Source organism: Micromonospora sp. NPDC047756 (assembly GCF_055587245.1).
On sequence record NZ_JBVJGQ010000008.1, the window covers coordinates 381659 to 431766 of the forward strand.

Here is a 50108-nt window from a genome sequence, read left to right on the forward strand (position 1 = left end):
AGGTGGTCGTCGTACGGCTCGGTGAGGGGCATGTGGCAAGTCTCCCACCGCGACCGGGCCCACCGCCCGGTGAGTGAGCCGATCTCTCATCCTAGCCCCATGGTGACGGATGGGACGGCTGCGACGGGAGTGTCGGACCGGGGCGCTAGCGTGCCGCCGATGGCACAGGCGGAGTACGTCCAGGAGTCACTGGCCGGTCTCGACCCGGCGGTGGGCGGGGTGGACCCGGCGCTGCCGCTCTACGCGACGACCTTCGTGGTGGTCGACCTGGAGACCACCGGCGGCGCGCCGGACGGCGGCGGCATCACCGAGATCGGCGCGGTCAAGGTGCGCGGTGGCGAACAGCTGGGGGTGCTGGCGACCCTGGTCAACCCGGGCCAGCCGATTCCGCCGTTCATCACGGTGCTGACCGGCATCACCCAGGCCATGCTGGTGCCGGCGCCACCGATCGAGCAGGTGCTGCCGAGCTTCCTGGAGTTCATCGACGACGCGGTGCTGGTGGCCCACAACGCGCCGTACGACGTGGGCTTTCTGAAAGCCGCCTGCGCCAGACACGGCTACCGGTGGCCCAACCCCCAAGTCCTGGACACGGCGGCGCTCGCCCGCCGGGTGCTGACCCGCGACGAGGTGCCCAACCGCAAGCTGGGCACCCTGGCCGCCTACTTCCGCACCGCCACCCAGCCCACCCACCGGGCGTTGGACGACGCGAAGGCCACCGTCGACGTGCTGCACGGGCTGATCGGCCGGCTCGGCGGGCACCGGGTGGACACGGTCGGCGACGCCATCGAGTTCGCCCGCGCGGTCACCCCGACCCAGCGCCGCAAGCGACACCTGGCCGAGGGGTTGCCCAAGGTCCCGGGGGTCTACATCTTCCGGGCCGCCGACGACCGGCCGCTCTACGTGGGCACCTCGGTCGACATCGCCACCCGGGTGCGCAGCTACTTCACCGCCGGCGAGAAACGCGCCCGGATCTCCGAGATGCTGGGCGCGGCCGAACGCGTCGAGGCGGTGGAGTGCGCCCACTCGTTGGAGGCGGAGGTCCGTGAGCTGCGCCTGATCGCCGCGCACGCCCCGCCGTACAACCGCCGGTCCAAATACCCGGAACGGATGGTCTGGCTCAAGCTGACCGACGGTCCGTACCCTCGGTTGTCGATCGTCCGTGACCTCTCCCCCACCGACACCGCGTACCTCGGGCCGTTCACCTCCCGGCGGGCCGCCGAGCTGGCCGCCGCCGGTTTCCACGACGCGGTGCCACTGCGCCAGTGCACGCACCGGCTCTCGCTGCGCACCGTCACGCCGGCCTGCGCGCTGGCCGAGCTGGGTCGCTGCCCGGCACCCTGCGAACACAAAATCACCCCCGAGGAGTACGACGACAGCGCCGCCGCGCCCTTCCGCACCGCGACGGCCAGCGACCCTCAGCCGGTGGTGGACGCGCTGCTCGCGCGGATCGACGTGCTCTCGGCCGACCAGCGCTACGAGGAGGCCGCCGTGGTGCGGTCCCGGCTGGCCGCCGTGCTGCGGGCCACGGTGCGGATGCAGCGGCTGGCCGCGCTGACCGGGATCGTCGAGCTGGCCGCGGCCCGGCCCGCCGCCCGGGGCGGCTGGGAGTTGGCGTTGGTCCGGCACGGCCGACTGGCCGGTGCGGGGGTGTCCCCGCCGGGCGTGCACCCTCGTCCCACGTTGACCACGATCCGGGCCACCGCCGAGACGGTGTCCGGCGGGCACGGTCCGGTGCCGGCGGCGACCGCCGAGGAGTCCGAGCGCATCCTGTCCTGGTTGGAGCGACCGGAGACCCGACTCGTCGAGATGTCCTCCGGTTGGTCCTCTCCGGCGAGTGGCGCGGCCCGGTTCCGTGACCTGCTGGCGAAGGCCGAGGGCGGCGGGTCCCACCAACTCTCGACCGAACGCTCATGACCAACTGACCGATCGGACTACGTCGACTCGCTTAGGCTGTTAGAGAAGTGCAGTCCTGCCCGATTCGTGGGCCTGCTCCCCCGCCGGGATCCGGCGGTGTGGGGCCGGGGTGAGGAGGTGTCCCTCGTGGACGTCGACGCCGGACACGGCGCCGCCCTGGGGGGCGCCCTGCCGACACAGCCGGGTGAGCTGCCGCTCGCCCGCCGGCTGCGGTCGCTGCTCAGTTGGCCGACCACCGACTCGGACCCGGTCACCCAACTGGTCCGCACCCACCGGGGCATCCATGCCGGCACCGACCCCGCGGTGCTGCGCCGTGCCTACACGATCGCGGAAAACATGCACCGCGGGCAGTTCCGCAAGAGCGGGGAACCGTACATCACCCACCCCCTCGCGGTGGCGCAGATCTGCGCCGAGCTGGGAATGGACACCACCACCCTGGTCGCGGCGCTGCTGCACGACACCGTGGAGGACACCCGCTACACCCTCCAGGCGCTCTCCGAGGACTTCGGCGGTGAGGTGGCCCACCTGGTCGACGGGGTGACCAAGTTCGACAAGGCGTTCTACGGCAAGGCCGCCGAGGCGGAGACGGTCCGCAAGATGATCGTCGCGGCCGCCAAGGACGTCCGGGTGCTGATCATCAAGCTGGCCGACCGGCTGCACAACATGCGCACGCTCGGGGTGCGCTCCGCGTCGTCGCGGGAACGGATCGCCCGCAAGACCCAGGAGGTGCTGGTCCCGCTCTGTGACCGGCTGGGCATCCAGACCCTCAAACGCGAGCTGGACGACGTGGTGCTGCTGCACCTCGAGCCCGACGAGCACGCCCGGCTGGCCCGGCACGTGCACGATCGGCCGGGTTGGGAGACGTATCTCGACTCGGTGGTCACCCGGGCCCGGGTGGCGCTGCGCCGCAGCCGGGTCGACGCCGAGGTGACCCCCCGTCCCCGGCACCTCTACTCGATCTGGAAGGACACCATCGCCGGCGGCCACACCGCCCCGTACGACCTGCCCCGCATCGTGGTGGTGGTCGACGGCCCGGCCACCGACTGTTACGCCGCGCTGGGCGCGATCCACGGCACCTGGCGACCGGTGCCCGGCCGTTTCAAGGACTTCATCGCCTCGCCGAAGAACAACCTCTACCGTTCGCTGCACACCAGCGTCTGCGGCCCACAGGACCGCACCGTGGAGGTGCTGATCCGCACCGAGGAGATGCACCGCTCGGCCGAGTACGGCATCGCCGCCGACTTCCGTTTCCCCAGTTCCGGCAGCGGCACCGCCGCGGCCCGTGCCGAACAGCTGGACTGGCTGCGCCGGGTGCTCGACTGGGAGCCGGACGCCGCCGACCCGGCACAGTTCTACGAGTCGCTGCGCTGCGACCTGGCCGAGGGGCAGATCCAGGTCTTCGCCGACGGGCGGCAGGTCGTGCTGCCGGCCGGTGCCACGCCTGTCGATCTCGCGTACGAGCTGGGCAACGACCGGGGCGACCACTGCCTCGCCGCCCGCATCAACGGTCGGCTGGCCCCGCTCAGTTCGGAGCTGGACGAGGGCGACGTGGTGGAGATCTTCACCGAGAACGACGGCGACAACGGCTTCGAGGCCGGTGTGGCGCCGCGCGGCCCCCGGCGGGAGTGGCTGACCTTCGTCAAGTCACCGCACGCGCAGATGCAGATCAACAGGTGGTTCGCCGAGCACACCGAGCCGGGCATCACGATCAGCGACAAGGTGCGCCTCGGTCGGGCCACCATCGGGCTCGCCCTGCGCCAGCACAACCGGGGCCTCGCCAGTGACCTGCCGTTACTGCGCCTCTCCGAGGAGTTGGGCTACCCCGACCTGGAAACCCTGTTGGTCGCGGTCTTCGACCGGGTCATCGAACCGGACACCGTGGTCCGCCAGCTCATCGACCTGGTCGACCATCGACAGTGACCTGGCCGGCCCCAGCGCGTACGAAGGACATTCGTGACCACTAGCCTGGAGTCATGATCCCCCGCTCCCGCGCCTCCGCTCGGGCCCTCTTCTACCAGGCCTTCTACCGGATGCCGCTGCCGGTGCGTCGGCGCCTGGTCCGGTTGGCGGTGCCCAAGTACATCGTCGGCGCGGTGACCCTGGTCCGGGATTCCGAGGCGACGGGCGCGGGTCGGTTGCTCATGCTGCGCCAGCCTCCCGGCAAGGGCTGGTCACTCCCCGCCGGCCTGCTCAACCGGGGTGAGGCCCCGGTGGTGGGCGCGGCCCGTGAGCTGTTCGAGGAGTCCGGCGTCCGGCTTCCGCCGTCCCGGCTGCGCCCGGCGGTGCCGAACGCGATCGTGCACGCCAAGGGCTGGGTGGACGTGGTCTTCGAGACCGAGGTGCCGGCATCCAGCACCGGGCTGGCCGTCGACGGCGGGGAGGTCATCGAGGCCGCCTGGCAGCCCCTGGACGACCTGCCCAAGCTGACCTGGCCGACGGCCCGGCTGCTCGCCTACTACGACATCGGGCCGCTGGCCGGGCAGTTCCCGCCGCCGGTGCCCGACGAGACCCCGTGACCGGCGCGGTCGGTGTTCCGGCCGAGCTGTGCGCGGTGGTGCTGGCCGCCGGCGAGGGCACGCGACTGCGCCCGCTCACCGAACGGCTACCCAAGGCGCTCTGCCCGGTGGGCAACGTGCCCCTGCTGGATCGGGCGTTGGCGCGGCTGGCCGGCCTGGGCCTGACCGGTCCCGACCGGGTCGCGGTGAACGCCTGCTACCTCGGCGAGCAGGTGGTGGCGCACGTCGGCGACCGCGCCCACCTGTCGGTGGAGCCGGGCGAACCGCTGGGCACCGCCGGCGGCGTGGCCAACCTGCGGGACTGGATCGACGGGCGGCCGGTGCTGGTCGGCAACGCCGACGCGTACCTCGCCGACCCGTCTGCTCCCCCGGGCCCGGACGTGGCCGCCCTGCTCGACGGCTGGGACGGGCACACCGTACGCCTGCTCGGCCAGCCCGCCGCGGACCCGGCCGCGCCGGGCACCTTCGCCGGGCACTGCTTCACCGGCTTCTCGCTGCTGCCCTGGCGGCTGGTCCGGGACCTGCCGGTCGTCTTCTCGGACCTGGTTCGCGCCGTGTGGCGTCCGGCCGAGGCCGCGGGCGCCCTGACCGTGGTGCCCTACCCGGGCACCTTCTTCGACACCGGCACCCCGGCCGACTACCTGGCGGCCAACCTGCACGCCGCAGCCGGTGGTGTTCTCGTCGAGGAGTCCGCGACGGTGACCGGCCACTGCGTGGAGTCGGTCGTCGGCGCGGGAGCGCGGGTGGACGGTGACGTGTCCCGCACCGTGGTGTGGCCGGGCGCGACCGTGCGGGCCGGCGAGCGGCTGCGGAACGCGATCCGGGCCGGCAGCGACCTGACCGTGCCCTGCCCCGCTCAGGGCTGAGCAGAGAAGGCGCCCGCCTCCGGTCCCGGCCCGGAACGTGCTCCCGCCTCCGGTCCCGGCCCGGAACGTGCTCCCGCCTCCGGTTCCGAACCGGAACATCTAGCATGGGCGACGACGCCGACGAACGGAGAAATGCCCCGTGATCACCGCGATCGTGCTGATCGACTGCGCCACCGATGCGATCCCCGAGGTGGCGGAGAATCTGGCCAACCTTCCCGGTGTCAGCGAGGTCTACTCGGTGGCCGGGCACGTCGACCTCATCGCCATCGTCCGGGTCCGCGAGTTCGACCAGATCGCCCAGGTCATCGCGGGCAGCATCTCCAAGGTTCCGGGGGTGCTCAACACCGAGTCCCACATCGCCTTCCGGGCGTACTCCCAGCACGACCTGGAGGAGGCGTTCGCGATCGGTCTGGCCAGCGCCGACTGACCCGCTCGCCGTTTCGCCGCCGGTGCCGGCCGCACGGCGGCGCGTGGCGCGCACAGGGCGGCCGGCCCACCGTGAGGGTGGGCCGGCCGTCTGCTCGCGGCTACGTCAGCTCTCGCTGGGAGCCGGTACCTCGGTGCTGCCACCGCCCGGAGCCGGCGACTCGGTGCCGGTGCCACCCGGGGCCGGCGACTCGGTGACAGTGCCACCCGGAGCCGGCGACTCGGTGCCGGTGCCGCCCGGGCTGGGCGTGCCGCTGGCGCTGGTCTGCGGAACCGGGATGCCGAGCTTGTTGGCGAGCGCCACCAACTCGTCGTAGTGCGTCTGCAGCGTCGGAAGCGCCGTCTGCGCCAACTGGACCACCGACTGCTCGGAGCCCTGCGAGATCTCCGTCTGGGTGGCCTGGATGGCCTGGACGTGGCCGGCCAGCTCACTGGTCACCCAGAGCCGGTCGAACTCCGCGCCGCTGGCGTTGTTCAGCTTGTCGATGACCGCCTGCTGATCGGCGCTGGGCTCGTTCGGCAGTTCCACCCCGAGCTGCGACGCGGTCTGCTGCACCGTCTGGTCCAGCTGGGTGTGGTCGGTCTTCAGCATCGCGCCCAGGTCCTTGACCCCCTGGTCCTGACCCTTCTGCTGAGCCAGGTCACCAGCGGTGATCTCGAACAGGTTGACCTGGTGTACCGCCTGCAGGTACTGGGTGTCCTGCGTCGACGGCTGTGCCGCGGCCTGCGCGGCCGCGGCCGGCGCGACGCCGACAAGTACCAGCGCGGCCAACAGGCCGAGGCGTTTGATACCCAACATGCTTCCCCCCCTTGAGACGTTGGACCGCACGCATACCCGGCTCACCGGGGTTATTCCTGCGATCGCCCGTCGCGCGGCGTCGACCGGTCCCGTCAGGGCCGTCCGACTCCTGGCCGGATGGGTCCGGAGGGTGGATACGTCGGGGCGCCCGCCGGAATCCGGCGGGCGCCCCAAAAACGGTGTGACCGGGCGGTCAGCGGCGGCTCTCGCCGCTGCCGATCTCCTCGCGCTCCGGTCGGGCCTCGACCGGGGGGTGCCCCGGCGAGACCGGTGCCTCGACCGGCTTCTCGATCGGGTAGAAGAAGCCCCGGATGGCCGGGCCGAGGGCCCCCAGCCGGTTCATCTTCTTGGGCACGACCCAGCCGACGTAGTCCAGTTCGCCGTGACCGTCCGCGTGCCCGTTGGACGCGCTGAGCGGCTGGTGCACCTCGACGAACCGGCCGTCCGGCAGGCGCCGGATGATGCCGGTCTCGACGCCGTGCGCGAGCACCTCCCGGTCGTGCTGCTGCAGACCCAGGCAGAGCCGGTAGGTGACGTAGTACGCCAGCGGCGGGACCACCAGCAGGCCGATACGGCCCGCCCAGGTCATCGCGTTGAGGCTGATCTGGAACTTGTCGGCGATCACGTCGTTGGCGCCGGAGAGCGTCAGCACGATGTAGAACGAGACGGCCATCGCGCCGACGGCGGTCCGGGCCGGAGCGTCCCGGGGCCGCTGGAGCAGGTTGTGGCTCTTGCGGTCCTTGAGGTGCCGGGCTTCCAGGAACGGGTACATCGTCGAGAGGCCCACCAGGATGCCGGGCAGCACGACGGTCGGCCAGAACAGCGGCGGGATGACGTACCCGTCGCCGAGCGGGATGTTGATCTCCCAGGCCGGCATGAGTCGGGTCGACCCGTCGAGGAACATGACGTACCAGTCGGGCTGGCTGGCGGCCGAGACCACCCACGCCTCGTACGGGCCGAACAACCAGATCGGGTTGATCTGGAACAGACCGCCCATCAGCGCGATGACGCCGAAGACGACCATGAAGAAGCCGCCCTGCTTCAGCGCGTACCGCGGGAACATCCGCTCGCCGACCACGTTGTTGTTGGTCCGGCCGGGGCCGGGCCACTGCGTGTGCTTCTGCTTGAAGACCAGACCCAGGTGGACGCTGATCAGCGCGACCAGCAGACCCGGGATGAGCAGCACGTGGGCGATGAAGAACCGGCTGATGATGATCGTGCCCGGGAACTCGCCTCCGAAGATCGACGAGGTGACCCAGGAGCCGACAACCGGGATGGACAGCATGATCGCCGAGGCGATCCGCAGACCCGTGCCGGACAGGCCGTCGTCCGGCAGCGAGTAGCCGCTGAAGCCGGCCAGGAAGCCCACCCAGAACAGCAGCGAACCGATGATCCAGTTGGTCTCGCGCGGCTTGCGGAAGGCACCGGTGAAGAAGACCCGCAGCATGTGCACGACGATCGCGGCCATGAACAGCAGCGCCGACCAGTGGTGCATCTGCCGCATCACCAGACCGCCCCGGACATCGAACGAGATGTCCAGGCTGGAGGCGTACGCGGCGGACATCGGGGTGCCCTGCAACGGCGCGTAGCTGCCGTCGTAGACCACCTCGGTCATCGCCGGCTCGAAGAAGAAGGTGAGGAACACACCGGTCAACAGCAGCACGACGAACGAGAACAGCGCGATCTCGCCGAGCAGGAAGGACCAGTGGTCCGGGAAGACCTTGTTCAGCAGCTTGCGCAGCGGGGTGGCCACCTGGAAGCGGTCGTCCACTCCCACCGCGGCCTTGCCCGGCGTCGCCGCAAGGTCAAACTTTCGACGCTTCATGGCCGCTCCCAGAAATCAGGCCCGACGGTCTCGGTGAAGTCGGACTTCGCCACGAAGAAGCCCTCGGAGTCCACCTCGATCGGCAGCTGCGGCAGCCGCCGGCTGGCGGGGCCGAAGACTGGCCGGGCGTTGTCGGTGATCAGGAACTGGGACTGGTGGCACGGGCAGAGCAGCCGGTTGGTCTGCTGCTCGTACAGGCTGGCCGGGCATCCCGCGTGCGTGCAGATCTTGGAGAACGCCGCGTAGTTGCCCCACATGTAGTCACCGTGACCAACCTTCTCGTTGGCCCGGCGCGACTCCTGCGCGTCCGAGTCGCGGAGGTGGATCAGCAGCGTCGGCGAGTCGGCGTGCTTGTTGCTCACACCGTGGTCGATGCCGGGGAAGACGGTCAGCTGCCCACCGGTGCTGATGTCCGCCGGGCGGATCGGCCGGCCGTCCTCGCGGACCAGGCGGATCCGCTGGCCGCCCTCGGGCGTGGCGAACCCGGTGGTGAACATCTGGTTGTTCTTGTGCGGCTGCGAGATCAGGCCACCGACCAGCGGCGCCGCGGCGACCGCGGCGACCGGCGCGAGGCCCGCCAGCAGCGAGATGCCGAGCAGGGGGCGACGCTTCACGCCCAGCTCGTCCGCCATGTAGAGCATGGTCTGGCCGGTGATGGTGCGGCCTTCGGAGTCGACCTGACCTTCGTGCCGGTCCTGGATCGAGACCTCCTTGGGCAGCAACTTCTTGCCCCACGTCAGGATGCCGAAGCCGACGGCGAGCAGCGCCACGCCGAGGGTGAAGCCGAGCAGCGGGGTGTAGAACTTGTCGCCGCCCCGGCCCGCCTCGTACTGCCACGGCCACCAGATGTAGATGGCCAGGAAGGCGGTCGCGGCAAGGCCGGTGATCAGGAAGAAGCCGGCAACCACCCGGGTCAGCCGACGCTCCGCCTTGGTGCCCGGCAGCACCTGCGGCTCGTAGTGGACGATCTCGATGTCGTCCCGCCGTGCGCCCTCGCGAACGATGTCGAACCGGGTGAGTCTGGGGTCGTTCACGTCGAGCGGCTCCGGGCCCTGTGCGGCCTGGTGCTCGGGGTGGGTGCTCATGCCGTCACCTCGCTACGGGTGGCGCCGAGCGGCACCACAGCACTGAATCGGATGGCCTGCTCGATCACGACTTACCCGCGATCCACAGGCTGGCGAAGACGAGCGCGACGATGCCGACCAGGAAGATCGCCAGGCCCTCGGTGGACGGGCCGTACCGTCCGAGGTTGAACCCACCCGGGTCCTGGTCGTGCTTCAGCGTCTCCTGGATGTAGGCGATGATGTCGGCCTTCTGCTCCGGCCGGAGCTGGTTGTCGCCGAACACCGGCATGTTCTGCGGGCCACTCAGCATCGCCGCGTAGATCTGGCGGTCGGTCGCGGGGTGCAGGCTCGGGGCGAACTTGCCCGAGGAGAGCGCACCACCGCCGCCACCGAAGGCGTGGCACTGCGAGCAGTTGATCCGGAACAGCTCACCGCCGGCGGCGATGTTGCCGTCCTCGCGGAGGTCGTCGCCCTCGGGCACGACCGGGCCGCCGCCAAGCTCCTGGACGTACTGGGCCAGCTGACGGGTCTGCTCGTCGGTGAAGACCGGGGGCTTGCGGTGCGCCTGGGCCTCCTGGCGGGCCAGCGGCATCCGCCCGGAGCTGACCTGGAACTCGACCGATGCCGCGCCGACGCCGATCAGGCTCGGCCCGCGGCCCTCGACGCCCTGGGCGTTACGGCCGTGGCAGGTCACGCAGCTCACGTCGAACAGCGCCTTGCCCTCGGCTGCGGCGCCGGTCAGCTGCGGGTTGTCCTGCGCCTGGGCGCCCGGGGCGAAGACGGTGTACGCGCCACCGGCGAGCATCAGCGCGGCGATCAGCCGGACCGCGGCGCCCAGCCGGCGGCGGCCCCTGCTGCGCGCGGCGGGCCGCTCGCGCAACCGCGCGAGCAGACCGCGTCGGCGGTCGTTGTCAGAAGTCATGAGCGGTGTCCTTAACCGGTTGGACCTGTCTCAGGGGACGGAGCAGCAGCGCGGAATGTGACGCGCAAGATCACTGGAGCCAGTAGATCATGGCGTACAGCCCGATCCACACGACGTCGACGAAGTGCCAGTAGTACGACACGACGATCGCCGAGGTCGCCTGCGCCGGAGTGAACCGGCCCATGGTCGTACGGACCATGAAGATGATGAAGGCGATCAGACCACCGGTCACGTGCAGGCCGTGGAAGCCGGTGGTCAGGTAGAACACCGACCCGTACCCGTCTTCGTTGATCTTGACGCCGTCGGCGACCAGGTGCCGGTACTCGTTCAACTGGCCGAGGACGAAGATCAGGCCCATCACGAAGGTGACGGTGAACCAGCGCCGCAGCGCGTGCACGTCACCCTTCTCCGCCGCGAAGACGCCGAGCTGGCACGTCACCGAGGACAGCACCAGGATCACCGTGAAGGTGGTCGCGTACGGGATGTTCAGCGCCTCGGTGTGCTTCTCCCACTGCTCCGGCGCAGCCGCGCGGATGGAGAAGTACATCGCGAACAGCGCCGCGAAGAACATGAGTTCACTGGAGAGCCACACGATCGTCCCGACGCTGACCATGTTTGGTCGGGTCAGAGAGTGGATCCGGCTCTTGTCAATGGCTGGGGCCGCAGTCACGCCGTCATTATTGCCCCTGACCGGGGCCGCCGATCAGCGGGGTGGCAAACCTGCGCCTTCCGTGGCCCGAGCGTCAGGGTCCGGTTCGCCTGGCCTAGCCTGAAAAGCGTGCTGCACGTCGATCCGATCTTCGCCGCCACCTCGGCCCCGCCGCCGTTCACCGTCGGCGCGGTGCTGACCGAGACCCGGCTGGACAGCTGGCTGGCCCTCGGCCTGGTGCTCGCCGCCGGCCTGTACCTCTACGGGGTGTACCGGCTGCGCCTGCGCGGCGACCGATGGCCGGTCGCCCGTACCGTCTTCTTCCTCGGCCCCGGCCTGGGCGGCATCGCGCTGGTCACGGTCAGCGGGATGCACGCGTACGACACCGCGCTGCTGTCCGTGCACATGATCCAGCACATGGTGCTGTCCATGGTGGCGCCGATCTTCCTGGCCCTGGGCGCGCCGATGACGCTGGCCCTGCGCACCCTGCCGGTCGGGCCACGCAAGCGCCTGCTCGCGATCGTGCACAGCCGGGTCGCCCGGGTCTACAGCTTCCCGCTGGTGGCGTTCGCCATCTTCGTGGTCAACCCGTTCGTGCTGTACTTCAGTGACCTGTACCGCTACACCCTCGAACACGCCTGGGCGCACGAACTGGTGCACGCGCACTTCATCATGACCGGCTGCGTGTTCTTCTGGCCGCTGCTCGGCCTCGACCCGCTGCCCGGCCGTTGGCCGTACCCGGCGCGCGCGCTGCTGATGCTGCTCTCCGTGCCGTTCCACACAGTGCTCGGCCTCACCATCATGCAGAGCAGCACGCTCTTCGGCGGCGACTGGTACCCCTCGCTCAACCTCGGTTGGGTCGACCCCTGGCAGGACCAGGTGGTCGCCGGCGGCATCCTCTGGGCCGGTGGCGAGTTCGTCAGTGTGACCATGCTCGCGGTGCTGGTGGTGCAGTGGGTCAAGCAGTCCGAGCGGGAGGCCCGCCGGGTGGACCGCGAGCTGGACCGCCAGGAGGCCCGCGAACGCGCCGCCGACGCCGCGCCGGCCTGAGCTGCCCGGACGGTACGCCCGACGCGCGACGTCGGGCGGGATGTCGGCTACGTCACGCCGACCGGTACGATCTGCGGGCAGCTACGAGGTGGAAGCGGAGTCCTGGCATGACCGATCGTCTTTGCACCGTGTTGCTCTACAGCGACGACCCGCAGGTCCGTGATCGGATGCGGATGGCCGTCGGCCCCCGGCCCGCTCCCGGTCTGCAGATCGAGTTCGTCGAGGCGTCGACCTACGCGGAGACCATCCGGCTGGTCGACGACTACGAGATCGACCTGCTGCTGCTCGACGGTGAGGCGAGCCCGGGCGGCGGCATCGGCATCGCCCGGCAGATCAAGGACGACCGGGACGACGCTCCCCCGACCTGCCTGGTGATCGCCCGCGCCGCGGACCGATGGCTCGCCGCGTACGCCGAGGTCGACGCGACGCTGGTGCACCCGCTCGACCCGGTGACCACCGGCGGCACGGTGGCCGAGCTGCTGCGGACGCACGCACCCGCCTGACGTCCCCCGCTCCTCCGGCACCCCCACGGCGCCGGATCTCCTCGGCGCCGGTTCCAGCCCACCCGCACTTCGCATGCTCGGGAGGCCCGCCATGGGCGATCGGACCTGGCCGCACCTGCTCAACGCGCTGCTGCGCGGTGACGAACTCTCCACCGCCGACACCGCCTGGGCGATGGACGAGATCATGACCGGCTCGGCGAGCGCGGCGCAGATCGCGGCCTTCGCCGTGGCGCTGCGGGCCAAGGGTGAGACGCCCGCCGAGGTGGCCGGCCTGGTGGAGGCGATGCTCGGTCGCGCGGTGCCGGTGGCGCTCCCCGAGGAGCTTCGCCGCACCGCGCTCGACGTGGTCGGCACCGGCGGTGACCTCGCCCACACGGTGAACATCTCCACGATGACCGCGCTGGTGGTCGCCGGCACGGGCGTCCGGGTCGTGAAGCACGGCAACCGGGCCGCCTCCTCCCTGTGCGGCACCGCCGACCTGCTGGAGTTTCTCGGCATCCCGCTGGATCTCGGCCCGGAGCAGGTTGCCCGCTGTGTCGAGGAGGCCGGCATCGGGTTCTGCTTCGCGGCCCGCTTCCACCCCGGGATGCGGCACGCCGGCCCGGTCCGCCGCGAGGTGGGCGTGCCCACCTTCTTCAACTTCCTCGGCCCGCTGACCAACCCCGCCCGACCCCGGGCCGGCGCGGTCGGCTGCTTCGACCTGCGGATGGCCCCGGTCATGGCCAGCGTGTTCGCCGCCCGTGGCGACTCGGCGATCGTGATGCGCGGCGAGGACGGGCTGGACGAGTTCACCACCGCCGCGCCCACCCGGATCTGGGCGGCCCAGGGCGGCACCGTACGCGAGGTCGTGCTGGACGCGACGGACCTGGGGGTACCCCGGTCCACCCTGGCGGACCTGCGCGGCGGTGACGCCGCGTACAACGCGGGCGTGGCCCGCCGCCTGCTGGCCGGCGAGAAGGGCCCGGTCCGGGACGCGGTGCTGGTCAACGCGGCGGCGGCGCTGGCCACCCAGGGCCCCCTGGACGGCGACCTGACCGAGGCGCTGCGCGCCGGCCTGGCCCGTGCCGCCGAGTCGATCGACTCCGGCGCGGCCGCCGCGACCCTGGACCGCTGGATCGACACCGCCAACGCCGCCGCCTGACCGCACCACCACCCGACCCGGCGACGCCGTCCGCAGTAGGGCCCGGGGCGTGATCGCAGTAGGCCCGGGGCGTGATCGCAGTAGGGCCGGGGCGTGATCGACTCGGATTTCTTGAATCTGCGGTGTCGGGGCCGCTCCGATGCCCCGACCTCGTCGAAGTCGGGTGGATCACGCGCGGATGCCGGCGAGCGAATGACGGTGCGCGGAGATTTGTCGGACCCGTCTGGGAAACTACAGCTGAGTAGTTTTCTGCTGCCGTCGGTGTGTCTCTGTCGCATCCGGGGGCGGCCCGCCTGAAGTGAGAGGAGACGCCGGTGTCGCACCGCGATCTCTACTGCGACGTCTGCGAGGGCGTGGCGCCGTTCGAGCCGCCGCCCTGCGTCGACGGCCACGGCACCGACTGTCCCGAGCTGATCTGCACCGGCTGCGGCGCCGCCGTGGTGGTCAGCGCGTTCGCCGTCCCGGTCATCCGGTTGGCCGCCCGCCGCCAGCCCGTCCGCCGCCGCGCCGCCTGACCGCAAGCACCGCAGGCCCACCCCGGCGGGGTGGCGCATGACCGAAGGCCCGCTCCCCCACTGGGGAACGGGCCTTCGTCGTGCCGGGTCGGTCGCGACGGCGACCGGGTGGGTCAGTGCTCGGCGGTACGCCGGGTGCCGCTGTAGTACTCGAACAGGAGCCCGCAGGCGGAGAAGACGACAGCCACCAGGCCGGCACCGATCAGCCAGTACTGCCAGAACACCATGCCGAGCGCGGCGATCGCGGCGGCCAGCGCCAGACCGAACGGCCAGTAGCTGCCCGGGCTGAAGAAGCCGACCTCACCAGCGCCGTCGGCGATCTCGGCGTCCGGGCGGTCCTCCGGGCGCAGGTCGATGCGGCGGGACACGAACCAGAAGAAGCCACCGCACATCGAGCAGAGCAGGAACGACAGCAGCAGGGCGACGGTGCCGACCCACTCGACGCCGCCCGACTCCCCGTGCGTCCAGGCACCGTAGAGGATGGTGGCGCCGAGGAGGAACCCGGCGATGATCAGGAAGATACGCCACTCGGTCTTCATTCCGCTGCCTCAGCTTCCGGTGCGGGCCGGAACGTCGTCCGGGTTGAAGTTGTCCTGCGTCCGCCGCGTGTCGAACGGCTTGGTGGTCGTCGCGTACGGCTCTTCACCGATCGCGGACAGCGCATCCTGGGTCGACTTGCCACTCTGCTTGGCTGCGAGGAACTGGTCGTACTTCTCCGGCGAGACCACCCGCAGCTCGAAGTTCATGAACGCGTGGTAGCTGCCGCACAGTTCGGCGCAACGCCCGACGTAGGCGCCCTCGGCGTCCAGGCTCGAAACCTCGAACACGTTGCGGATCTTGCCCGGCATGACGTCCCGCTTGAAGAGCAGCTCCGGCACCCAGAACGAGTGGATGACGTCGCGGCTGGTCTCCTCGAACCGGATGGACCGGTTGGTCGGCAGCACCAGCACCGGGATGACCTCGCTGGTGCCGAGCGTCGACGCGGTGGTGCGGGCTTCCGTGCCCTGGCCGTCCCGGTAGTTGAACTGCCAGTTCCACTTGAACGCGACGACCTCGACCGTGACGTCCGGGTTCTTCGACAACTTGTCGACGTCGGTCTGCACGATCGCCGTGTAGTAGAAGAGCACGGAGACGATCAGGATCGGCGCGATGGTGTAGAGGAACTCCATCGGCATGTTGTAGCGGGTCTGCACCGGCAGCGCGTTGCCACGCTTGCGGTAGCGCACGACGCACCAGAAGATCAGGCCCCACACGAAGACGCCGACCGCGAGCGCGGCGATGCAGGAGGCGATCCACAGGTCGTACATCCGCTTGGACTCCGGCGAGATGCCGCCCTGCGGCCAGCCGAAGCCGTGGAACGTCTGACCGACGTCACAGCCCGTGAGCAGAACCAGCAACGCCACGCCACCGAGACCGAGCCCGGCCAGGCGACCAGCACCACGCCCCCGGCGTCCACCAACCCCTGGGGAAGCGCTGTGCCGTACGGCCGACGGCCGTACCTCCGAACTCCTTGCGACCACCTGGTCCTGCCTCCCTAGCGCGCCGCGGTGCGTCTTTCCTCAGCACCCGCGGCAAAGGCGTCACCGACGGTCGCAGATTACTCGACCATGACGGACTCGGCCGTGGTGGGGTCACTGTCCGACCCCCATCGGGGGGATCCTAGGCATACCGCCGCGATAGCGTCTTGGTCTGTGAGCGCGAGGAGTGAGCCGGGGTCGCGAGCCCCACAGTCGCGAACGAAGGCAGGTCTGTGAGCGCGAGGAGTGAGCCGGGGTCGCGAGCCCCGCAGTCGCGAACGAAGGCAGGTCTGTGAGCGCATCCCCGGTCTACCTGGACGCGGCGACCGCCGCGCCGATGCATCCGGTCGCGCGGCAGGCTCTGCTGGCCGCGCTCGACGACGGCTGGGCCGACCCGGGCAAGCTGTATACGCAGGCCCGGCGGGCCCGACAACTGCTCGACGCCGCCCGTGAGGCCACCGCGGTGACGCTCGGCGTCCGCGCCGATGAGGTCTCCTTCACCCCCAGTGGTACGACCGCGGCCCACGGCGCGGTGCTCGGCGGCCTGGCGGGGCGACGCCGGGTCGGGTCGACGCTGGTGCACTCGGCGATCGAGCACTCGGCGGTACTGCACGCGGCGGAACGGCACGTCGGAGCCGGCGGGACGGCCGCCGCGGTGCCGGTCGACCGGTTGGGCCGGCTGGACCTGACCGCGTGGTCGACCGCCGTTCGGGCCCCGGGGGTCGCGCTGGCCGCGTTGATCACTGCCAGTCACGAGGTGGGGACGGTGCAGCCGGTCGCCGAGGCGGCGGCGGCCTGTGCCGACGTGGGCGTGCCGCTGTACGTGGACGCTGCGCAGTCGGTGGGCCGGGTACCGCTGCCGGCCGGCTGGTCGGTGCTCACGGCTAGCGCCCACAAGTGGGGTGGGCCACCCGGCGTGGGGGTGCTGGCGGTCCGCAAGGGCACTCGCTGGGAGTCACCCTGGCCGGCCGACGAGCGGGAGAGCGGACGTACCCCCGGGGTGGTGAATCTGCCGGCGGTTGTGGCGGCGGCGGCGAGCCTGCGGGCGGCGGCGGCCGACGCGGCGGCCGAGGCGACCCGGTTGGCCGCCCTGGTGGACCGGGTCCGGGAGCGGGTCGCGGCGGAGGTGCCCGACGTGGAGGTGGTCGGCGACCCGGTGCTCCGGCTCCCGCACCTGGTCACCTTCTCCTGCCTGTACGTGGACGGGGAGGCGTTGCTGCACGCCCTGGACCGGCGGGGCTTCGCCGTGTCGTCCGGCTCGTCCTGCACCTCGTCCACGTTGCGTCCGTCGCACGTGTTGGAGGCGATGGGGGTGCTCTCGCACGGCAACGTTCGGGTCAGCCTGCACCGGGAGACGACCGAGGCGGACGTCGAGCGGTTCCTGGCCGAGCTGCCGGGGATCGTCGCCGGGCTGCGCGCCGAGGCCGGGGTGGTGGGGCTGTGACGGTGCCCGACGAGGTGATCGACTGCCGGGGGCAACGCTGCCCGCTGCCGGTGATCGCTGCGGCGCGACGGATGCCCGAGGTACCGGTCGGCACCGTGGTCCGGGTGCTGGCCGACGACCCGGCGGCGGCGGTCGACATCCCCGCCTGGTGCCGGATGCGCGGCCAGAAGTTCCTCGGCCCCGTCGACGCCCCCGAAGGCCCCGCCTACGACATCCGCCGAACGAAGTAACCCCACCCCGCTCCCCCGCACCCCCGCACCCCCGCACCCCCGCACCCCCGCGTCGATCATGGAGTTGTGGTGGTGGACGAAAGCCACGTAAGGCGACTATTCGGCCACCACAACTCCATGATCGACGAGAGCAGGGGCGGGCGGGGCGGGTTGAGGCGGCGCGGCAGAGCCTGAAGCTCCGCCCCTAGACCCTCGCCCTACCTCACCCACGCGATCTTGCAGTTTCTGCGGGGACGAAAGTACGCAGAAGCCGCGAACCGGCGACAGAAAGTGCAAGATCGCGAGGGCGAGGGCGAGGGCGAGGGCGGGGGCGGGGCGGGGGGCGGGGGCTGGGTTAGGCCGGGAGGAGGTGGGGGCGGACCTCTTCGGCTGCGGTGTCGCCGTAGGACTCGGCCAGGCGCTTGACGAACAGGTCGCGGCGGACGTCGTACTCCTGGGTGCCGACGGTCTCCAGGACCAGCGTGGCCAGCAGCGAGCCGACCTGGGCGGCGCGTTCCAGGCCCAGGCCCCAGGAGAGCGCGGTGAAGAAGCCGGCCCGGAAGCCGTCGCCGACGCCGGTCGGGTCGACCGCCCGGATCTCCCGCGCGATCGGTACGTGGATCGGGTCGATGCCGCGCCCGGCGATCTCCACACCGTGCTTGCCCAGCGTGGTGACCCGCACCTTGACCAGGTCCAGCAGTTGGTCGTCGCTGAGCTGCGCCTTGCTCTGCAGCAGCGACTTCTCGTAGTCGTTGGTCATCAGGTACTCGGCGCCTTCGATCAGCGCCACCACGTCCTCGCCGGGCATCCGGGCGAGCTGCTGGGACGGGTCGGCGGCGAAGGCGTACCCGCGGGTGCGGCACTCGGCGGAGTGGCGCAGCATCGCCTCGGGGTCGTTCGCGCCGACCAGCACCAGGTCCAGACCGCCGAGCCGGTCGGCGACGGGGGCCAGCTCGATGTTGCGGGCCTCGCTCATCGCACCGGCGTAGAACGACGCGATCTGGCACATGTCGGTGTCGGTGGTGCAGACGAAGCGGGCGGTGTGCGCCACCTCGCTGATGTGCACCGAGTCGCAGTCCACACCGTGGCGCTCCAGCCAGGAGCGGTAGTCGGCGAAGTCGGCGCCGACCGCGCCGAGCAGCACCGGGCGCAGCCCGAGCTGACCCATTCCGAAGGAGATGTTCGCCGCCACGCCGCCGCGGCGGAGCACCAGGTCGTCCACCAGGAAGGAGAGGGACACCTTGTGCAGTTGATCGGCGATGAGCTGGTCGGCGAAGCGACCGGGGAAGCTCATCAGGTGATCGGTGGCGATCGAGCCGGTGACGGCGATCTTCATGTCAACCCTCAGGGTCGGGAGCAGGGCGCGGTCAGCCTACCGGCACGGCAACGCGATGGTCGCCGCTCGGTCGGACAACGGCAATCAGCCCGCCACGGCCCGCTGGCGGACCGGCGCGACAGCCGACCGGTACGGCGATGGGGCCGTCCCGAAGAACGGCCCCATCGTCGTTGAGGTGTGGTGTGACTCAGTTGAACGAGTCACCGCAGGCGCAGGAGCTGCCCGCGTTGGGGTTGTCGATGGTGAAGCCCTGAGCGTCGATCCGGTCGGCGAAGTCGATCGTCGCGCCGGAAAGGTACGGGGCGCTCATCCGGTCGACGACGACCTCGACACCACCGAAGTCGGTCACGACGTCACCGTCGAGCGAACGCTCGTCGAAGAAGAGCTGGTACCGCAGGCCGGAGCAGCCGCCCGGCTGCACGGCGACGCGGAGCCGCAGGTCGTCGCGGCCTTCCTGCTCGATCAGGGCCTTGACCTTCTGCGCCGCGACGTCGGTGAGGACGACGGAAGTAGGGGCCTTGGCCTCGGTCGACTCGGTCTGCGCTGGCGTGGTCACGTGGAAGTCTCCCTGCGCGGTTTGGGTCCGGACGCACTGGCCAACGTCGCGCGCCGTCCAGTGATTCCCGGTTGTGGTCCTCAACCGATCGTACGCCGCCTTGGCCGGGCCCACCCGCGTGGCGTGACCCCCGCCGCAGGTCGACCCCGGTCGGGGCGGGCGCTCGGGCGGCCGGGACGCTCAGCGGCTCCACTGCCGGGCCAGTCGGGCCCCCAGTTCCCGCAGCCCCTCCGCGGGTCGGCTCAGCGCCGCGTCGAGCCCGCCGGCCTCCTCGCCGCCGAAGTGCTCCACCAGGCTGTACGCGTCGGTCACCCCGGCCGAGGCGGCCTCCCGCCGGCCGGTGCTCACCTGCCCGGCCACCACCACGCAGGGCACTCCGCGGTCGCGGGCGGCGTTGGCCACCCCGGCGACGACCTTGCCACGCAGCGACTGGTGGTCGAACGACCCCTCACCGGTGATCACCAGGTCGGCGGTGTCCAGCGCGGCGTCGAGGCGGGTGGCCCGGGTGACCAGGCCGATCCCCGACTCGCAGTCGCCGCCCAGGGCGAGCAGCGCCGCGCCGATGCCGCCGGCCGCCCCGCCCCCGGGCAGCGCGCCGAGCCCCGCCGGGCAGCCGGCCAGGTCCTTTTCCAGCACCGCCGCGAAACGCTCCAGGGCCGCGTCGAGCAGTAACACGTCGGCACGGTCGGCGCCCTTCTGCGGGCCGAACACGTTGCTGGCGCCGTGCAGGCCGAGCAGGGGGTTGTCCACGTCGGTGGCCGCGACCAGCCGGGCGCCACGCAGCCGGGGCGCGCCGTCCAGCGCGTCGACGGCGGCGAGGGCCGCCCCGCCGTACGGCAGCGCGGCGCCGCCCTGGTCGAGGGGGGTCACGCCCAGCGCGGCGAGCATTCCAGCGCCGGCGTCGTTGGTGCCGGAGCCACCCAGCCCGATCACCACGGTGCGGGCACCGCTCTCCACCGCTGCGGCCACCAACAGACCCAGCCCGTACGAGGTGGTGGTCTTCGGGTCGCGTTCGGCCGCGGAGAGCAGGTGCAGACCGCACGCCTGCGCGCTCTCCAGATAGGCGGTCGAGCCGTCGGCGGTGAGCAGGATCTCACCGGCCGCCGGCCGGCCCAGCGGGTCGACCGTCGACACCGGCACCCGTCGGCCACCGAGGGCCTCGGCGAGCACCTCCACGAAGCCCGGCCCGCCGTCGGCGAGCGGCCGGATCAGCAGATCGTCTCCGTCGGTGACGGTGCGCCAACCGGCCGCGACGGCGGCGGCCACCTCCGGTGCGGACAGGGTGCCGGCGAACTTGTCCGGGCAGAGCAGCACGCGCATGCCGAGCAGTGTGGCAGCCCACACCGAGCGAGGCTGCGGCGCGCTCGCGCTGTGGGACCATGGGCTACGTGACTTCGACCTGGGTGGAACCCTCCAACACGGCGACGGCTCTGCTGCTGCTCGGCCGGGGCAGCGACCCCGACACCGAGCGCGGCGTCGAGTGTCCGGGCGACCTGCCGGCGCCCAGCGACCCGGATCTGGTGGCCCGCGCCACCGCCGCGAAGGCGCAGCTGGGCAGCAAGGTCTTCGTGCTGGGGCACCACTACCAGCGCGACGAGGTGATCCAGTTCGCCGATGTGACGGGTGACTCGTTCAAGCTGGCGCGGGAGGCCGCGGCCCGCCCGGACGCGGAGTACATCGTCTTCTGCGGCGTGCACTTCATGGCCGAGAGCGCGGACATCCTGACCACCGACGCCCAGCGGGTGATCCTGCCGGACCTCGCGGCGGGTTGCTCGATGGCGGACATGGCCGTGCTGGGCCAGGTCGAGGCCGCGTGGGACACGCTGACCGAGTTGGGCATCGCCGGTGACACGGTCCCGGTGACGTACATGAACTCCTCGGCCGACATCAAGGGTTTCGTGGGCCGCAACGGCGGCGTGGTCTGCACCTCGTCCAACGCCAAGCGCGCCCTGGACTGGGCCTTCGAGCAGGGGTCGAAGGTGCTCTTCCTGCCGGATCAGCACCTGGGCCGTAACACGGCGGTGCTGGAGATGGGCCTGTCGCTGGACGACTGCGTTCTCTACGACCCGCACAAGCCCGGCGGCGGGCTCACCCCGGAGCAGCTGCGCGACGCCACGATGATCCTGTGGCGGGGGCACTGCTCGGTGCACGGCCGGTTCACCCTGGAGAGCGTCAACGACGTACGGGAGCGGGTGCCCGGGGTCAACGTCCTGGTCCACCCGGAGTGCCGGCACGAGGTGGTGACGGCCTCCGACCAGGTCGGGTCCACCGAATACATCATCAAGACCATCGAGGCGGCTCCGGCCGGCTCGGCGTGGGCGCTCGGCACCGAGCTGAACCTGGTCCGCCGGCTCGCGCTGGCGCACCCGGACAAGCAGATCATGTTCCTGGACAAGGCCGTCTGCTACTGCTCGACGATGAACCGGATCGATCTGCCGCACCTGGTCTGGGCCCTGGAGGAGCTGGTAGCGGGCCGGGTGGTCAACCAGATCACGGTGGACGCCGACACCGCGCACCACGCCCGGGTGGCGCTTGACCAGATGCTCGCGTTGCCCGGCACGGACACCCCACCGCCGGCGGTGTCCTGATCACGATGCGTAGCGCTCTTGGTACGCAAAAGTGCCGGATCACCGATTAATGCCACACACGCCGATGTGACCGAGTCCTTTTTCGTCACCGAGGGCTATGCTGCCCAAGCGACGACACACGCGAGCCGTTTCGATGTGGCCGCATCCGGGGTAGCGACGACGTTCAGGCGCCCCACCAATCAACACAGCAGCACCGACGCGCTGGAGGTTGCGTTGACCGACGACGTCCTGGTTGTGCACGGAGGCACTCCGCTCGAAGGGCGGATCCGCGTGCGCGGCGCGAAGAACCTGGTATCGAAGGCGATGGTCGCCGCGCTTCTCGGCGACAGCCCGAGCCGATTGTTCGACGTGCCGAAGATCCGTGACGTCGAGGTGGTGCGCGGTCTGCTCGGCCTGCACGGCGTCAAGGTCACCGACGGCACCGAGGACGGCGAGCTCGTCTTCGACCCGGCGAACGTGGAGAGCGCCAGCACCGACCAGATCAACGTGCACGCCGGTTCCAGCCGGATCCCGATCCTGTTCTGCGGCCCGCTGCTGCACCGCCTCGGGCACGCGTTCATCCCGGATCTGGGCGGCTGCCACATCGGCCCGCGTCCGATCGACTTCCACCTGCAGGCACTGCGCGAGTTCGGCGCGACTGTCGAGAAGCGGCCCGAGGGGTTGCACCTGTCCGCGCCGAACGGGCTGCACGGCACCAAGTTCGCCCTGCCGTACCCGAGCGTCGGCGCCACCGAGCAGGTGCTGCTGACCGCCGTGATGGCCGAGGGCGTCACCGAGCTGCGCAACGCCGCGGTGGAGCCGGAGATCATCGACCTGATCTGCATCCTGCAGAAGATGGGCGCGATCATCAAGGTCCACACCGACCGGGTGATCGAGATTCAGGGCGTGCCCAAGCTGCACGGCTACACCCACCGGCCGATCCCGGACCGGATCGAGGCGGCGAGCTGGGCGGCCGCCGCCCTGGCCACCCGTGGTCACGTCGAGGTGCTGGGCGCTCAGCAGGCCGACATGATGACCTTCCTGAACATCTTCCGCTCGGTCGGCGGCGAGTACGAGGTCACCGACGCCCGCGCGCCGAAGCTGGGCGACCCGGGTCAGGAGGGCGGCATCCGCTTCTGGCACCCGGGTGGCGAGCTGAACGCGGTGGCGCTGGAGACCGACGTGCACCCCGGCTTCATGACCGACTGGCAGCAGCCGCTGGTCGTGGCGCTGACCCAGGCCCGCGGTCTGTCGATCGTCCACGAGACGGTCTACGAGCAGCGGCTGGGCTACACCGAGGCGCTCAACTCGATGGGCGCCAACATCCAGGTCTACCGCGACTGCCTCGGCGGCACCCCGTGCCGCTTCGGCCGGCGTAACTTCAAGCACTCCGCCGTGATCGCCGGGCCGAGCAAGCTGCACGCCGCCGACCTGGTCATCCCGGACCTGCGGGCCGGGTTCAGCCACCTGATCGCGGCGCTCGCGGCCGAGGGCACCTCCCGGGTGTACGGCGTGGACCTGATCAACCGGGGCTACGAGGACTTCGAGGCGAAGCTCGCCGACCTGGGCGCGCACGTCGAGCGTCCGTAACGTCGCTCACCACCGTTCGGCTCCGACGGCTCCAGGTCGCGCTGCGACCTGGAGCCGTCGGCCGCTGTACCCGCGATGTGCACCGGGCGTGGACCGTTGGCTACCCTTGCCGCGTGCCGTCGCTCTTTCGCCGCAAGTCCACCGACCTCGTCGACGAGGCCGTCACCTCGGTGACCCCCGAGGAGACCGCTGAGCGTCCCCGGGGTTACACCCCGGCCAAGGGTCGGGAGACGCCCAAGCGACCGACCGCCGGCCGTCGCCCGGCCGGCCCCAGCCGCCCCCTCACCAAGGAGGAGGAGCGGGAGCGCCGCCGGCAACTGCGCGCCGAGGCGGCGTCGGAGTTCCGCCGCGAGGGTGGCCCCCGCGACCGTGGCCCGGAACGGCTGCTGGCCCGCAACGTGGTCGACTCCCGGCGTACCGTCGGCACCTGGTTCTTCGGCGGCGCGCTGATCGTGCTGGTCGGTTCGAACGCGGCCATGCCGCCGGTGGTCCGGCTGGTCTCCAACGTGCTCTGGGGAGCGCTGGCGCTGGGTGTGGTCGTCGACTCGGTGCTGATCTGCCGCAAGATCAGCAAGTTGGTCCGGGAGCGCTTCCCGAAGACCAACCAGCGGATGGGCTCGCTCTTCCTCTACGCGGTCATGCGGTCGATCACCTTCCGCCGGATGCGCGCACCGGCGCCCCAGGTCAAGCTGGGCGACAAGGTCTGACCTGCGGGCGGGCCATCGGCACACCTCCACGATCCGCGCGACATCGGCGAAACTGCTGCCTCAGACATCTGCGAGGCAGCAGTTTCGCCGTAACTGCGCGGATCGTGCCGTGCGTTCTTCATGCTGAACGGGCCGTTGTTCGACAGACCGAACATGTGACCAATGGAGCGAAGGCATGCCTTCGGAACCGGCTGCCCCCCTGGCCACCATCGCCGCCGCCCTACGCCGGGAGCGGGAACGGGTCGGCATCTCGCTGACCGAGCTGGCCCGCCGAGCGGGGGTGGCCAAGTCCACCCTCTCCCAACTGGAGTCGGGCACCGGAAACCCGAGCGTGGAGACGCTCTGGGCGCTGGGCGTCGCGCTCGGCGTGCCGTTCAGCCGGCTGGTGGAGCCCGTCGACGACGGCGTACGGGTCGTCCGGGCCGGGGACGGGCCGCACGTCCGCTCGGAGCAGGCCGACTTCAGCGGAACGCTGCTCAGCGCCGGTGCGGCGCACCTGCGCCGGGACCTCTACCTGATCAGGCTCGAACCCGGCGCGGTCCGGGCCGGGCACGGACACACACCGCGCAGTATCGAGCACGTGGTGGTCGCCGCCGGTCGGCTGCGGGTCGGACCCGAGGCGGCGCCGGTCGAACTCGAACCCGGCGACTACGCCACGTTCCCCGGCGACGCCCCGCACCGTTACGAGGCGCTCGCTCCCGGTACGTTCGCCGTCCTCGTCATGGAGCACCCCTGAACTCGGACGGCCATCCCGCCGCGGCCGGGTGCTCTTCCAGTGCGGTAAGGTCGGAGGTCAGATTGGCTTATACGCCCAAATGTCCGAAACCAATGGGATAACGTTTGCGCTGGCGGGCGGCACCACAGTGGCGGTGAGCGAGCCCGCGCCGTTACCCTCCATCCGCAGCCACGGCCTGCCGGAGCGGCGATCTGACCGGCGCGTGCGGCCCCAGCGCGACAATTTGCAACGAGGTGACAACGCGTGAGCGAGCGGACGCGAGCCGGCCACCGGGGCGTGGCAGGCGGCGACCGGACGCCCAGCGGTCACCCGACGGCGGCTGCGGACACCTCACCCCCGGCGAGAATCGGCCGAGCGGCCGGGTGCGGCGACGGGCTCGACGGATGAACGGCCGCTACTCCGACCGGTGGTCAGACCCGAACGAGCCGTCCTGGGTGGTCGAGCCGACCACCGAGTGGCACCCCCAGTTCCCCGGCCAGCGTTACGCCGGGGACATCGGCAGGCCGCACCAGCCACCACCGCGCGGCCGTGCGACGGTCACCGGTCGCGCCGAGGTGCCGCCGCTGGCGCCCACCCGCCCGGACGGCACCTACCTCGGCCGGTCCTGGTCCGACGAACCACCGGCGGAACAGGCGCCGCACGGCCGTTCCTGGGGGGACGACGAGCCGGGTGAGGCATCGGCCTACAGCCGACTCCGCAGCGACGATTTCGCGGCCGACACGTCCGCCTACGGCCGGCCGGACAGCGCTGACTCCCGCCACTACGACCACGAGCCGTACCGTCGTCCGCTGCCTGAGCCACCCCGCCGCGACGACCGCCGCTCGCCCGAGTCGGACCGACGGACCGCCTGGTCCGACCGACGCCCCGCCGACGAGCGGGGGCCCGCGCGGGAAGCCGCCTGGCACCGGGACCAGCCCAACCCCGAGCGGTACGACAGTCGCGGCCCCCGGCCGGAGCCGGCCGAACGGGATCGGGGTTACCGGGGATCCCCGCCGGTCTCCCCCGCGCCCCGGCCCGAGCCCGGCTGGGTGCCCGAGCCGGACGACACACCACGTCGGCGCGGCACGCCGGAACGACCCGCCGCTGGTCACGAACGGCACACCGCCGACGGGTACGGCGTCCGACCCAACCGCGACCACGACGGCCGCGTCGCCGACGGGGTCGACCCGTGGGCGTCAGCGGACGGCCGCACGCGCTACCGCGCCGACGGGTACCCGGACCGGCCCGCCGACGACCTGCGCCGCCCGGAGCCGCGCTACCGCGCGGATGAGGGGATCGGCGCAGCGCCCTCACCCAACGGTGGGCGACGGCGTCGCCCCGAGCCGGACCTGCCCGACCCGTCGCGCCTCGACAACGACCGGCGGCGGCCCGACACCGAGCCGCACCGGCAGCAGCCCCGTGAGGCGGCCGCCCGCGCCGAGGCGTACCCGGACCGGCGACCCCGCGAGCAGGCCCGCCCGGACGGGTACCGCGACAACGGGTACCGCGAGGACGCACCCCGAGAGGACGCGTACCGCGAGCCCCGGCCGCAGCCGGGCCACCGGTCGGACGGCAGTCTGCCCTGGCCAGCACCGGGTCCGGTGCGCCAGGACCGCACCTCGGATCGCACCCGGGAGTCCGGCCACCGCACCCCGGACCCGTACCGCAGCTCCGATCCCCACCGCACGACGGACCCGTACCGCGGCACCGAGCCGGGCGTGTCCTCGCGGCCGGCCGCACGGTACGACGAGCGGCCGGTACGTCCGGCCGCCACGGCGCCGCCCGCCTCCGACCGCGCCATGCCGGTCTCCCCGGAGCGACCCGTGTCGCCGGCACCCATCTCCCCCGCTTGGGACCGACCGGTGTCAGCCGCCCCGGCCACCCCGCACCACCCGGTGTCACCAGCACCCGACTCCCCCACCCCCCGCGGCTGGGACCGGCCGGTGTCGGCCGTTCCCGTCTCTCCGGCCTCCGACCGGCCAGTCTCCGGGCCACCCGCCGCGCGCCTGCGGATGGAGTACCTGCCCGCGCCGGTGGACCCGCCCGGTGCCGACGATCGCTCGGACGCCCCGCCGGCATCGGCACGCCGGCCGCTGGCCGAACCACCACCGGCACCCGGGCCGCATCCCGCTGCGCCGCCGCGTTACCCCGGGCCGGACAGCCGGGACCGTCCGGTGGACCAGCGGCGCGGCGAGGAGCAGCGCCCGGACCGCCGTCAGGTCGGCGAACCGTTGGCCGGCACCCCACCGACCGACCGCCGCCCGACCTCTCCGGACCGCTCGCCCCCGGCGGAGCGGCCGCACCCCGCCGAGCGCCCGGCCGCGCCGGATCGAGCGGCCGCGCAGCAGCGCCCGTACCCGCCGGAGCGACTGGCACCGACGGCGGACGCCCGCCCGTCGGTGGCCCCGCCACCCACCTGGCAGGCACCGCCGCCGCCGGCGACCCGGTTCGACCCGCCCCCGGCCGACCCGCCCCCGGCCGACCCGAGCCCGGTGGCACCGCAGCCGGCGGCCCCGCAGCCACCGACGGCGGAGGTCGAGCCGGTGCTCCCGCCGGCCCCCGGTACGCCGCGCCGCTACGTGCCCCCGCCGCCCACGGACGAGCCGGTGGCGCCCGTTCACGAGCCGGACGACGTCCCGGGCGCCCGCGGACCAGAGGCGTGGTTCAGCCCCGCTCAGCCCGCCGCCTCCGACCAGGCCGAGCCCGCGACGGACCAGCGGTCGTCCGACCAGGCCGAGCCCGCGACGGACCACTGGTCGTCCGACCCGGTCGACGACGAGGCGACGGCCGGCGACCCCGACCGTGCCGCGACACCGGACGCGCAGACGTCGTCGGCAGCCGACACCTATCTCGGCGTGGCCGGCGAGCACCCCGGCGGGTCGGCATCGGACGACGTGTCCGACCCGGTCTCCGCGCCGCCCGCCGACCCGGTGTCCGGTGCCCCACGATTCTGGGCGGACGACCTGGACGACGACCCGCAGCCCGGGTTCGACACCGAGACTGTGGAGGGCGACCAGCCCGTCTCCGGCGTACCTGTCGTCGCGATGCCCCACCAGCGGACCGAAGCCGACCTCGACGCCGAGGGCGAGACCGACCAGCAGCCTGTCGCCGCTTCGCCCAGCGCGGCCACCGATCCGGTCGCCCACGACCCGACGGGCGAACTCGCGCCACCCGACGGGCCGACGGACGCGATCGACGATCCGAGCGCGAGCCCGACGGACGGCTCGGGAGTCGACGAGTGGCGGGGCGACGCGGCGACGCACGTCACGGCTGCGGACGACACCAGCCCGCCCGTCTCCGCACCGCCGGTCTCGGCACCGCCGGCCTCGGTCAGGCCGGTCTCCGCACCGCCGTTCTCGCCACCGCCGGTATCCGCACCGCCCGCCTCGGTCACGCCGGTCTCCGTTCCTCCGGCACCGCCGGTTTCGGCACCGCCGGTATCGGCACCGCCGGTATCGGCACCGCCGGTATCGGCACCGCCAGTTTCGGCACCGCCGGTATCGGCACTGCCGGTTTCGGCCCCACCCGCGGCACCCGTCTCCGGGCCGCCCCTCTCCACCGCGCCCGTCTCCGCGCCGCCGACATCGGCCGCGCCGGTGTCCGCACCACCCGCCTCAGCGCAGCAGTACTCCGTAGCGCCCGTATCCGCGCCACCGGCACAGCCGTACTCCGGGGCACCGGTCTCCGCACCGCCGGCACCCGCGGCAGAACCCGCCTCCGCGCCACCGGCCTCGACACCACCGCCCGCGGCAGCGCCCGTCTCCGGCCCCCCGGCCTCGACAGCTCCGGCGTCCGGGCCGCCAGCGTCGGTGGTGCCGACCTCCGCGCCGCCGGCGTCGGCCGTACCCGGCCCGAGGAGCGGCTCGGACGGGGAGCACGAGCAGGAGTCCGCGCCACCCGACGAAGCACCGCCGGTGGTGACCCGTCCGTCGCTGGCCGACCCGGGCGACCCGGAGCAGGTGCTGGCCGCGTACCGGTGGCGGTTGGACCCGGTCACCCTGCGCGAGGAGCTGACGGAGCCGGACGACCTGCGGGCCATCCGTCGGCGGCTGACCGAGAAGTTGGGCTCGGCGGTCGACAACCGTGCGCGGGCCCGGCTGCTCAGCCTGCGGGCGGTGGCCTCGCGGATCCTCGGCGACCTGGACGATGCGCTGGCCGACGGTCGGCTCGCCCTCACCTACGCCGAGGCCACCGGCGAGCTGCGCCGGACCGCGCTGGCCCAGGCCCGGCTGGCCCATGTGCTGCGCTGGCGCGGCGACTTCGCCGAGGCCGACCAGCTCTTCGCCCAGGCCAACTCGATCGAGTTGCCCGACCGGCTACGGGCCGCGCTGCACGAGCACGCCGGGCGGTCGTGTTACGACCAGGGGCGGCTCATGGAGGCGTGCGAGCACTTCGAGAAGGCGCTCGACCTGCGCGGCGCGGGCGACGCCGAACTGTTGGACCGGGTCCGGGTCGCCCTCGACGCGGTCACCGTCCGGGCCGGGGCGGATGGCTTCGGGGCGTACCCCCGGGGTCGGGACGAGGTGCTCGACCGGGACCGACCCCCGTTGCCGGACCGGGACGGGTCGCTGTGGGGTTACACCAGCCAGGACGGCGACGTGGTCGTCCCCGCCCGGTACGCCGAGGCGCAGCCCTTCCACGACGGGTTGGCCTGGGTCCGCCGGCCGGACACCGACCGCTGGTCGCTGATCAACCTGCTCGGTACGACGGTGATCCCGCCGTCCTTCCGGGCCGCGCAGCCGTTCAGCGACGGCCTGGCCTGGGTGGTCGGCGAGGGTGGCTGGACGGCGATCGACGCGACCGGGGCGGTGCAGGTCGCGCCCAACTTCGCCGAGGTACGACCGTTCCGGCGTGGGCTGGCCGCGGTGAAGCGCGAGGGTTGGGGGGCGGTCGACCGGACCGGTCGGGTCATCGTGCCCACCCGCTACCACGGCTTCGTCACCGAGTTGGCCGACGGCCAGGAGATCGACGGGTTCACCGACGAAGGGCTCGCCGTGGTCGACGTGGCGGGTCGACGGGGCGTGGTGGACCGCACCGGCACGGTGCTGGTCCCGCCGGCGCACCCGATGCTGGTCATCCACCCGGTGGCGTTCCTGGTCGAGAGCGACAACGGGCGGTGGGGCGCGCTGGACCGGCGCGGTGTGCCGCTCATCGATCCGGTGCACCGCGATCGCGCCGAGGTGCTGGAGGAGATCGACCGGCTACTCACCGACGCCAACCCGGTGCTCTGAGTCGCCGGTCGCCGGTGTTGATCCACTGGGGCTAGGGTCGGTACATGGAATTCCGACACCTGGGCCGCTCCGGCCTGATGGTCAGCGAGATCTCGTACGGCAACTGGATCACCCACGGTTCGCAGGTCGAGGAGGACGCGGCGTTCGCCTGCGTCCGGGCCGCTCTCGACGCGGGGATCACCACCTTCGACACCGCCGACGTGTACGCCGGCACCCGGGCCGAGGACGTGCTCGGCCGGGCGTTGCAGAACGAGCGCCGTGAGGGCCTGGAGATCTTCACGAAGGTCTACTGGCCGACCGGGCCCGGCCGCAACGACCGGGGCCTGTCCCGCAAGCACATCATGGAGTCGATCAACGGCTCGCTGCGCCGACTGCGCACCGACTACGTGGACCTCTACCAGGCCCACCGCTACGACTACAGCACCCCGCTGGAGGAGACGATGGAGGCGTTCGCCGACGTCGTCCACTCCGGCAAGGCGCACTACATCGGCGTCTCCGAGTGGACCGCCGCCCAGCTGCGCGCCGCCCACCCGCTCGCCCGGGAGCTGCACGTCCCGCTGGTGTCCAACCAGCCGCAGTACTCGCTGCTCTGGCGGGTCATCGAGACCGAGGTCGTGCCCGCCAGCGAGGAGCTGGGCATCGGGCAGATCGTCTGGTCGCCGATGGCGCAGGGCGTGCTCTCCGGCAAGTACCTGCCGGGCCAGCCGCCGCCGGCCGGTTCCCGGGCCACCGACGAGAAGTCGGGCGCGGGCTTCATCTCCCGGTTCATGAACGACGACGTGCTGACCCGGGTCCAGCAGCTCAAGCCCCTCGCCGAGCAGGCCGGGCTCAGCATGGCCCAGCTCGCCGTGGCGTGGGTGCTGCAGAACCCGAACGTCTCGTCGGCGATCATCGGCGCGTCCCGCCCCGAGCAGGTGCACGACAACGTGAAGGCGGCCGGGGTCAAGCTCGACGCCGACCTGCTCACGGCGATCGACGACATCGTCGAGCCGATCGTCGAGCGGGACGCGGCGAAGACCGAGTCCCCCGCGCAGCGTCCCTGACGGTGTTCCGGCCCGGCCGGCGCGAATCCCTCGCGCCGACCGGGCCGGGTCAGCTGCGCCCGGTCGCCGGGCCGGGTCAGCTGCGCCCGGTCGCCGGGCCGGGTCAGGTCCGCCCGGCCACCAGGCCGGTCAGCTCTGCCAGAAGCGGATCAGCTCCAGGCCGGTGGCGTACAGCCACGACGGCAGACCGAGCAGGTCACCTACCGCGAAGACGGCGTCGAAGAACCAGCCGCCGATGCGCGGGTTCCACAGCAGCGCGAAGAGCAGAATGAAGCCGTACGGCGCGAACAGGTCGTACATCTTGCGCCACTGCGGGTTGAGCCACGGCTGGATCATGTTGCCGCCGTCCAGGCCGGGCACCGGCAGCAGGTTCAGCACGCTGGCGGTGAGCTGGAGGAAGGCGAGCAGCGCCACCCCGGCCCAGAACTCCACCGGACCACCCGACCGGGTGCCCACCTGCACCGCCGCCACCAACACCAGCGTGAACAGCACGTTCGTCGCCGGGCCGGCGAGGCTGACCAGGGTGTGCCGCAGTCGACCGGGGATGGCGTGCCGGTCCACCCAGACCGCTCCACCGGGCAGGCCGATGCCGCCGAGCAGCACCACCACCACCGGCAGCACGATCGACAGCAACGGGTGGGTGTACTTCAACGGGTTGAGCGTCAGGTAGCCGCGATGGGCGATGTCCCGGTCGCCGGCCCGGTAGGCCACCACCGCGTGGGCGTACTCGTGCAGGCAGAGCGACACCAGCCAGCCGGACACCACGAAGAGGAACACGTTGAACCGGACGCTGCCGTACCCGTTCCAGGTCAGCACTCCGCTGACCGCGAAGAGCGCGACCAGGCCGAGGAAGACCGGGCTGGGCCGGAACGCCGCCCTGGGCACGCCGAGGACCAACGGGTCGCCGCCCGGGCGGTCGTAGGCCATCACTCGGCTGTGGGCAGCAGGCTCATCCGGTAGTCCACCCGGTCGTCCTCCACGAGCGCGACCGAGGTGACGCCGGACGCCGCGAGCTCCCGCCAGGTCTGACCGATCCAGGATTCGGCGTCGGCCTGGCTGCCGAACGACTCCGCCGGTCCCTCGACCGTCTGGCCGTCCGTGCCCTCGTACCGCCAGCTCCACGCCATGCCGCGTCTCCCCTCGCCGCTGAAGTCCCCGTGGGACGAACCCCCGCCAGCGTAGTCGGCCCGGCGCGCAACGGCCGCTCGCTCGCCCCCTGCGGGGCCGACGGGGTGGATCAATCCGATCGACGCCGGCCGGTACGGTGGCTCGGTGCTGACACGGGGAGTGCTGCTCGGCGGCCGGTACCGGCTGGGCGAGCGGGTGGCGACGGGTGGGATGGGAGCGGTCTGGCGCGGCACCGACGTGCTGCTGGAACGCGAGATCGCACTGAAGGTGCTGCTGCCGTCGCTGGTCGCCGATCCGGAGTTCACCGCCCGGTTCCGGGCCGAGGCGCGGATGCTGGCCGCGCTGCGGCACCCCGGCGTGGTGCCGGTGCACGACGTCGGGCAGGCAGTGCTCGACGACGGCAGCCAGGTCGACTACCTGGTGATGGAGTACGTCGAGGGCGAGCCGTTGTCCGCCCGGGTGCGCGCGGTGGGGCGGCTGGATCCGGCCACCACCATGTCGGTGCTGGCCCAGGCCGCCGACGCGCTGCACACCGCACACCTCGCCGGCATCGTGCACCGGGACGTGAAGCCGGGCAACCTGCTGGTCAAGGGCGACGGCACCGTCGTGCTCGTCGACTTCGGCATCGCCCGGTCCCGCGACATGGCCGGGCTCACCGCCGCGAACATGGTGCTCGGTACCGCCTCGTACATGTCTCCGGAGCAGGCCACCGGGCAGCCGGTCTCGGCCGCCACCGACATCTACGCGCTCGGCGCGGTGGCGTACTTCTGCCTTTCCGGGCAGCCGCCCTTCCACGGTGACAACCCGCTCGCGGTGGCGCTGCGGCACGCCCAGGAGGACCCGGCGGCGCTGCCGGCGGACACCCCGCCGGCGGTTGCCGCAGTGGTGGCCCGCGCGCTGGCCAAGCGCCCGGAGGACCGGTTCGGCAGCGCCGCCGAGTTGGCCGCTGCCGCCGCCGATGCCCGCGACGCGACAGTGGCGAGCATTCCGGTCTCCGCCCGCCCACCGTGGGCGCTGGCCGCTCCCACCCCGGGCGTCGCGGCCCCCGCCGTCCCGACTTCCGTACCGCCGGCCGGCCCGACTCCCGGCTTGGATTCCGCACCGTCGGTCGCGGCGACGCCGCCCGCCGGGTCGGTGTCGGCGGGGCCCGCCGCTCTACGCCCACCGGCGAACGTCGCGGTCCAAGCGACGACCGAGCCGAAGCCGACCCGGGAGGACGCGCTCGGGAGCGGGCCGCCGGGCCGACGCCGTCCGCTGCTGGTCGGGGCAGGTGCTGCCGTTCTCGTCGCGCTCGTCGTCGCGGTGGCCGTGGTGGCGCTTCGACCCGAAGCGAAGTCGGGTTCGGCGGACCAGCCGCCCGCGTTGGCCGGCGGGTCGGCGGCGGTCACCGACGCACCGCTGCCGACCGGGGACGCGACCACCACCGGGCCCGTGCCCAGCGCAACGCCGGGGGTCGGTCGCACCGCGACGGCCGACCCGACCGGGTCTCCCGCCGACGCGACGACCAGCGGCGACCCCACCCGCGCCGCGGTGCCGGGCAGTACGCCGACCGGTACGACCAGCAGCCGACCGACGCCCAGCCGCACCCCGTCCAGCCGGCCCAACCCGTACACGGCCGCCCAGGCGTGCGGCAGCGGCTACCAGGTGATCGACTCGGCGACGCTGACCGGCGGGGACGGGCAGCGCAAGGGCCGGGTCTTCCTGCTGTACCACTCGGGCACCGGGACCAACTGCGTGGTCACCCTCAAGGACACCGCGGTCGGCGCGAAGTCCGCCGCGTCGGCGTACCTGGAGGTGCAGGGCCGGGCCCGCAGCACTGACAGCGGGTCCTTCGACTACTACGCCGGGCCGGTGCGGGCCACCGCCGCCGGGACGTGCGTCAAGTGGGGCGGCACCACCGGCGGTGTCAGTTACGGCAGCGGGTTCGAACACTGCGACTGAACGACGGGCCGACCGTGCCACGGTAGATCTTGGACACTTTCCGTTCCGCGCTGACGCTAAGTGTCCAAGATTGCCAGCGGCTGCGGGTGCAGCGGGCCGGGGTCGCGCCGCATTCGGGTCGGGGAACTGGGCGCTTCCCCGCAATGGACGCGGAACGGGCTTTCGATCTTCGGCAGGGTCGGGGCGACGTGCCCGGCCCCGAAGGATGAGAACTAAGGTACGGGCATGTCGGTAGACGGGTGGAACACGGTCCTGGTGCTCGGCGGTATCCGGTCCGGCAAGTCCGAGTTCGCCGAGTCCCTGGTCAGCGCCGCGCCGGTGGTCCGCTACGTCGCCACCGCGCCCGAGGGCGACCCGGAGGACACCGAGTGGGCGACCCGGCTGGCGGCGCACCGCGCCCGACGGCCGGGCAGCTGGACCACCGAGGAGACCACCGAGGACCCGCGCCGGCTGGCCGACGTGCTCGGGTCCGCCGAGCCCAACGAGCTGTTGCTCGTCGACGACCTGGGCGGCTGGGTGACGGTGCTGCTCGACCCGGACCACCAGCCCGCCGACGACGTGGCGACCATCGCCGAGCTGGCCGAGGCGATCCGCGGGTGTGCCGCCCGGGTGGTGCTGGTGAGCCCCGAGGTGGGGCTGTCGCTGGTGCCGACCACCCCGCTGGGCCGGGCGTTCACCGACGCGTTGGGCGCGGCCAACCGCGCGGTCGCCGACGCCTGCGACGCGGTCGTACTGGTCGTCGCCGGTCAGCCGGTCTGGCTCAAGTCCACCGCCACCGCCACCGCCACCGCCCCCGCCACCGAACCGTCCGCTTCCGCCCCCGTGACCGCGTCGACGGCCGCCGCCGCACCGGTCGTGGCGAGTCTGACCGACAGCGAGCCCACCCCCGAGGTGCAGCTGCCCGACGTGCTGACTCCCACTGCGCCGGCCGCCCCGACCGCGGAGGCGGGCAACCCGTGGGCCGCGCCGACCATGGCGCTGCCGATGGTCTCCACCGGGCTGGTCATCCAGCCCGGCATGGAGCTGCCGATGCCCGACGAGTACGCCGGCCCGCAGGCGGTCGACCGGCTTGCCACGTTGGACGTACCGGGCGCGGGACTGGGGGTGTTGGACCGGGTGGTGGGCTTCGCCGCCGCCACCCAGGGCACCTCGACCCCCGTCGCCTGGGCCTCGGCGCGGGTGCTGCTGCTGCACGGCGACCACGCCGGTGGGGCGGCGGCCGGCACCGTCGCCGGTGAGTCGGCGCGCCGCGCCGCTCAGGCCCGCGCCGGTCAGGGCGCGTTGGCACGGCTGGCCGCCGAGAGCGGCGCGAGCCTCCAGGTGGTGGACACCCCGGCCTCCGCGCCGATCGAGGACCAGCCGGCCCTCGCGGCGGAGCAGGTCGAGTCCGCGCTGCGCTACGGCTGGCGGTTGGCCGAGCAGGCCGCCGACGCCGGCGTACAACTGCTGGTGCTCGGCGCGTGCGGCGCCGGCACCGAGGCGGCGGCCGCGGCGGTGCTCTCGGCGACCGCGGGCGCGGAGCCGCCCGCCGTGCTGGGCCGGGTGATCACCGACTCCGGCGAGATCGACGACGCGGCGTGGATGATCCGCTGCGCGGCGGTGCGCGACGCCCTGCACCGCACTCGGCGCTCGTCTCGGGGCGCCAAGGACATCCTGGCCGAGCTGGGCGGCGGTGACGTGGCGGTGGCCACCGGCGTGCTGCTCGGCGCCACCGCCCGGCGGGTGCCGGTGCTGCTCGACGGTCCGGTCGGGTTGGCCGCCGCCATGGTGAGCCGTGACCTGGCCGGGCAGGCCCGGCACTGGTGCCTGCTGGCCGACCACGGCGGCCACCCGGCCGTGCGGCTGGCCGCCGACGTGCTGGGCCTCACCCCGCTGCTCGACCTGCGGATGGATCTCGGCGAGGGCGCCAACGCGCTGGTCGCGCTGCCACTGCTGCGCTCGGTGCTGGCGTTGTCCGCCGCGCTGCCGGTGCACCCGTCGCTGGGCGGCACTGACGACACCGCCCCGGCCGCCGACGAGCCGGAGTCCACCGACCCGAGCTACGCGGACCCGGATCTCACCGAGCCCGACGTGACCGAGCCCGACTTCACCGAGCCGGAGCCGGCCGGGCCGGGCCCGGCCAGCACCGGGGCGGACGAGCAGCCGGCGTCGGGCTGGCGTGCCGGCTGAGCCACGGCTGCTCGCGGGAGCCCGGCTGGCGGTCACCACGTTCACCACGCTGCCGGTGCGGGCCGGGCGCATCGACCGCCCCGTCGCCGGCACGGCGATGGCCCTCGCCCCGGTGGTCGGCGCGCTCCTCGGCGCCCTGCTGGCCGGTGTGCTGCTGCTGGCCGGGGCGCTCGCCCCGCCGCTGGTGGCGGCCGGCGTGACCGTCGCCGTCGCCGCGCTGCTCACCCGGGGGCTGCACCTGGACGGGCTGGCCGACACCGTTGACGCGCTCGGCTCGTACCGGCGGGGCGCGGCAGCACTGGAGATCATGAAGAAGCCGGACGTCGGCCCGTTCGGGGTGGTCGCCCTGGTGGTCGTACTCCTGGTGCAGGCTGCGGCGCTCGCCGACCTCGCCGGTCGGTCCTGGCCGGCATGTCTCGCGGCGGTGGTCGCGGCGACCGCGGCCGGGCGGCTCGGTGTCACGGTGGCCTGCCGGCGGGGCGTGCCGGCGGCCCGGCCCGACGGCCTGGGCGCGCTGGTCGCCGGCACGGTCGGCCCGGTGGCGGTGGCCGCCGGCGCGCTCGCCGTCGTGCTGCTGGCGGTGCCCGCGGTGCCGGGCCGTCCATGGCAGGGGCCGCTGGCCGTCGTCGCCGCGATCGCCGTCGCGCTACCGCTGCTCAACCACGTGGTACGCCGCCTCGGCGGGATCACCGGCGACGTCCTCGGCGCGACCGTCGAGGTGGTCACCACGCTGGTCTACCTGGGTCTGGTGCTGTCCGGCTGAACCGGGCCCGGCGGGCCGGGTAGCGTTCGGCTCGACAACACCGGCGCGGCCACCGGGGGATCCCACAATGCTCATCACGGACGACTTCCTGCCCGTTCCGGTGCCGGAGTCGCTCAGCGCGACCTACCTGGTGCCGATAGCGGGGCTCCCGAAGGTCAGCGCGAAGACCGCGGTGGCGGCCCTGACCGGCCGGCTGGCCGAGCCGGTGCACGGGCTGGCCCGGCAGATGCTCGACAGCCCGCTGATGAGCGTCGACACCCGGCCGATCGCCGAGTTCCCCGAGCTGCCACCGGACCTGCTCACCGCGTTCGGTGCCACCAAGGAGCAGCTGGACCGGCTGGCGGCGGCGACGCACCTGGTGGTCGTACAGGCCGAGTACCGGCCCGGTTGGCCACCCGCGCACGAGTGGGCCGCGCGGGCGGTCGCGGCCGCCGTGGCGGAATCCGTCGGCAGCGACGTGGTGGACGTCTTCGGGCTCCAGTTCCTCGACCCGGCGACCGCGCTGCGCTCCCTCCCCGACGAGCAGGGCCGCATCCGACTCGTCGACTGGGTGCTGGTGCCGTACTCGTCGGACACCGAGGGCCTGTGGTTCACCACGAAGGGGTTGCGCCGCTTCGGTCTGCTGGAGTTGCAGACCCAGGGGGTGCCCGACCACCTCACCCGGGCCTGGGGCGCGGTGATGACCGGGGCGGCCCGCCGACTGCTGCGGGACTGGACCGACGGGCTCACCGGCGAGGAGGTGCCGGCGTTCGTGCAGCTCCCGGTGCTGGCCACGGTCACCGGGCACGACATCGCGGTGGCGTACGGCAACCCGGAGCAGCACGGCGCGACCGCCCCGGTGCTGCTGCGCCTCGAACTGGACCCGGCGACCGACCCGGAGGCCGACTCGTTCCTCAGCCTGCGCCCGCCGGCCGGGCACCCCGGCCCGGACGGGCGCTACTACGCGGCCGCCTGCGCGACCCTGTTCTCCGGCATCCAGCCGGACGTGCGTTACGCCCGCTCCGGTGACGCGATGAGCCGTGCGGTCGCCACCGCCCGGGCCGCGCTGGACGACGCTCGGGCCCGGTTCGTCGCAGGCCTCCTCCCCACCGAGTCACAGCTCGTGGTGAAGTACGGCCTGCCCGGAGACGACGGTCCGGAGTACGTCTGGGCGGGCGTCACGTCCTGGGAGACCCCGGAACGCATCGTCGGCGTGAGCGCCAGCGATGCCAACACCGACCAGAGCGTCCGCATCGGCGCTCCCGTGGTCGTGGAGACGTCCGACGTGGTCGACTGGGCCGTCCTGGACGCCACGGGTGTCATCGAAGGCGGCTGGACCCAGGCAGTCCTGGACTCCGGCGAACCCCCAACCCCCCAAACCCCCTAACCCCACCCAGCCCCAGCCCGGTGGCCCCAGCCCCGTGGCCCCAGCCCCGTGGCCCGAGCCCCGTTGATCATGAAGTTATCGCCATGACTGCCCGGCGTGTCGTGACAATAACTTCATGATCAACAACATCTGGGGCCCGGGGTGAGGCGGGGGCGGGTTACTTCACTGAGGGGGTTACGAAGGGGGGCTTGGTCAGGGTCAGGGGGGCTCGGCGGCCTCGGATGTCGATCTCGACCTCGTCGCCGTCGGTGAGGTTGGCGTCGGTGTTGAGCAGGGCCAGCGCGATGCCCTGCTTCCTCGTCGGGCTGAAGGTGCCGCTGGTCACGGTGCCGACCTGGGCGTCGCCCACGTGCAGGGTCATGCCCGGCCGCGGGATCGCCCGGTCGACGGCCACCAGGCCGCGCAGCGTACGCCGGGGGCCGGCGGCCTTCTCGGCCAGCAGCGCGTCGCGGCCCCAGAAGGCCGGCTTGTCCCAACCGACCGCCCAGCCGGAGCGGGCCTGCACCGGGCTGATGTCCAGGGAGAGGTCCTGCCCGTGCAGCGGGTAACCCATCTCGGTCCGCAGCGTGTCCCGGGCGGCCAGCCCGCAGGCCCGCAGCTCGAACGCCGCGCCGGCGGCGAAGAGCGCATCCCAGACGGCGACCGCGTGCTCCGCCGGAACCACCAGTTCGTAGCCCAGCTCGCCCGTGTAGCCGGTGCGGCAGACAGTCAGCTCCACCCCGGCCAGGCTCGCGGCCGAGAAGCTCATGTAGCCGTGCTCGGTGGGCAGGTCCAGGGCGGCGAGCAACTCGGCCGAGCGGGGACCCTGCACGGCCAGCACCGCGTACGCCTCGTGCTCGTCGGTGACTGTCACCTGTGCGGGCGCGGCGGCGCGCAACCGGCGCACCACCTCCGCGGTGTTCGCCGCGTTCGGGATGAGGAAGACATGGTCGTCGGCGTAGAGGTAGGCGATGATGTCGTCCACCACACCGCCGGTGGCGTCGTCGCAGCAGAGCGTGTACTGCGCCCGGCCCGGGCCGATCCGGCCCAGGTCGTTGCTGAGGCAGGAGTTGACGAAGTCGGCCGCGCCGGGGCCGCTCACCCGGGCCTTGCCCAGGTGTGACACGTCGAATACCCCGACCGCCGTACGCACCGCGGTGTGCTCCTTGAGCACCCCGCCGCCGGCGTACTCCAGGGGCATTTCCCAGCCCCCGAAGGGGGCGAACTTGGCGCCGGCGGCGGTGTGCCGCTCGTGCAGCGGGGAACGGCGCAGCCGGGTCGCGGCGGCGTCGGAGGTCACGTCGGTCATGGGTGGCAACTTACCGGGGGCAACGTCGCTGGTTAGCATCGGCGGGAGCCCGCTGGCGCTGTCGGCGGGACAGCCATGACGTCCGGCGGGTAGGTTCCGCCGGAGACCTTCACCGCTGGTACGCGACGCCGCGACCGGCCCGGCCCGCCCGGAGTAGCTTCAGTGACTTCACCCCGCACCACCAACCTGAGCCTGGTCGACACCGACCCGGCGGAGCTCGCCGTCGACGCGATCGTGATCGGCGTGCACAGCCAGACCGGAGAGCAGGGCGCCACCAGCGGCCTCGCCGGCACCCTGCTGCTGGCCAGCGGCGCGGAGAGCATCGCTGCCGCGTTCGACGGCAAGCTGACCGAGACCCTCGCGCTGCTCGGCGCGACCGGCGGGCCGGGTGAGGTCATCAAGCTGGCCACGCTGGGCACCGTGACCGCCCCGCTGGTCACCGCCGTCGGGCTCGGTCCGGAGCCGTCGGGTGCCGCTCCGGCCCCGGAGACGCTGCGCCGGGCCGCGGGTGCGGCGATCCGGGCCCTGGCGGGCGCATCCACCGTCGCGCTGGCGCTGCCGCTGCCGGACGACGCGGACGCGTCGGCCGAGCTGCGCGCGGTCGCGGAGGGCGCGCTGCTGGGTGGGTACCGGTTCGCCGGTTACAAGACCCGTCCCCAGCCGACCCGGCGCGAGCCGGTGGCCGAGGTGCTCATCGCGGTGCCGGACGCCGGTGACGCGGGCGCCCAGGCGGAGGTCGTCCGGGCGCAGGCGGTGGCGGGCGCGGTCCGGCTCAGCCGGGACTGGGTGAACACCGCGCCGAACGAGCTGCGCCCGCCGTCGTTCGCCGACGCGGTCGCCGGCGCGGCGCGCGAGGCGGGCCTCGGCGTCGAGGTGCTCGACGAGGCGGCGTTGGCCGCTGGCGGGTACGGCGGCATCGTCGCGGTCGGGCAGGGCTCGGAGGCCCCGCCGCGGCTGGTGAAGCTCACCTACACCCCGCAGGACGGCGGCAACGGCAAGCGGGTCGCGCTGGTCGGCAAGGGCATCACCTTCGACACCGGCGGCATCTCGATCAAGCCGGCGCAGGGTATGTGGGAGATGAAGTCCGACATGGCGGGCGCCGCCGCGGTGGGCGCGGCCATGCTGGCGATCGCCGCGCTGAAGCCGACGGTGGCGGTCAGCGCGTACCTGCCGATGGCGGAGAACATGCCGTCGGGCACCAGCTACCGGCCGGGTGACGTGATCACCATGTTCAACGGCAAGCGGGTCGAGGTGCTCAACACCGACGCCGAGGGCCGGATGATCCTGGGCGACGCCATGGCCCGTGCCTGCGCGGACGGCACCGACTACCTGTTCGAGACTTCCACCCTGACCGGCGGCCAGGTCATCTCGCTGGGCAAGCGGATGGCCGGCGTGATGGGCACCCCGCAGCTGTGCGACCGGGTGAAGGTGGCCGGCGACGCCGTCGGCGAGCCGGCCTGGCCGATGCCGCTGCCCGACGACGTCCGTAAGGGCATGGAGTCGGATGTGGCGGACATCTCGCAGGTCAACGCCGGGATGGACCGGGCCGGTCACATGTTGCAGGGCGGCGTGTTCCTGCGCGAGTTCGTGACCGACGACGTGGCGTGGGCGCACATCGACATCGCCGGGCCGGGCTACCACTCGGGCGAGCCGACCGGCTACTGGACCAAGGGCGGCACGGGCGTTCCGGTCCGCACGCTGGTGCAGCTCGTCGAGGACGTCGCCGCCAACGGCTGACGGTACGGACGAAGAAGGGCCCCCGGTCGATGCCGGGGGCCCTCTCAGTAGCGTTCGGGGCGACGTTTGCGGCGTTCGTTGAAGTCGCGCATCCGCTGCGGGTAGCCCATCAGCCGGACGTCGTAGACCGGGATGCCCATCCGGTACGCGAAGCGCCGGGCTCCGTCCGGGCCGTCGATGCGCCGACGGGTCCACTCCCCGTCGTCGGCGATCAGGATGACGGTGGTCTCGGTCACCGTCGTACGGGGTTCGATGTACGCCTCGACGCCGCGCCGACTCCGGATGAAGTTCTCCAAATGGTCCAGATCCCCACGACTGGCAGCACGGTCATGGCTCGGCACAGCCGCCTGTTTGCGGCGCCGGAACAAGCCCACCGGTTCTCTCCCCCACCGTGCGTCATCGACAACGGTGCCAAGGGTACGTGTCGATGACGTGTCGTTGGGCACCTCGGTACGCACCCTGTGCTCAGTGGTGACAAGATGACCGAGGTGGGGTGTGTCCGTGTTACACCTCTGTGACCCCCGATGCAGCGACGCGACCTGGGAGTTGGACGTGAGCGAGCCGAACGAAGCGACCTTCGACATTGTCATTCTCGGAGGTGGCAGCGGCGGCTACGCGACCGCGCTGCGCGCCGTCCAGCTGGGCCTGAAGGTCGCGCTGGTCGAGAAGGGCAAACTCGGCGGCACCTGCCTGCACAACGGCTGCATCCCGACGAAGGCCCTGCTGCACGCCGCCGAGATCGCCGACCAGGCCCGTGAGTCGGAGCAGTTCGGGGTCAAGGCCGAGCTGATCGGCATCGACATGGCCGGGGTCAACTCGTACAAGGACGGCGTGATCGCCCGCCTCTACAAGGGCCTGCAGGGCATGTTGAAGGGCAACAAGGGCATCACGATCGTCGAGGGTGCCGGCAAGCTGGTCGGCAAGAACGTGGTCGAGGTGGACGGCAAGCGCTACACCGGCCGCAACATCGTCCTGGCCTCCGGCTCGTACGCGAAGAGCCTGCCCGGCCTGGAGGTCGACGGCGAGCGGATCATCACCAGCGACCACGCCCTCACGATGGACCGGGTGCCGTCGTCGGTGATCGTGCTCGGCGGCGGCGTGATCGGCGTCGAGTTCGCCAGCGTGTGGAAGTCCTTCGGTGTGGACGTGACGATCGTCGAGGCGCTGCCCCGGCTGGTCGCCGCCGAGGACGAGGAGTCGTCCAAGGCGTTGGAGCGGGCGTTCCGCAAGCGAAAGATCAACTTCAAGGTCGGCAAGCCGTTCGAGAAGGTCGAGAAGACCGAGGGCGGCGTCAAGCTGACCATCCAGGGTGGCGAGACCGTCGAGGCGGAGCTGCTGCTGGTAGCCGTGGGTCGTGGCCCGAACACCGCCAACCTCGGGTACGAGGAGCAGGGCGTCACGATGGACCGCGGGTTCGTGCTGACCGACGAGCGGCTGCGCACCAGCGTGCCGAACGTCTACGCGGTCGGCGACATCGTGCCCGGCCTCCAGCTCGCGCACCGCGGCTTCCAGCAGGGCATCTTCGTCGCCGAGGAGATCGCCGGGCAGACCCCCGCCGTGATCGACGAGGTCGGCATCCCGCGCGTCACGTACTGCGACCCGGAGCTGGCGTCGGTGGGCCTCACCGAGGCCAAGGCCAAGGAGCAGTACGGCGCCGACAAGGTCAAGACGTACAACTACAACCTGGGTGGCAACGGAAAGAGCCAGATCCTCAAGACCACCGGCTTCGTGAAGCTGGTCCGGGTCGAGGACGGCCCGGTCGTCGGCGTACACATGATCGGCGCCCGGGTGGGTGAGCTGATCGGTGAGGCGCAGCTCATCTACAACTGGGAGGCGTACCCGGCGGAGGTCGCCCAGCTCGTGCACGCCCACCCGACCCAGAACGAGGCCCTGGGCGAGGCGCACCTGGCCCTCGCCGGCAAGCCGCTGCACGCGCACGCCTGATCATCCACAACCGCGGCGTCCGGCGACGGGCGAAGATCCCACCAGGGGAATGAAGGAGTCTCAGAACATGCCGGTATCGGTCACCATGCCCCGGCTCGGCGAGAGCGTCACCGAGGGCACCGTCACTCGCTGGCTCAAGCAGGAGGGCGACACGGTCGAGGTCGACGAGCCCCTGCTCGAGGTCTCCACCGACAAGGTCGACACCGAGATCCCGTCACCCGCCGCCGGCGTGCTGAGCCGGATCGTGGTCGGCGAGGACGAGACCGCCGAGGTCGGCAGCGAGCTGGCCGTCATCGCCGGTGAGGGCGAGTCGACCGGCGGCGGCGAGGCGGCCCCGCAGGAGCAGGCCCCGGCCGAGTCGGTCGAGCCGGCCGCCGAGCCGACGGCCGCCGCCGAGGGCACCGCCGACGAGGTGGCCCAGGACGAGGCCCCGGCCGAGACGCCGGCTCCGGCCGCCGCCTCGTCGGGCGAGGGCACCGCGGTGAAGATGCCCGCCCTGGGCGAGAGCGTCACCGAGGGTACGGTCACCCGCTGGCTGAAGCAGGTCGGCGAGACCATCGAGGTCGACGAGCCGCTGCTGGAGGTCTCTACCGACAAGGTGGACACCGAGATCCCGTCGCCGGTCGCCGGCACGGTGCTGGAGATCAAGGTCGCCGAGGACGAGACCGCAGCGGTCGGCGCCGACCTGGCGATCATCGGCGCTGCCGGCGGGGCCCCCGCCCAGGCGCAGCCCGAGCCGAAGGCGGAGGCCAAGCCGGCGCCGAAGGCCGAGCCGGAGCCGAAGGTCGAGGAGCCCACGCAGGGCGCCTCGTACAGCGAGCCCGCCGCGGAGACCGAGAGCTCGGCGCAGCCGGCGAAGACCGAGCAGGCCGCGCAGCCCGCCGCGTCGACCTCGGCGCCGGCACGTCCGTCCGCTCCGGCGCCGGGCGCCGGCGAGGAGGCCGCCGGGTACGTGACCCCGCTGGTGCGCAAGCTCGCCGCCGAGCACGGTGTGGACCTGTCCGCGCTCAACGGCACCGGCGTGGGTGGTCGGATCCGCAAGCAGGACGTGCTGGAGGCGGCCGAGAAGGCGAAGGCAGCCAAGGCCGCTCCCGCCGCCGCACCGGCGCCGTCGGCCGCGCCGTCGGCGGCTGCGGCCACGCCGGCCGCGAAGCCGCAGCCGAGCGGCAAGCGGGGCACCACCGAGAAGCTCCCCCGGATCCGCAAGGCCATCGCCAAGCGGCTGCACGAGTCGCTGCACGAGATGGCGCAGCTCACCACGGTGGTCGAGGTGGACGTCACCCGGATCGCCAAGCTGCGGGCGCAGGCGAAGGACTCGTTCGTGCAGCGACACGGCGTGAAGCTGTCCTTCCTGCCGTTCTTCGCGCTCGCCGCCATCGAGGCGCTGCAGACCCACCCGATCGTCCAGGCCAGCATGGACCTGGAGGGTGGCACGATCACCTACCCGGCGGCCGAGCACCTCGGCATCGCGGTGGACACCGAGCGGGGTCTGCTGACGCCGGTCATCCACAACGCCGGCGACCTCAACCTGGGCGGCATCGCCAAGCGGGTCGCCGACCTGGCCGAGCGGACCCGGACCAACAAGATCAGCCCGGACGAGCTGGCCGGGGCGACCTTCACGCTGACCAACACCGGCAGCCGGGGCGCGCTCTTCGACACCCCGATCGTGCCGTCGCCGCAGTCGGCGATGCTCGGCACCGGTGCCGTGGTCAAGCGGCCGGTCGTGGTCAACGACCCGGAGCTGGGCGAGGTCGTCGCGATCCGGTCGATGGTCTACCTGGCCATGTCGTACGACCACCGGCTGATCGACGGTGCCGACGCGGCCCGCTTCCTGACCACTGTCAAGGAGCGGCTGGAGGCCGGCAACTTCGAGTCGGAGCTGGGCCTGGCCTGATCCGCCGAACGACGAGAAGGGCGCCCCGGTCATCGACCGGGGCGCCCTTCGGCGTTCTGGTGCTCAGCTCTTGAGCAGAGCGGTGGACACCTGCCAGAGTCGCTCGGCGGCCTCCGGGTCCAGCGCGTAGTCGGCGACTCCGGTCCGCTGGCCCGGCTGGGCGGGGGCGGCCTGTTGGCAGTCCTCGAAGTAGCGCCCACCCACCTCGTCGAGCAGCGGTGACGCGGCGACGAGCACGGAGGTGGCCGCGCCCTGCTCGACGGTCTTCCAGGCCGCCGCGTTGCCCGACCGCATCCGGTCCAGTTCCTCCGTGCTCACGTAGCGCTGCAGGTTGGTCTGGATCGCGCCGGGCATCAGCGAGTTGGTGTAGATGCCGTCGTCGGACCAGCGCCGGGTCGCTTCCACGGCGAACAGCACGTTCGCCGTCTTGGACTGCCCGTACGCCTGCCACGGCTCGTACTCCCGCTTGTCGTACTGGATGTCGTCGAAGACCACCGGCGAGCGCAGGTGGGCGGCGGAGCTGACCGAGACGATCCTGGCCCCGTCGCCGGCGGCGAGCGCCCGGCGCAGCCCGTTGGCGAGCGCGAAGTGCCCCAGGTGGTTGGTGGCGAACTGCATCTCCCAGCCCTGCGGTGTACGGGACAGCGGTGCCGCCATGATCCCGGCGTTGTTGACCAGGATGTGCAGGGGGCCGTCCCAGTTCGCCACGAAGTCGGCGATCGAATCCTGGTCGGCGAGGTCGAGCGGGGCTACCAGGACCCGGTCGTTGCCGGTGGTGCCGGTGATGTCGTCGGCGGCCCGCTGACCCGCGTCCGGGTTACGGACGGCCAGGGTGACCTCCGCGCCGGCGCTGGCCAGGGCGCGGGCGGTCTCCACGCCGATCCCGGAGGACCCGCCGGTGACGATCGCCCGCCGCCCGACGAGGTCGACGCCCCGGATCACGTCCATGGCCGTGGAGTGATGGGCGAACGAGGTGGTGATCGGGTTGTTGGTCGTCATTGTCCATCCTTGTCCGGGGTGGGCGGACCGACCGGCCCGCTGCGGGAGGCCGTGGCCCCGGTGTTTCCCCGACCCCGGCCGGAGTAACGCCGGGCCCTGTCACCCTCGCCGTTCGGCCTCCGACCAGCCCGGACGCTGCCAGAGTGGGATCGTGGGCGGCTACCGGCGGCGTGGACAACTGGGACCTGCCGTCCCGATCGCCCCGGGCGCCCGGGTGGACAAGTTCGAGGTCTTCTTCGACCTGGTCTTCGTCTTCTCGTTCTTCATCATCACCCGGGCCACCGCCGCGAACATCACCGGTCGGCAACTGCTGCACGCCGCCCTGGTGCTCGCCGTGCTCTGGTGGATCTGGGTGGTGCACAGCCTGGTCGCCACCCGGGTCCGGCTCGGCGAGGGCTACGTCCCGGTGCTCATGGTCATCGCGATGGTCGCCCTGTTCGCGTTCGCGTTGGCGCTCCCGCAGGCGTTCAGCGACCCGAAGGGGAGCGCCGCCGGCCCGATGCTGGTGGCGATCAGTTACGTCGTGGTCCGCGGCATCCACTGGATCCTCTACCAGCACGTGGTGCGGGACAGCCCGCAGGAGCGGCGGCAACTGCGGCGCTTCGCCCCGGAGCTGGCGGTGAGCATCGTGCTGCTGCTGGCCGCCGCGCTCATCCCGCCGCAGATCACCGACCCTGACCAGGCTGCCCTGGTGCGCGACGGGCTGTGGGTCGCCGTGGTGGTGGTGCAGTACGCCACCGGCTTCATCGTCGGGACCTGGGGCTGGGGGGTGACCAGCGCCGAGCACTGGACCGAGCGCTACGACCTCATCCTGATCATCGCGCTGGGCGAGTCGATCATCTCGACGGGGGTGGGCGGCAACCTGCTCGGCAAGCCGGTCACCTGGCCGGCGGTGGCCGCCGCCGCGCTCGGCATCGTGGTCACCGCAGCCCTCTGGTGGGCGCACTTCGACTTCATCGGACCGGCCGCCCGGATCGCCCTGCACGCGGCAGAGGGCGGCCCCCGGGTGGCGATGGCCCGCGACGCGTACGCGTACGCGTACCTGCCGATGATCGCCGGGGTGATCCTCTTCTCGATCGGCAACGAGCAGATCCTCCACAAGATCACCGACCCGGCCGGCGGGATCGCCGAGAAGATCGAGGGGCCGGCGACAGCGATGTTCTTCGGCGGTCTGATCTGCTATTTCACCGTCAATCTGCTCTTCCAGTTACGCACCCTGCACACCGTCATCTGGACCCGCATCGGCGTCATAGTGGTTCTCACGGCGGCCCTTCCGTTCGGCCAGCACCTGCCGGCGCTGGGCGTGCTCACCCTCGCGACAGTGATCTGCGTGGCGCTGGTGGCCGTGGAGGTGATGGTGATGGCGCAATCGCGGCACGCCCTGCGGGCCGCCGTCTTCCAGGAGCGGACCAGCCACGAGGCCCATGAGGCCGCCTGGCGGGCGCGCTGGCACGACGTCGAGGAGACCGACGAACCAACCACGCCGTGATTCCCGGGTTTGGGGGCGTGGCCCTCCGGTCCTAGACTTCGGCGTAGCGTCGCAGTGCACCCGGCCCGAAGGCCGCCGTGGGCATGGAGGCGCGGGACAGCATGGGACGACACGTGCACCCCACCGGTTCGCCGGCCGGCCGGCTCGCCGCCGTCGGCAATCAGATGATCGAGATCCACCTCTGGCTCAGCGCGGAGCTGGCCCGGCTGCAGGCAAGCCTCGACACCCCATCGCGGGACCTGCGGGCGCACTGCCTCACCTTCTGCGCCGCGCTCGGCCGACACCACAGCGGTGAGGACGCGGGCGCGTTCCGGCTGCTGGCCGAGGAGGCCCCCGAGCTGCGCCCGGTCATCGACAACCTGATCACCGATCACGAGGTGGTGGCCGGGATCCTGGAACGGGTCGAGGCACTGCTGAGCGGCGACGCGGCGGTGCCGGTCGCCCAGGTTCGCGCCGAGCTGGCCGGGCTCGCCGCCCTGCTGGAGTCGCACTTCCGGTACGAGGAGAAGCGACTGGTCACCGCCCTGAACGCGCTCACCGGTCGCACCGGAACGACAGAGGACCTGCTCGGCCTGTCGGCGCCCGATTCCCGCTAGCCGGCCCGCTCGGCATGAGCGCGCCCGGTTCCGGCTAGGCGGCATGAGCGCGCACGGTTCCCTCTAGCCGGCCTGCTCGGCCTCCGCGCCCGGGGCGATCGGGGGTTGTCGCTCGTAGAAGCGGATCTTCTCCCGGAGGTGGTCGTACTGGCGCTGGAGCAGGCGCATCTGCTCCTCGACCCGCGCCGCGTGGTGGCACAGCAGCTCGTGCCGCTCGTCGGTGGTGTGCTCGCCGTCGCGGGCCAGTTGCGCGTAGCGGCGCATCTGCGCGATGGGCATCCCGGTGTCGCGCAGGCAGCGGAACAGCACCAGCCAGCCGAGGTCGTCGTCGGTGAAGACCCGCTGCCCGCCCGCCGTGCGCTCAACGTCCGCGAGCAGGCCGATCTTCTCGTAGTACCGCAGGGTGTCCAGGCTGAAGCCGCTGCGGCGGGCGGCCTCCGAAGGGGCGTAACCGCTCATCTCGCGAGATGGTAGCGCTTGACCTGGAGCGCGCTCCAGGTTGGAGGCTGGTGACCATGACGACGACACGGACGCTGGGACGCAGCGGCATCACGGTGAGCGCGATCGGAATGGGGTGCTGGGCGATCGGCGGCCCGCTCTGGGGTGACGACGGGCAGCCGTTCGGCTGGGGTGAGGTGGACGACGGCGAGTCGATCCGCACCATCCATCGGGCGCTCGATCTCGGGGTGACCCTGTTCGACACCGCCAGCAACTACGGCGCCGGGCACAGCGAGCGGATCCTCGGTCGAGCTCTGGCCGGGCGCCGGGACAGCGTGGTCATCGCCACCAAGTTCGGCAACGTCAGCGAGGAGAGCACCCGGCGGGCGCTCGGCACCGAGGCCAGCCCGGCCTTCGCGGTACGCAGCCTGGAAGACTCGCTGCGCCGGCTCGGCACCGACCACGTCGACCTCTACCAACTGCACATCAACGCACTGCCGGTGCCCGCCGCGCTCGACCTGATCGACACCCTGGAGGCCCTGGTCGACCAGGGCAAGATCCGGGCGTACGGCTGGAGCACCGACGACCCGGCCTCGGCGGAGGCGTTCGCGACCGCCGGCCCGCACTGCGCCGCGATCCAGCACGACGAGTCGGTGCTGCGCGACAACGCGGCGGTGCTGGCGGTCTGCGACAGGCACGACCTGGCCAGCCTCAACCGCGGCCCGTTGGCGATGGGGCTGCTCACCGGGTCGACCCGAGCGGTCGGGGCGGACGACGTGCGCGGCCGGGCACCGGAGTGGCTGGAATGGTTCACCGACGGCCGGCCGACGCCACGCTGGGCGGCCCGGGTCGACCAGGTCCGCGCGGCGCTCACCGCCGACGGCCGTACCCTGGCCCAGGGCGCGCTCGGCTGGCTGCTGGCGCGCAGCCCCCGTACCGTGCCGATCCCCGGCCTGCGCACGGTCGCCCAGGCCGACGAGAACCTCACCACCCTGGAACTGGGCCCGCTGAGCCCCGAGTCCTACGCCGAGGTGGAGCGCCTCCTAACCGACCTCCGCACCCCCTAACCCCCCTCACCCTCACCCTCACCCCCGTCGATCTTGCACTTTGTGTGCCGGCAAAAGGGGGTGTAGCCCGGCAGAACGGCGACCGTAAGTGCAAGACGCTTCTATGTACGTGGTGATCGGTTCGGCTGGTTGCCGCTAGGTTCGGCGTCGATGATTGCTTGGGTGGCTCATTGCCGATCTGGCC

General features: G+C 72.3%; 44 protein-coding genes (1 of these 44 cut by a window edge). 27 read left to right on the forward strand and 17 right to left on the reverse strand.

Annotated features, from left to right (window positions below; genetic code table 11):
* Window positions 1–32: the beginning of an NYN domain-containing protein gene (locus ACZ6NZ_RS27400; protein ID WP_465860877.1), read on the reverse strand. It extends 1420 nt beyond the left edge of the window; only the first 32 of its 1452 coding nucleotides appear in the window; the start codon lies at window positions 30–32; its stop codon lies beyond the left edge, outside the window.
* A 127-nt stretch (window positions 33–159) separates the two neighbouring features.
* Here ACZ6NZ_RS27400 and ACZ6NZ_RS27405 point away from each other — a divergent pair, with 127 nt between their 5' ends.
* The 5 genes from ACZ6NZ_RS27405 (at window position 160) to ACZ6NZ_RS27425 (ending at window position 5723) form a co-directional block, all read left to right on the forward strand.
* Window positions 160–1914, forward strand: coding sequence for a DEDD exonuclease domain-containing protein (locus ACZ6NZ_RS27405; protein ID WP_465860878.1), 1755 nt, complete (start codon window positions 160–162; stop codon window positions 1912–1914).
* 126 nt (window positions 1915–2040) lie between these two features.
* A complete protein-coding gene (locus tag ACZ6NZ_RS27410) occupies window positions 2041–3834 on the forward strand; it encodes a RelA/SpoT family protein (protein ID WP_465860915.1) in 1794 nt (597 codons plus the stop codon).
* 53 nt (window positions 3835–3887) lie between these two features.
* Window positions 3888–4430, forward strand: a complete 543-nt coding sequence (locus ACZ6NZ_RS27415; RefSeq protein ID WP_366608834.1) for an NUDIX hydrolase — start codon at window positions 3888–3890, stop codon at window positions 4428–4430.
* Window positions 4427–5296 carry a nucleotidyltransferase family protein gene (locus ACZ6NZ_RS27420; RefSeq protein ID WP_465860879.1) on the forward strand — a complete coding sequence of 290 codons (870 nt, stop codon included), beginning with the start codon at window positions 4427–4429 and terminating at the stop codon, window positions 5294–5296. Before ACZ6NZ_RS27415 ends, ACZ6NZ_RS27420 begins: the two co-directional genes overlap by 4 nt.
* Before the next feature lie 139 nt (window positions 5297–5435).
* Window positions 5436–5723, forward strand: coding sequence for an Lrp/AsnC family transcriptional regulator (locus ACZ6NZ_RS27425; RefSeq protein WP_074313163.1), 288 nt, complete (start codon window positions 5436–5438; stop codon window positions 5721–5723).
* Between the two features lie 105 nt (window positions 5724–5828).
* Here ACZ6NZ_RS27425 and ACZ6NZ_RS27430 read toward each other — a convergent pair whose 3' ends face one another.
* The 5 genes from ACZ6NZ_RS27430 to ctaE all read right to left on the reverse strand — a co-directional run bounded on the left by ACZ6NZ_RS27430 (window position 5829) and on the right by ctaE (window position 11002).
* Entirely contained in the window at window positions 5829–6521 is a 693-nt protein-coding gene (locus tag ACZ6NZ_RS27430) for a DUF4142 domain-containing protein (protein ID WP_238680080.1), read from the reverse strand.
* 193 nt (window positions 6522–6714) lie between these two features.
* Complete coding sequence (gene qcrB, locus ACZ6NZ_RS27435) at window positions 6715–8346, reverse strand: cytochrome bc1 complex cytochrome b subunit (protein ID WP_465860880.1); 1632 nt, start codon at window positions 8344–8346, stop codon at window positions 6715–6717.
* Window positions 8343–9431 (reverse strand): cytochrome bc1 complex Rieske iron-sulfur subunit, encoded by a 1089-nt coding sequence (gene qcrA / locus ACZ6NZ_RS27440; RefSeq protein ID WP_366608838.1) that lies wholly within the window; start codon window positions 9429–9431, stop codon window positions 8343–8345. Before qcrA ends, qcrB begins: the two co-directional genes overlap by 4 nt.
* Before the next feature lie 64 nt (window positions 9432–9495).
* Window positions 9496–10332, reverse strand: a complete 837-nt coding sequence (qcrC, locus tag ACZ6NZ_RS27445; RefSeq protein ID WP_465860881.1) for a cytochrome bc1 complex diheme cytochrome c subunit — start codon at window positions 10330–10332, stop codon at window positions 9496–9498.
* 70 nt (window positions 10333–10402) lie between these two features.
* Window positions 10403–11002, reverse strand: coding sequence for an aa3-type cytochrome oxidase subunit III (gene ctaE, locus ACZ6NZ_RS27450; protein WP_238642380.1), 600 nt, complete (start codon window positions 11000–11002; stop codon window positions 10403–10405).
* Between the two features lie 108 nt (window positions 11003–11110).
* Here ctaE and ACZ6NZ_RS27455 point away from each other — a divergent pair, with 108 nt between their 5' ends.
* From ACZ6NZ_RS27455 to ACZ6NZ_RS27470, 4 genes are all read left to right on the forward strand, one after another.
* Window positions 11111–12031: a cytochrome c oxidase assembly protein gene (locus tag ACZ6NZ_RS27455; protein WP_465860882.1), complete on the forward strand. Its 921-nt coding sequence runs from the start codon at window positions 11111–11113 to the stop codon at window positions 12029–12031.
* 107 nt (window positions 12032–12138) lie between these two features.
* The gene (locus ACZ6NZ_RS27460) at window positions 12139–12534 is read left to right on the forward strand and encodes a response regulator (protein ID WP_366608840.1); all 396 of its coding nucleotides are present in this window, start codon (window positions 12139–12141) and stop codon (window positions 12532–12534) included.
* Window positions 12535–12625: 91 nt separating this feature from the next.
* Complete coding sequence (gene trpD, locus ACZ6NZ_RS27465) at window positions 12626–13675, forward strand: anthranilate phosphoribosyltransferase (RefSeq protein WP_465860883.1); 1050 nt, start codon at window positions 12626–12628, stop codon at window positions 13673–13675.
* A 314-nt stretch (window positions 13676–13989) separates the two neighbouring features.
* On the forward strand, window positions 13990–14190 hold the full coding sequence (locus tag ACZ6NZ_RS27470; RefSeq protein WP_366608842.1) for a hypothetical protein: 201 nt from the start codon (window positions 13990–13992) through the stop codon (window positions 14188–14190).
* A 113-nt stretch (window positions 14191–14303) separates the two neighbouring features.
* Here the strand turns inward: ACZ6NZ_RS27470 and ACZ6NZ_RS27475 are convergent, their stop codons facing one another.
* Together ACZ6NZ_RS27475 and ctaC are read right to left on the reverse strand one after the other, a co-directional pair.
* Entirely contained in the window at window positions 14304–14729 is a 426-nt protein-coding gene (locus ACZ6NZ_RS27475) for a cytochrome c oxidase subunit 4 (protein WP_465860884.1), read from the reverse strand.
* 9 nt (window positions 14730–14738) lie between these two features.
* Window positions 14739–15710: an aa3-type cytochrome oxidase subunit II gene (ctaC, locus tag ACZ6NZ_RS27480; RefSeq protein WP_366608844.1), complete on the reverse strand. Its 972-nt coding sequence runs from the start codon at window positions 15708–15710 to the stop codon at window positions 14739–14741.
* A gap of 289 nt (window positions 15711–15999) precedes the next feature.
* On the opposite strand from ctaC, the gene ACZ6NZ_RS27485 reads away from it, so the two are divergent.
* A complete protein-coding gene (locus tag ACZ6NZ_RS27485; protein ID WP_465860885.1) occupies window positions 16000–17151 on the forward strand; it encodes a cysteine desulfurase family protein in 1152 nt (383 codons plus the stop codon).
* Complete coding sequence (locus tag ACZ6NZ_RS27490) at window positions 17148–17381, forward strand: sulfurtransferase TusA family protein (protein WP_465860886.1); 234 nt, start codon at window positions 17148–17150, stop codon at window positions 17379–17381. Before ACZ6NZ_RS27485 ends, ACZ6NZ_RS27490 begins: the two co-directional genes overlap by 4 nt.
* Window positions 17382–17715: 334 nt before the next feature.
* Here the strand turns inward: ACZ6NZ_RS27490 and ACZ6NZ_RS27495 are convergent, their stop codons facing one another.
* The 3 genes from ACZ6NZ_RS27495 to ACZ6NZ_RS27505 form a co-directional block, all read right to left on the reverse strand.
* Window positions 17716–18696, reverse strand: coding sequence for a carbohydrate kinase family protein (locus ACZ6NZ_RS27495; RefSeq protein ID WP_124820724.1), 981 nt, complete (start codon window positions 18694–18696; stop codon window positions 17716–17718).
* 187 nt (window positions 18697–18883) lie between these two features.
* The gene (erpA, locus tag ACZ6NZ_RS27500; protein WP_091407494.1) at window positions 18884–19252 is read right to left on the reverse strand and encodes an iron-sulfur cluster insertion protein ErpA; all 369 of its coding nucleotides are present in this window, start codon (window positions 19250–19252) and stop codon (window positions 18884–18886) included.
* Between the two features lie 180 nt (window positions 19253–19432).
* Window positions 19433–20572, reverse strand: a complete 1140-nt coding sequence (locus ACZ6NZ_RS27505; protein ID WP_465860916.1) for a glycerate kinase family protein — start codon at window positions 20570–20572, stop codon at window positions 19433–19435.
* A gap of 68 nt (window positions 20573–20640) precedes the next feature.
* Here ACZ6NZ_RS27505 and nadA point away from each other — a divergent pair, with 68 nt between their 5' ends.
* The 6 genes from nadA to ACZ6NZ_RS27535 all read left to right on the forward strand — a co-directional run bounded on the left by nadA (window position 20641) and on the right by ACZ6NZ_RS27535 (window position 31105).
* Window positions 20641–21840, forward strand: a complete 1200-nt coding sequence (gene nadA / locus ACZ6NZ_RS27510; protein ID WP_465860887.1) for a quinolinate synthase NadA — start codon at window positions 20641–20643, stop codon at window positions 21838–21840.
* A gap of 213 nt (window positions 21841–22053) precedes the next feature.
* Window positions 22054–23409 (forward strand): UDP-N-acetylglucosamine 1-carboxyvinyltransferase, encoded by a 1356-nt coding sequence (murA, locus tag ACZ6NZ_RS27515; RefSeq protein ID WP_366608848.1) that lies wholly within the window; start codon window positions 22054–22056, stop codon window positions 23407–23409.
* A 113-nt stretch (window positions 23410–23522) separates the two neighbouring features.
* Window positions 23523–24116, forward strand: coding sequence for a DUF3043 domain-containing protein (locus tag ACZ6NZ_RS27520; protein WP_465860888.1), 594 nt, complete (start codon window positions 23523–23525; stop codon window positions 24114–24116).
* Between the two features lie 175 nt (window positions 24117–24291).
* Window positions 24292–24852, forward strand: coding sequence for a helix-turn-helix domain-containing protein (locus ACZ6NZ_RS27525; protein ID WP_366608850.1), 561 nt, complete (start codon window positions 24292–24294; stop codon window positions 24850–24852).
* Between the two features lie 383 nt (window positions 24853–25235).
* Entirely contained in the window at window positions 25236–30062 is a 4827-nt protein-coding gene (locus tag ACZ6NZ_RS27530; protein WP_465860889.1) for a tetratricopeptide repeat protein, read from the forward strand.
* Between the two features lie 44 nt (window positions 30063–30106).
* Complete coding sequence (locus tag ACZ6NZ_RS27535; protein ID WP_355007754.1) at window positions 30107–31105, forward strand: aldo/keto reductase family protein; 999 nt, start codon at window positions 30107–30109, stop codon at window positions 31103–31105.
* Window positions 31106–31234: 129 nt separating this feature from the next.
* Here ACZ6NZ_RS27535 and ACZ6NZ_RS27540 read toward each other — a convergent pair whose 3' ends face one another.
* Window positions 31235–32032 carry a site-2 protease family protein gene (locus ACZ6NZ_RS27540; protein WP_465860890.1) on the reverse strand — a complete coding sequence of 266 codons (798 nt, stop codon included), beginning with the start codon at window positions 32030–32032 and terminating at the stop codon, window positions 31235–31237.
* Entirely contained in the window at window positions 32032–32232 is a 201-nt protein-coding gene (locus tag ACZ6NZ_RS27545) for a hypothetical protein (protein ID WP_007463228.1), read from the reverse strand. Before ACZ6NZ_RS27545 ends, ACZ6NZ_RS27540 begins: the two co-directional genes overlap by 1 nt.
* Before the next feature lie 145 nt (window positions 32233–32377).
* On the opposite strand from ACZ6NZ_RS27545, the gene ACZ6NZ_RS27550 reads away from it, so the two are divergent.
* The 4 genes from ACZ6NZ_RS27550 to ACZ6NZ_RS27565 all read left to right on the forward strand — a co-directional run bounded on the left by ACZ6NZ_RS27550 (window position 32378) and on the right by ACZ6NZ_RS27565 (window position 38472).
* On the forward strand, window positions 32378–34174 hold the full coding sequence (locus ACZ6NZ_RS27550) for a serine/threonine-protein kinase (protein WP_465860891.1): 1797 nt from the start codon (window positions 32378–32380) through the stop codon (window positions 34172–34174).
* 225 nt (window positions 34175–34399) lie between these two features.
* Window positions 34400–36343 (forward strand): bifunctional adenosylcobinamide kinase/adenosylcobinamide-phosphate guanylyltransferase, encoded by a 1944-nt coding sequence (locus ACZ6NZ_RS27555; RefSeq protein ID WP_465860892.1) that lies wholly within the window; start codon window positions 34400–34402, stop codon window positions 36341–36343.
* A complete protein-coding gene (locus tag ACZ6NZ_RS27560; RefSeq protein ID WP_366608854.1) occupies window positions 36333–37106 on the forward strand; it encodes an adenosylcobinamide-GDP ribazoletransferase in 774 nt (257 codons plus the stop codon). Before ACZ6NZ_RS27555 ends, ACZ6NZ_RS27560 begins: the two co-directional genes overlap by 11 nt.
* A 67-nt stretch (window positions 37107–37173) precedes the next feature.
* Complete coding sequence (locus ACZ6NZ_RS27565) at window positions 37174–38472, forward strand: DUF2314 domain-containing protein (RefSeq protein ID WP_465860893.1); 1299 nt, start codon at window positions 37174–37176, stop codon at window positions 38470–38472.
* Window positions 38473–38629: 157 nt separating this feature from the next.
* Here ACZ6NZ_RS27565 and gcvT read toward each other — a convergent pair whose 3' ends face one another.
* Window positions 38630–39760: a glycine cleavage system aminomethyltransferase GcvT gene (gene gcvT, locus ACZ6NZ_RS27570; protein WP_465860894.1), complete on the reverse strand. Its 1131-nt coding sequence runs from the start codon at window positions 39758–39760 to the stop codon at window positions 38630–38632.
* A 162-nt stretch (window positions 39761–39922) separates the two neighbouring features.
* Here gcvT and ACZ6NZ_RS27575 point away from each other — a divergent pair, with 162 nt between their 5' ends.
* Window positions 39923–41497 (forward strand): leucyl aminopeptidase, encoded by a 1575-nt coding sequence (locus ACZ6NZ_RS27575; protein ID WP_465860895.1) that lies wholly within the window; start codon window positions 39923–39925, stop codon window positions 41495–41497.
* Between the two features lie 44 nt (window positions 41498–41541).
* Here the strand turns inward: ACZ6NZ_RS27575 and ACZ6NZ_RS27580 are convergent, their stop codons facing one another.
* Window positions 41542–41871, reverse strand: coding sequence for a hypothetical protein (locus ACZ6NZ_RS27580; RefSeq protein ID WP_112589164.1), 330 nt, complete (start codon window positions 41869–41871; stop codon window positions 41542–41544).
* 178 nt (window positions 41872–42049) lie between these two features.
* Between ACZ6NZ_RS27580 and lpdA the strand changes: the two genes are divergently transcribed.
* Window positions 42050–43441, forward strand: a complete 1392-nt coding sequence (lpdA, locus tag ACZ6NZ_RS27585; RefSeq protein WP_396794135.1) for a dihydrolipoyl dehydrogenase — start codon at window positions 42050–42052, stop codon at window positions 43439–43441.
* 67 nt (window positions 43442–43508) lie between these two features.
* Window positions 43509–45335, forward strand: a complete 1827-nt coding sequence (gene sucB / locus ACZ6NZ_RS27590; protein ID WP_465860896.1) for a 2-oxoglutarate dehydrogenase, E2 component, dihydrolipoamide succinyltransferase — start codon at window positions 43509–43511, stop codon at window positions 45333–45335.
* Window positions 45336–45398: 63 nt separating this feature from the next.
* Here sucB and ACZ6NZ_RS27595 read toward each other — a convergent pair whose 3' ends face one another.
* Window positions 45399–46334 carry an SDR family NAD(P)-dependent oxidoreductase gene (locus tag ACZ6NZ_RS27595; protein ID WP_465860897.1) on the reverse strand — a complete coding sequence of 312 codons (936 nt, stop codon included), beginning with the start codon at window positions 46332–46334 and terminating at the stop codon, window positions 45399–45401.
* Window positions 46335–46485: 151 nt separating this feature from the next.
* Here ACZ6NZ_RS27595 and ACZ6NZ_RS27600 point away from each other — a divergent pair, with 151 nt between their 5' ends.
* Together ACZ6NZ_RS27600 and ACZ6NZ_RS27605 are read left to right on the forward strand one after the other, a co-directional pair.
* Window positions 46486–47823 (forward strand): low temperature requirement protein A, encoded by a 1338-nt coding sequence (locus tag ACZ6NZ_RS27600; protein WP_465860898.1) that lies wholly within the window; start codon window positions 46486–46488, stop codon window positions 47821–47823.
* A 101-nt stretch (window positions 47824–47924) separates the two neighbouring features.
* Window positions 47925–48419, forward strand: coding sequence for a hemerythrin domain-containing protein (locus ACZ6NZ_RS27605; RefSeq protein WP_465860899.1), 495 nt, complete (start codon window positions 47925–47927; stop codon window positions 48417–48419).
* A gap of 63 nt (window positions 48420–48482) precedes the next feature.
* On the opposite strand, the gene ACZ6NZ_RS27610 is transcribed toward ACZ6NZ_RS27605, so the two are convergent.
* Complete coding sequence (locus ACZ6NZ_RS27610; protein WP_465860900.1) at window positions 48483–48878, reverse strand: MerR family transcriptional regulator; 396 nt, start codon at window positions 48876–48878, stop codon at window positions 48483–48485.
* 56 nt (window positions 48879–48934) lie between these two features.
* On the opposite strand from ACZ6NZ_RS27610, the gene ACZ6NZ_RS27615 reads away from it, so the two are divergent.
* On the forward strand, window positions 48935–49924 hold the full coding sequence (locus ACZ6NZ_RS27615; RefSeq protein ID WP_465860901.1) for an aldo/keto reductase: 990 nt from the start codon (window positions 48935–48937) through the stop codon (window positions 49922–49924).
* Window positions 49925–50108 lie beyond the last annotated feature (184 nt).

Coding starts and splice junctions, on each gene's coding strand:
- ACZ6NZ_RS27535 (WP_355007754.1), top strand. CDS start 30,107: ATGGAATTCCGACACCTGGGCCGCTCCGGCCTGATGGTCAGCGAGATC.
- ACZ6NZ_RS27525 (WP_366608850.1), top strand. CDS start 24,292: ATGCCTTCGGAACCGGCTGCCCCCCTGGCCACCATCGCCGCCGCCCTA.
- qcrC (WP_465860881.1), bottom strand. CDS start 10,332: ATGACTTCTGACAACGACCGCCGACGCGGTCTGCTCGCGCGGTTGCGC.
- sucB (WP_465860896.1), top strand. CDS start 43,509: ATGCCGGTATCGGTCACCATGCCCCGGCTCGGCGAGAGCGTCACCGAG.
- ACZ6NZ_RS27615 (WP_465860901.1), top strand. CDS start 48,935: ATGACGACGACACGGACGCTGGGACGCAGCGGCATCACGGTGAGCGCG.
- gcvT (WP_465860894.1), bottom strand. CDS start 39,760: ATGACCGACGTGACCTCCGACGCCGCCGCGACCCGGCTGCGCCGTTCC.
- ACZ6NZ_RS27540 (WP_465860890.1), bottom strand. CDS start 32,032: ATGGCCTACGACCGCCCGGGCGGCGACCCGTTGGTCCTCGGCGTGCCC.
- qcrA (WP_366608838.1), bottom strand. CDS start 9,431: ATGAGCACCCACCCCGAGCACCAGGCCGCACAGGGCCCGGAGCCGCTC.
- ACZ6NZ_RS27405 (WP_465860878.1), top strand. CDS start 160: ATGGCACAGGCGGAGTACGTCCAGGAGTCACTGGCCGGTCTCGACCCG.
- ACZ6NZ_RS27505 (WP_465860916.1), bottom strand. CDS start 20,572: ATGCGCGTGCTGCTCTGCCCGGACAAGTTCGCCGGCACCCTGTCCGCA.
- ACZ6NZ_RS27595 (WP_465860897.1), bottom strand. CDS start 46,334: ATGACGACCAACAACCCGATCACCACCTCGTTCGCCCATCACTCCACG.
- ACZ6NZ_RS27460 (WP_366608840.1), top strand. CDS start 12,139: ATGACCGATCGTCTTTGCACCGTGTTGCTCTACAGCGACGACCCGCAG.
- ACZ6NZ_RS27430 (WP_238680080.1), bottom strand. CDS start 6,521: ATGTTGGGTATCAAACGCCTCGGCCTGTTGGCCGCGCTGGTACTTGTC.
- trpD (WP_465860883.1), top strand. CDS start 12,626: ATGGGCGATCGGACCTGGCCGCACCTGCTCAACGCGCTGCTGCGCGGT.
- ACZ6NZ_RS27555 (WP_465860892.1), top strand. CDS start 34,400: ATGTCGGTAGACGGGTGGAACACGGTCCTGGTGCTCGGCGGTATCCGG.
- ACZ6NZ_RS27605 (WP_465860899.1), top strand. CDS start 47,925: ATGGGACGACACGTGCACCCCACCGGTTCGCCGGCCGGCCGGCTCGCC.
- ACZ6NZ_RS27530 (WP_465860889.1), top strand. CDS start 25,236: ATGAACGGCCGCTACTCCGACCGGTGGTCAGACCCGAACGAGCCGTCC.
- ACZ6NZ_RS27495 (WP_124820724.1), bottom strand. CDS start 18,696: ATGAAGATCGCCGTCACCGGCTCGATCGCCACCGATCACCTGATGAGC.
- ACZ6NZ_RS27610 (WP_465860900.1), bottom strand. CDS start 48,878: ATGAGCGGTTACGCCCCTTCGGAGGCCGCCCGCCGCAGCGGCTTCAGC.
- ACZ6NZ_RS27565 (WP_465860893.1), top strand. CDS start 37,174: ATGCTCATCACGGACGACTTCCTGCCCGTTCCGGTGCCGGAGTCGCTC.
- ACZ6NZ_RS27415 (WP_366608834.1), top strand. CDS start 3,888: ATGATCCCCCGCTCCCGCGCCTCCGCTCGGGCCCTCTTCTACCAGGCC.
- qcrB (WP_465860880.1), bottom strand. CDS start 8,346: ATGAAGCGTCGAAAGTTTGACCTTGCGGCGACGCCGGGCAAGGCCGCG.
- ACZ6NZ_RS27545 (WP_007463228.1), bottom strand. CDS start 32,232: ATGGCGTGGAGCTGGCGGTACGAGGGCACGGACGGCCAGACGGTCGAG.
- ACZ6NZ_RS27475 (WP_465860884.1), bottom strand. CDS start 14,729: ATGAAGACCGAGTGGCGTATCTTCCTGATCATCGCCGGGTTCCTCCTC.